The organism is Anabaena sp. UHCC 0204 (assembly GCF_009711975.1).
Taxonomy (GTDB): domain Bacteria; phylum Cyanobacteriota; class Cyanobacteriia; order Cyanobacteriales; family Nostocaceae; genus Dolichospermum.
Genome location: NZ_VIKW01000014.1, coordinates 1 through 57,671, shown reverse-complemented (window position 1 = coordinate 57,671; position 57,671 = coordinate 1). Strand labels below are relative to the sequence as shown.

Below are 57,671 nucleotides of genomic sequence, written 5' to 3'. Positions count from 1 at the left end.
TCAACCAAAATCCCGGAAAAATTCATTTTTAGATAGTTTTTAATCCCAATAATATATATAAAACCTTTGAGGGAATTACGAAGTATCAATAGTTAGTTATCATTCTAGCAAGTTTGAAAGCAGTAGTTAAGTTTGTTACAGGAGGAACGGGGTGTTTAATCATATTTCTAAATTCATTACTTCTAGCATATTAAAAGTTCCCGTCGCTGGCATAGTTCTTTCTATGAGTGTTTTAGGTATTAGTTATGCTGGTGAACAACATAAAGAAATACTGCCCTCTAAAGCGATCGCTACTAATTATGTAATTCCTACCCATCAAAGTCAGGTTAATTCTCAACCTGATCTTTTATCACGGCTTAGAGAGGTGAAAGAGGCAAGAATTCAACAACAAAGTAATCTTGATAGTCATAACTTTACAAAAGTTGAAAAATCGCCAGTTGCTAATTCCCATGAAGAGTCTGCTGAAAGATTAACGGAAAATCTCACAACATTATCTACAAATACCAGAGAACTAGATAGAAAAGGAATAGTTCAATTTCCACAACAAGATGGTATTTATCTTTATGGACAGTCTGCAACACCAAATCAATTAGGACAAGGTTATATCCTCTTTCAAAAACAACAAGGTAAAGTCATTGGTGCTTTGTATATGCCTCAATCAGAATTTAGTTGTTTTCAAGGGGCTTTGGCTCAGTCTGGAGAATTAGCAATGACAGTAAGAAGTTCACCAGGTGAACTGGGGACAATGGAAATTTCTACAGCTAGTACAATTCCCAAATTCAGTGATGATGAATCCACAAGTTATGCTCACTCGGTAACTTTGCAAGACTATCATCCTCTCAAGTTTTTAAGTGCTAATGATCGAGAAATGTTGCAGAAGTGTAAACAGGAAGTCAATGGTGTTAGGTAGAAGGCAGGATGCAGGGGGAAAGGGAGGAGATGTTTCCCCATTCCCAATTGATATTAATAACGTAAGTTGCTAGTTAGGAAAATTGTCAGAATCAGGATTTATAGGATTTAAGGATGAACAGGATTAAGACTAATATTTTATCACCAATTACCAATCACCAATTACCAATTACCCATGACCAGCCTTAACTAGATGACTAGCAACTTAGATTAATATTCAATTCCTGCTTGAGCTTTCACACCTTGATCGCGGAAAGGATGTTTAACTAATGTCATTTCTGTTACTAAGTCGGCTTTTTCAATTAATGCCGGGGGTGCGCCTCTTCCAGTGAGAATTACGTGCTTGTCTAGTGGTTTTTGGGCTAAACCTGCTAATACTTCTTCAACTTGTAAATAACCTAGTTTGAGGGCGATATTAATTTCATCTAAAAGAACTAATTTAAAATCTGGGTTTTGGATAAATTCTAAGGATTTTTCCCACGCAGCAGCAGCTTTATCAAGATCCCGATCACGATCTTGAGTTTCCCATGTAAAGCCTTCACCCATGGCGTGAAATTCTAGTTGGTTTTCCCAATGGCTAAAAGCGCGTTTTTCTGCTGGTTCCCATGCGCCTTTTATGAATTGGACTATTGCTACTTTGTGTCCATGTCCGAGCGATCGCAACACCATTCCTAAAGCCGCAGTAGTTTTACCTTTACCATGACCAGTATTAACAATAATTAAGCCTTTTTCAGATATGGCTTTAGCTATTCTTTGATCTTGGACTTCTTTCCGTCGCTGCATCTTTTGACGGTATTTGTCGTCAGTGGGGGATGATGACATCACCTCATCAATTAAACGGGAAATTTCTTGATCTGCTGGATCTGTATTTAGTTCTTCTGGTGTGTCGCTTTTCATAAACCCTGTTGATAAATAACTGTTAACACTAAGAGAATGAAGTATAATTTTTCGGCTTTGATAAATTCATTAGTCATGATAGACGAGAAATCACATAAGTTCTGTTAGCTGCGATCTTAAAAATTCAAAATTGTAATAATTTATTTTTTTGGTGATTTTTAAACATAAGCACTTCTGCTTCGAGTCGTTGGCATTCTTCTTGATATCGAGCAAATTCAATATCTAGTAATTCCTTATTAGCATAATAATAAGCCAACGCAGTGTAAATACCTGCAATTGTCAAATAAGGCTTATCTTCGATAATTTCTTCTGGGGTCATACCAGATTTAATCTCATTGACAATATACTGAACAGTAATGCGAGTGTCAACAATTCGCAGACGACCGCCACAAGTACCTGGTGTGCTAACAATCAAAGTGGAAATATCTGTGAGGGTTGGCATCGGTTGGTAAATAAATCCTTAGATATAAGTTTATTATAAGTCCTAGAAGCGTCTAATAAGACGGAAAATAAAGAACATTACTATAGCTGAAACAATACCAATACTTACACTCCAACCAAAAACTTCAACCCGAAATGGCAGATTTTCTGTATTTTTATAGTCGTTAGGTGAAGCGAGAATCACCGCAGAGGCTATTTGACTGGTGGCTAATCCCACACCAGCGATCGCTATGGTAGTATTCAAAGTGCGATCGCTCTTAGTTTGCTCTAAATCAATAATACCTTGGATTGTACTATTGAGATTTTGCAGTAATATTAAACCAGGGCTAAGATTTTCATAATCTGCATCTACTTGAAGCTGATATTTTTGCGCGTAAATTTCACTTTCACTAAACCTTTTCAAAACTTCCAAATCACTACCTGGATACTTTTTTTCGATTTCAACTAATCTTAATTTGTAATTATATAAATTTAGCTTAATTGTGCGACTGTGATTTTCTAAAAAATTTAAAGCAATGGTATAATCAGAGAGATTAATTAAATTGTTTGTCAAAGTTGTTTGTAAATCACTTAACTTTAAATTATTAGTTTGCAATAATCGAGTTAACTGACCAGCTTGTTGAATCGCAGGTTGAACATCAACATATTCTTGTTTAAGAATACGTTTTTGATAGCGACTTTGATAATATGCCCAAACTATTTTATGACGATATTGCCACAGTTTTAAAAAATCTTGATATAATTTCTTTACCTGTTTTCGCATTTCATCGGGTGAAATATGCTCAGGAAATAACCAAATTAAGATATGTTGATTTAATTGTCGAAATTTATTCCAAAACTCTTTACCTTCTACTTCTAAATTTTGGGGATGATACCATATTTCAAATATTTTACCTTCACCTAAATCACCTTTGCCAATTAAATCTCGTTGCCAATTATAATCATTAACAACTTGAGTATAGCATTTTTGAGCTATTTCTTCTATTTCTAAATCAGTTTTAGGGCTGGTTAGCTTTCCCCATAATAACAAAGTTTGTCCAATTGTTCCTGTTTGTTCTCCAATCAGATTATTTATTTTTTGTTTGAGGTTTAAAAACGGTTGATCATCAATATTTTGAACATCATCATTAGGTTGACCATTAGCATCTAATTTACCAGAATAATCAACTAACAATGAATAAGTATCATTAACTTGTAAAGGGTAGTAATAGCCATCTAAAGGACTAGGAAATTCTCTAGTTCTACTTTCTAGAAGTTCTATATCTTCAGCGTCAAAATTTTTATATTTCTCAAATTGTGCTACTTTTTGCAAAAACTCCTTTTTACCAAGATCATTGTATATTTTTCGGCAGAAGTTCTCACAATTTTTATTTACTTTGGTTTCATCTTCTCCTAAACCATCTTTCAAATCATAGAGAAATAAATTAATGGTGGGATAAATAATTTGTTCAGTCATTATTTGCGTTACCTGTAATAAATGCGAGAATTTTGGTTATGAAATTGGAGGTGGTAACTTTTTTAGCAGTATCTACAGAATCATAACTATTAAAAACATTAACTGCTGCATTCGTCAATTCATTAGTTGGTTTATTGTTTAAAGGTTCAGGTGGTAAACTTTTGTTTCGTTCACCGATAAGACCGCGAATTTTCAAGACTTCCTGCTGATAAATCCGATCTAAATCTGGATAACTTTCAGCTATTAAGTCCAAACCACGAATATTGCTAGAATTTAACTCTATAGCTTTACCAATATTATTAATTTGAGATTGAATATCAAAAGGCAGTGGTGTATCTAACTGACCAAGAGCAGTTAAAAAAGCAAATACACTGATAATATCGTTGTCTTTCATGGTAAATTTGGTAAAAGGTAGATACAAAAAATTGGTAGCTTAATTTTATTTGACATCATTTAGGTTAACATTAATCAAATTTTTCAATGTCTACCCTAACTGAATAGATTGTCAAGGCTTTTAAATATCATGTACGACAATATCTGTAAATATCTCGCCGAGAATTTTAAAGACGATTTAGCAACATGGTTACTAGGTTCACCAATGAAATTAACGGAACTTAGCCCTACAGAATTATCTAACGAACCAATTCGCGCTGATTCACTAATATTATTACAATCAGATAATTTAGTGTTACATATCGAATTTCAAACAGATCCTGATGATAATATACCCTTTAGGATGTTAGATTACCGGGTGAGAGGATATCGGCTATTTCCTCATAAAGAAATGCGTCAAGTAGTAATTTATTTGCGAAAAACAGGTTCTGAGTTAGTCCATAAAAACAGTTTTAAGTTAAGCAATACTTACCATGATTTTGAAGTTATCCGTCTATGGGAGCAACCAACAGAAAGGTTTATGAGCGTTCCTGGGTTATTGCCATTTGCTGTGCTAAGTCAGACAAAAGATCCTACAATAGTATTAAGCCAGGTAGCACAAGCTGTGGCAGCAATTAAAGACCAACAGCAACAACGGGATATAGCGGCTGCTACCAGTATTTTAGCAGGGTTGGTGTTAGATAGAAATGTAATTAAGAAAATCTTTAGGAGTGAGATGATGCGCGAATCAGTGATTTATCAAGAAATTCTTGAAGAAGGTGAGGCCAAAGGTGAAGCTAAAGGTATAGCCAAAGGTATAGTCAAAGGTGAAGCTAAAGGTGAAGCTAGAGGTAAGGCTGAAACAGCAAGAAAGGTGGCTTTAAATTTGTTGGGAATTGGTATGAGTTTAGAACAAGTTGCTCAAGTTACTGAATTATCTATTGAACAGGTTCGGGTTTTGCAACAGGAGATTGAATCATAAAATTATGCGCGAATCAGTGATTTATCAAGAAATTCTTGAGGAAGGTAAAGCTAAAGGTATGGCCAAAGGTATGGCTGAGGGTAAGGCCAAAGGTATGGCGGAAACAGCAAAAAAGATAGCTTTAAATTTGTTAGGAATTGGTATAAGTTTAGAACAAGTTGCTCAAGTTACTGAATTGTCTATTGAACAGGTTCGGGTTTTGCAACAGGAGATTATTTAGGCTGAATTAAATATCTTTCAGAACCCAGATTTCTTTAAGGAGTCGGGGTTTTTTGTTGGGTTTAAATTAAGTTAACAGCCTGTAATGGTAAAACCTGCCCAATAATAAGGATTTGCATATAGTTTTTGCTGTTTCTCCGCAATAGACATTGATGGTATAGCTGCAATATATGGGCGGATAAATGGACGTAATGGTACTTCTTCTCTGGGTAGTTTGGGGAAGATTAATTTATAAATTCTCTCTAGTTTGGCAAATGTTAAATTAGATAACCATTTTTGAGATTTTTTTAATGCCAGTGCTGGTGGTTTCCCTTTTTTTAGTTGCCAATAAAAATAAATCATAAAAAAGCCGCTGGAGTTGTCGGGTACAGTCCATAGTGTACTAATGACGGTGTTTACTCCTTGGGCAAGAAAGGCACTGACTAAACCTACATATTCCGCCGTGATGGTTTGTTGGTTGGTAATGGCTGTTTCACAAGCGGAAAGGGTGACAAGTTGATATTTATTTAAGTTGGGAATATTGTAAATTTCTTCTAGTGTTAATAAGTCTTTGCCGCTTAATGCTAAGGCAGATTTTTGGGGATTGTTAAAGTTATAAAAACCATGTCCGGTGAAGTGCAGAATACCGTAATTATTTTGCAAAGCGTTGATAACTTCTTGATTGGTGGCTTGGTTTTGGGCGAGTTGTTGAGAAATTGGGAATAGTTGATTGATGGCGGCTGATTCTATTTCTGCGTATGGTAAGCTACCGTAGCCTTCATGATTGGGGTTTTCGATGCTGAGTATGGGTAATTGATGAATTGGGGTAGGGTTGGGGTTGAATTTTTTTAAGTTAATCCCTATTTGGGCGCTGGGTAAATAGGTGATGGTGAAGTTATCAGGAAATGTTGCATGGAGTGGGAATAGGTGTAAGTCGCGGTGAGGTATTAAAATTAGGTTTTGGATGGAGTTGGATTCTTGATCATTGATGATGTTGACAATGGCGGCTATGTCGAGAATTTCCCTGAGTTGTTGCAGTTTTGAGGGTAGGTGATCTCGCCAAGTGGGTTGTGCTTCTGGGAGGGAATCTTTGCCTTTGCGGTGTTTGCTGTATTCTTCATTCCAGGTTTTTGTCCAGGTTTCAAATTGCTGTAAGTGTTGGCTGGAGGTTTGCAGAATAACGGGTGGTTTGTTCTCGGTGAGGATGAATGTGTGGAGGGCGTAGGGGCTGAGATGCCAGTAAACTATGGCTGTGGTGGGATTGAGGAGTTGTTGGATTTGGGCTAGTTTGGGTTGATGAGGTTTGGAAGTTGAATCTTCAGGTAAATTAGGTAACAGCCAACCTAAACAGGCGTTTTTGCCTTCTTCTGCTAACTCTAAGGCTGCACACCAGTTACCAGACTGCACGGCTAAATCAACAGTGAATTGTTGAAAACTTACAAATTTTAAGGTTAGTTGTTTTTTCTGGGTTGGGTTTTGAGATTCATCTAACAAGCGCCTCAATAAGTCTGTTCCTAGTCTTTTCAGTTCTTGTGCTTCTGTGGTTTTGCCCAAATGCAAATGGACGCGAATTAAGTCTCGTAAAACCTCAAGGCGCAATTGGGGAAAATCTGCCACTGTCAGGAATTTGAGGGACTCGTTATAACTTTTAACGGCTTTGCGGTAATAGGTGCGGGGGTGGCGTTGGCTTAAACCTTGGAAATAGTGAGCATTACCAATTGCCTGATGTAATAAACCTTGAGCTTCTGGTTGGGGACAATATTTCAACCCTTCTTCATAACTTGCTAATTTACCATCATAGCCACGCTGGTTGAGATCGGGATTTCTTCTGGCTACAGCACTCAATAAACTCAGGTAGGGATCGCAATTCCTTGATTGTCCGGCTGCAATGCCCCGGTTGTGCCAAGTTTGGTGGTAATCAGGTTTAAATTGAAGAGCTTGGTCGTATGATGCGATCGCTTCTTCATCTCTCTCTAAATTACTCAGCGCAGCACCCCGGTTGTGCCAAGCATAGTGGTAGTCAGGTTGGAGATTTAGAGCTTTGTCAAAAGACGCAATCGCTTCTTCATATCTCTCTAAATTACCCAGCACAACACCTCTTTCAGACCAAGCATGGTAGTAGTCAGATTTAAACTGCACAGATTGATCAAAGGATATAATCGCTTCTTCATATCTCCCTAAATCTCTCAGTGCAATACCCTGGTTGTACCAAGCATAGTGGTAGTCAATTTGGAAATATAGAGCTTTGTCAAAGGACGCAATCGCTTCTTCATATCTCCCTAAATTTCTCAGCGCGATACCTCGTCCGTTCCAAGTATAGTGGTCATCATGTTGGAAATATAGAGCTTTGTCAAAGGAGACAATCGCTTCTTCATATCTCCCTAAATCACTCAGCGCAGCACCCCGGTTGTGCCAAGCATGGTGGTATTCAGGTTGGATATCTAGAGCTTTCTCAAAGGAGGCGATCGCTTCTTCATATCTCCCTAAATCTCTCAGCGCAATACCCTGGTTGTACCAAGTTTGGTAGAAGTCAGGTTGGAAATATAGAGCTTTGTCAAAGGAGGCGATCGCCTCTTCATTTCTTCCTAAATTCCCCAACGCAGCACCCCGGTTGTCCCAAGCTTGGTGGTCATCAGGTTTAAATTGGAGAACTTGGTCATAGGAGGCAAGAGCAGCTTCAAAATCCCCCGTCATCAATTGCTCATTACCACGATTTAACCAAGTTTCTGCTTCTCCAACTTCCGTTATTTCTTCGCTTGCAGATGGGATAACAACATCATTCGTTTCCTCTGGTTGCAACTGCACCCCAATCTGATAAGCCACCTCACCTAAATCCATCCCCAAATCACGCAACTGTACCAAACGCCTACCTAACTCCTGATTGGGCGCATCAGCAACTAATAACCTTTCCCCAAACCCCCGCAACCAAATAATTAACTCAGCCTCAGTCACACCATTGACAGCTAATAACCCCTTGACTCCTCCCCTGGTCAACCCCTGTTCAACCTTAGCCAACAACCGGAAAAATAAAGCCTCATACTCAGCATCAGTTAATCGTCGCGCTGGTTTTACTTCCACAGGTGCAGAAGTGGGTTTTTTCATAAATACACGCCGCCAAAACCTTTTGATCCACTGCCAAATCCGTCTGAGCATGGTTGCTAACTCACATCGCTACAAAACATTTTAGCAACTTCCGTACATTTGAATACGATAACATTATATTCAGTGTATTTACTATTCAGGATTTCCCAAAAATGTCAAAACAGCAAGGTAAGAAAATTGCACCTATACCAATGTCTAACAATGTTAGCGTGGTTGATTTGATTGATACCTATTTTACTGCTTACAACTCAGCCCGGTTGAGGGAAGCCTGTCAACTGCTGACTAAGGATGTGTTTCAAGAGGGTGTAACTGTCGGGGTTAGTCTTTCCGGGGCGATGACACCGGCAGGTTTTGGCGTTTCTGCTTTTGCGCCTTTAATTCGCAATGGTTTTATTGACTGGATGATTAGCACCGGTGCGAATCTTTACCATGATATGCACTATGGTTTAGGTTTTGAACTATTTGCTGGTAGTCCCTTTTTAGATGATGTCAAATTGCGGGAAGAAGGAACTATCAGAATTTATGACATTATTTTTGGTTACGACGTACTGCTAGAAACCGACGCTTTTATTCGCAAAGTTCTCCAAGCAGAACCTTTCCAAAAACGCATGGGAACGGCTGAATTTCATTATCTGTTAGGTAAATGTGTGTGGGAAGTAGAAAAGCAATTAGGTGTCAAAAATTCTTGCTTATTAGCCACAGCTTATGAATGTGGCGTACCTATTTATACTTCTTCGCCTGGTGATAGTTCTATTGGGATGAATGTCGCAGCTTTGGCTTTAGAAGGTTCAAAGTTGGTATTAGATCCCGCTATTGACGTAAATGAAACAGCAGCGATCGCCTATAGTGCGCGAGAAACTGACGGTAAAAGTGCAGCGGTAATTATTGGTGGTGGCAGTCCTAAGAACTTTTTATTACAAACACAACCGCAAATTCACGAGGTATTAGGGCTAGAAGAACGGGGACATGATTTCTTTATCCAGTTTACTGATGCTCGTCCTGATACAGGTGGCTTATCAGGTGCGACTCCAGCCGAAGCTGTAAGTTGGGGTAAAATTGACCCTGATGAGTTACCTAGCGCAATTGTGTGTTATACTGACAGTACGATCGCTTTGCCTTTGGTGACAGCTTACGTTCTTAATCAATGTCCACCCCGTCCCCTCAAGCGTTTATATGACAGACGCGAAGCTTTATTAGATACTTTGCAAAAAGATTATCTAGCAGCTAAAGACAAGCCAGTAAGTGAAAGTAGTCAAGAAAAAGTAGCTACTTATCCCTGCGGCACACCAGTTAAAAAGTAGTTCACGACTTACACAAAACATCTCAAAAGTAGGGGTAATTCATGAATTACCCCTACAAAAAAGTTAGGTTTTTGGTGAAATCCTCAGAAGTTTATCAGATTTTAGCTATCACCATTACCAAATCGCTTAATCAAATCCTCCGGACGAAGATTAGAAATAAATTCACGGAAGGCTTCCTGTTCAGCTTCATCAGCATCACGATCTACGGGAATAGAAGCATCAGCGACTACTTCTTCCATGACCCAAATAGGAGTATTTGTGCGGAGAGCAATGGCGATCGCATCACTAGGACGAGCATCAATTTCCTTTTTGACATCACCTTGTTGCAGGATCAACGCAGCATAAAAAGTATCTTTTTGGAGAGTATGAATAATAACTCGATCTAAAGTCATATTCCATGCTTCCAGAATATTCACGATGAGGTCATGAGTTAAAGGTCTAGGAGGCTTTTGATTTTCCATTGCCCCCATAATTGCCCTAGCTTGTTCCTGGCCTATGTAAATTGGCAAAGCGCGACGATCTGAACCATCCTTCAGAAGTACAATCGGGCTGCGGGTGATCGCATCTAATGCTATACCAGCGACTTTCATTTCTATCATTTGGTTCAGCCTCTAAAATTCTTTAATCGCTTGGAACTATGTAGCAGATAGTACAGTTTCTCAGTTCTTTCTGGGACAGAAATTAACATAGGTCTTTTCTTGTCTATAATGCTTCTCTTAAACTCCGATAGCGTAGCGTGGCATCAGCCATATTGTTGGTAAATGACAGAATTAACTTAACTCAAGACTGAAATTTGAGGTTTATCTATTCTTCATATTTTATCCTTCATCCTGCTTTCACCTTCTCCTTCAAGTATGCCTTGAGATTGATGCTAATGTATTAATATTCATTTACCAAATAAGGAAAGAAATTAAATTCAGAAGCTTTACATTTTCTCCTGGAATTATTAGTTGATTTCCGCCAGAATTAGGCAATAAATAGATTTACTTTTGCAAAAGCTGTGTTTACAGGATTAATTCAAGGTTTGGGAACCATAAAACCCTTAGAAGCAGATTCTTGGCAGATTAATTATATTAGTCAGCCAGAGATGATCATTCAAGACTTAGCCTATGGTGATAGTGTGTCCGTAGATGGGGTATGTTTGACAGTTGAAGAAATATTAAGAGATGGGTTTATCGCCACCGCGTCACCAGAAACCCTCCGCCGCACTACATTAGGCAAAGAAGAAACTCAACAAAGATATGTGAATCTAGAAACATCGCTGCGGGTAGGTGGTAAAGTCGGCGGTCATTTTGTTATGGGTCATGTAGATGGAATTGGTCAGCTAATCACATCTGAACAAACTGCTACTTCGTGGGAAATGAAATTTGTTGCCCCAAAAGCGATCGCCCGCTATATAGTCCCTAAAGGTAGCATTGCTGTCAATGGTATTAGTCTGACTGTAGCTGACTATCACTCAGAGTCATCTCAGTTTACAGTTGCCGTCATCCCCTTGACATATAGCGAAACTAATCTTAGTCATTTAATCGCTGGTAGTTGGGTAAATTTAGAAGGAGACATCCTTGGTAAATATGTAGAAAAATTCCTAACGCCTGAAAATCATCATCAACAAGAGGAAATTACAAATGCCTTTTTAGCGGAAAATGGGTATTTATAGAGGGGGAAGGTGACAGGTTACAGGTGACAGGTGACAGAGAAGAGGCAGGGGCAGGGAGCAGGGGGGCAGGGGAGCAGGGGAGCAGAAATAAGTTTCCCAATCACCAACCCTTCAGCTACGCTCAGGGCAAGTCACCAATCCCCTATCACCAATCCCCTATCCCTAAATTACTGAGCTTGTGCTGTTCTTCTATCTTGTGTAGTTTGAACTAACTGGCTCAGGCCGCCTTGTAACTGTACACCTGGATCAACAGCAACCCATCCATTTTGGGTGAGGTGACGGACTTCAAAGTGCAGGTGAGGTCCAGTGGAGTTACCAGTGCTACCAACTCGGCCAATGACAGTTCCAGGTTCTACCCATTGACCGGGTTGAACAAGAATTTCTGACATATGTCCGTAGAGACTTTGTTGAGCAGAACTGTGATTGATAATTACAGTCAAACCATAACCACCTAACCAGTTAGCTGTTTCTACTTGACCTTTAGACGCTGCTAAAATTGGTGTTCCTGTGGGCGCACCTATATCTGTACCAGCGTGGAAACGGCGATCGCCTGTGATAGGATGAATCCGCCAGCCAAATAAAGAAGTAATTGGTGCAGCAGCAGCTAGTGGAAATACCATTCCCGAACCACCACCACGATAAGCAAGAGTATTAGTATAAGGAACTTGCGGTAATACTGATGCTAGAGAGAAGTCATAAGACACCATACTAGGACGGGGGGCAAAATTACCCTCAATCATCGGTGCTGGTAAACTACCTAATTGTGGAGCAATAGGAGTAGCATTCACAGTTGTAGTGCTAAATTCTCTAGGACTAGGAACAAAGCGATTAGCATTATAAGCAGCCTTTGTATGACTGTTAGTATTAGCTCTGGAAACCTGCCAATTATTTTGACTAACTTTACTAACACTACGAGCAACAGCCCCAGCAACACTATTATCCTGCTTTCTGTTTGCAGTTATAGTTGGTGCGTCTAATTTTCTTTGAGGGGAAACTGGAGATAATTTAGCAGTTTCACTTTTTTTCAGCCAAGTCGGTGATGATTCTTTCGACTTAGCCACATTAGGAGTCTGAGTAGTTTTAGCGCAACCACTTCCAGCACTTTGTCCGGCTGCTACAGTTGCCTGACAACCACTAGAACGTTCTGTAACGATGACAGAACTAGGTGGTTCATAGTTACCTGTGGCTGTATTTTTGTAATCGGTAGGATCAATATAAGCGTTGTTATAATCCTTAGTGTTATTCCCTGTTTTCTTAGCAGTATTTTGGGAATTATTAACTGGTTGGGCAACTTCGGGAAGTTTTTTGATTACTGAGTCAGCTTCATTGACACTAGCGGTAGGTTGAGTATTTTCAACTTTAGGTTTTGTGATTCTGACACTAGCGGTAGGTTGGGTATTTTCAACTTTGGGTTTTGTGATTCTAACACTAGCGGTAGGTTGAGTATTTTTAACCTTGGGTTTTGTGATTCTGACACTAGCAGGAAGTTGATTATTTTCAACTTTAGATTTTGAATCTTTAACAACTTCTCTTGCTTCCGAAACATTTTTATTATTTAGCCTCTTTTTCAGCCTCACTTGTCGTTCTGAAAAATCTGGTTGTGACTTTACTGTTTCTGGAATCACAATTTCTTTCTGGACTGGATTTTTAACTGCTGTTGGTTGGGAATTCTCAATAGTGGGGACAATGTTATCTATTGATGAAGTTTCCGATTGAGCAACTACAAAACCGCTACCGAGAAGACTAAAGCTACTTAACAAACAGAGGCTTTGTGCTGGTAGTCTAGAAGCAAAGCGTTTACTCATACCACCGTAGTAAAAATTTTTATGGGCAGATTTATGGCGCTGCGTCATTTGTTCTCTTTTGTTGTGTGTAATCAGTCTAAAGAAATAATGTCATTCAATTTTAGATTTTAGATTTTGGATTTTAGATTAACTCTAATCTCAAATCTCAAATCCAGAATTGCTTCAGCTAGTGGTTTACCTGTTCATGCAGTGACATTTTTAACAAAAAAAATCATAAAACAGAAGATTGACGATAACCCAAACTGATTGTACCTGGTTGGCAAGAAATTTCTGGTGTTACCGCTGCTTTTAAATCATCATTTGTCATTTTTAACCGGAGATTACCCTCTTGAGTTACTCCCACCACTGTACCTAAAAAATTATTGACATAAACTTGATCACCCATATTTGTGAGTACATCAAGATAGCGCGACAAGAGGATGTTTATTCCTTCTGTCTGTAGACACTCGATACCGGACTTAATTCCTATTAAAACTTGTGAGGTTAGCATTTCCAGGTGATTAATCATGTGATAATTCTGGGAATTTTGCCATATTTGCAGATTAATTCCGGTTTCTGGAACTGAGTTTGCCCAATTAATACCAACACCAATAACGGCTTGAGTGATTTGTCCTTTATTGACTTTTGTTTCAGTCAAAATGCCGCCTAGTTTGCGACCATCTAATACTAAATCATTTGGCCATTTTATGCCTACAGGTATACCACATTTTTGAAACTGTGCTGTAATTCCCCAAGCAGTGGCTAATGTGAGTTGATAACTATTGGTAGCTGCTAGTTGAGGCACTATGGACATCGAAAGATATAGACCACCAGTAGAAGATAGCCATTGACGACCCCATTGCCCCCGTCCAGCGGTTTGCTGAGTGGCTATAACTACAGAGTTGGTTTTTTCTGTTTGGTCAATTAGTTGCCACAGGGTTTGATTTGTGGAGGATACAGTGTTAAAAATATGTAGAGAAAATGGTAAATCTTGATGCTTATATTCTGCTTTCAAGCTATCTACCAAAAGTTGCTGATTAAATTCCACCGCAGTTCCCCATTGTTCAAAATTTTTTGGCAAATCTTTTTTGGCTGTTGTTCAAGTTAGTATTGATGGAAAGTTGTTAATTTTCTGTTTAGGTTTGGTTAAAGATGCACACTTGGCACTGGCACAATTGGGAAGGTCTACCTTACCTGACTTGTAATCTTCTAAAACCCTGGTCTCATGGTTTTTTTACCCAACAGTTTTGGCCGCGTCTACCAAATGAGCTAACTCAAGCACTTCAACCAGCGGCTTCAGCTTATCGCTTAAAACAGGTACATGGCAATACTGTTTTGACTCCTCAAGAGGTTGATGATCATGTCAATACCAGTGATGATGATTTGGCGTTGGCAGATGGTTTAATTAGTCAGCAACCTTTACAAGCTGTGTGGGTGGCTTCTGCTGATTGTACACCTGTGTTGATTGGGGATGTGAAAACTGGACAGGTGGCGGCTTTACACGCTGGTTGGCGGGGAACAGCGGCAAAGATTATTCCGGAAGCTATCATGAGAATGCGATCGCACGGTAGTAGTCTAGCAGATTTGCGGGTGGCGATGGGTCCGGCTATTGCTGGGGAAGTTTATCAGGTTTCTGTGGAAGTGGCTGCGGAAATTGGCAGCAGCATTATACCAGATGATGACTTGGAAAAAATTGTTGATACGTTACATGATTTGCCCAATTCACCTTTACTTAGGGATATAGAACCAGGTAAGGTACGTTTAGATGTGCGTCGGGTGAATGTTTTACAGTTGGAGCAATTAGGAATTAGTTTAGAACAAATTGCGATCGCTCCTTATTGTACTTTCCAAACTCCAGAACATTTCTTTTCTTATCGTCGAGAAAGGGAAAAAAAGGTGCAATGGTCAGGAATTGTCAGTGGAAGTAAATAATAACAGCACATTTTTAGGTTTGGTTAATATAATTCGGTTGTTGAATTTCAGCAACCTATCCCCAAATAATTTCCATATTTAAAATAAACCCCGGTAAAATATCTGCACCCGATAATTCTTGGGGAAAGTCTAAAATTTCCACGGGTTTTCCAAGACGATAAATTTCCACTTGACGCATTTTCCGATTAATTAACCAACCTAATTTAACTCCGTTATTGATATATTCCTGCATTTTTGTTCGCGTTTCTTGCAAACTATCGCTGGGTGACATTAATTCTAAAACAAAATCTGGGGCAATTGGTGAAAATTTTTCTTGTTCTTCTGATGTAAGTTTATCCCATCTCTCTTTTTTGATCCAAGCAACATCAGGAGAAAGATTTGCACCATTGGGAAGTTTAAAACAGGTGGAAGAATCGAAACAAACGCCTAGTTTAGTTTGACGATTCCAAATAGCAAAATCTGTTGAAATTTCAGCATTTTGATTTCCTGCTATTCCTCCTGTATTTGATATTATCAATAATTTTCCGTCTGTATTGCGTTCAAATTTGACTTCAGGATTTTCTCGACAGAGTTGATAAAATTGGTTGTCGGTAAGTTGGATAATGGGGTTTAAGTTGACGGTGATAGCTGTCATGATGAACCTCCTTGGGGATGATATCAACCTTAACTAAATTACTAAATTATTAGGGAATTTTGTTTAGTTAAAAATAGTGCTGTCCATACGTCAAAAAATGGATTTACAACCAAGATTTAACTGAAAATGCTCTGACTTGTATAATTCGCTGAAAATCACTGTCAGATGATACAATAGTAAGGTTGTGTTGTAGAGCTACAGCAGCAATCCAGATATCATTTTCATCAAAACCTAAATTAGTAATTTTTGTTTTTCTCCGCTTGCTTTTTTCCTTCGGTGCAAATTGATTAAATAAGGATGCTTTTAATTCTCCGTAGAGATTAGCAGTAATTTCATCAATATTATAAATATATATACCATTAAGAAATCGATGAACAAGGTCTAAGTTAGCTTCGGTGTGTTGAGAACGTTTTGCCATATCTACTAGTTCTCCTTGAACAATGACACAGGTTGCAACTAAGGAATTTTCCACTTCAGCTAAATGATGAAGTACATTTTCATCACCAAGAATTGCGCGGCTACAATGATTTGTATCTAACAGGTACATTATTCAAATGGGTTATTATCATCAAATTTGGCTTTACCACGAGTATCATAAACTAACTGGAGACAATTTTGTAAATCATCACCTTCCCATTTACCAATTGTTTTCAAGTGTTCTAGGAGTGACCGTCCTGTGGAATTTTCTGAACTTTGAGTAATATCTGGTAGTTGTGACTTGGTTTGTATTTGAGTCTCCTTTGTTTTCAGAAAGCATAAAAAATCTAGGGTTTCAGCCAGAATAGTATCTGGGGTGGATTCAATTTCTTTGATAAGTAGTTCTTTGAGAGTCATTTTGGATATCTCCTTCAATGAATAATAAATATGATACAGCCAAAAATGAAAGAAAAGAATTGTTAATTAATAAGTATTAATATTTAAATTGGTTGTGGTAGAATATCTTCATTTTCAATAGTACAACCGTTTATTACTTATTAGCTAATCAAGAACTCAAAGCTTCCTTTAACAAATTCCGATGCAAAAAAGCCCCATTTATCAAAGATTGAATTTTCTCAGATGACAAAGATTGACCATTATAATAATAATCAATCCAAGTTTTACTAATTAAATCAACATCATCTGGTAAATCCTTTAAATCCCAACCAGGTATTTCTAAATCTTCCATTAACTGATTTACTTTTGGATCATAACTCAAAGCAAAACAACGAGAACCTTCACTTGCTGCCATAATTAAACTATGTAGCCGCATTCCTATGGACAGTTCCACACCGCGAAATACACCTTTTAAAATTTGTGGATCTTCCGAACAAAGGATTTTACTAACGTCTTTTAATTGAGTTTGAATTTTTTCAGCAATTCCTAAATCTTCGCTTTTTTGAAATGGTAATAATAAAATAAAAGCTTGAGTTTCTTTCTGTAAATTAACTATAGCTTGAGTTAAAATTGTTAACCTTTTGTCTGTCAATTGAGGATGATTTCTTAAAGTCACCGCAATTCTCGGTTTTGGTAAATCTACTAACTCTGGTACTGGCTTCGACTCCAACGCCCAAACCGGGTCAGGTGCAAGGATATGGGGTATACTCCAACTTGATAATAAACTAGAACTAGAGCGATCGCGCACACTCACTTGACTACAACCTGCAAAATTCCTATGAGCTAAAAACCGAGTTGGAGAACGCAACAAAGGACCTATACCCTGTCCCCAAGCCACAGTTTTTAAACCCATAACTTGAGCTAAAGCCATTAATCCCCCATAATAAAAGGGACTAATAACACTAGTCGCATCTTGAATTAAACTTCCCCCACCCCAAACAAAAGCATCACAGGAACGCAAAGCTTTAATTACCTGTAAAAACGCCATGCGATTGTAACATTCCACACCATAATGCTGATGAGTGTCTTCAGGATTTCCAGAAAGCACTACAGGAGTGACATCAGGTGGTAGCATTTGCAGAAGTGTGGCTAATAAAGCTTCATCACCACCATTACCCTTACCGTAATACCCAGACAATAAAACCCGCATCTTGACCATTTTGAATTTTGAAGTTTGAATTAATTATGCACGCCCTTTCGATTCCCACCTGGATAATTCATATTTCTAGCGTCATTGAGTGGATAGCCGCAATTTGGCTAATCTGGATATACGGTGAACTTACCAAAAATCGTAGTTGGTGGGGATTATCCTTTGCCATGTTACCAGCTTTGATCAGTGCGATGTGTGCTTGCACTTGGCATTATTTCGACAATTCCGAATCTCTAGAATGGTTAGTCACCCTCCAAGCTACCATGACATTAGTTGGTAACTTTACTCTTTGGGCAGCAGCTTATCTAATTTGGCGTTCTACAAAGCCTGCAACCACTATTGAAGCACAATCTATCAAATCAGAACAATGATATCAAAAGAAACCCTGTTTGCCCTTTCTCTCTTTCCCTATTTGGGTTTCTTGTGGTTTATCAGCCGTAGTCCGCAAATGCCACGTTTAGCCCTATATGGATTTTACGGTACATTGGTATTTGTTGCTGTCACAATCCCCGCCGGCATCTATGCCAAAGTGCAGTATGGAGAACAATTAGCCAATATAGACTGGTTACATGGCGGTGCAGAAGTCTTTTTAACTCTTTCTAACATTTTGCTAGTTTTAGGTTTTCGCCAAGCAGTACAGGAATTAAGGAATAATTGACAATTGACAATTAACAATTACCAATTAACAATTATGGAAGTAATACCCGCAATTGATTTACTAGAAGGTCGCTGTGTGCGACTATATAAAGGAGACTACGAGCGATCGCAAGTATTCAGCGAAAATCCCGTTGAAGTTGCGAAAATGTGGGCAGACCAAGGCGCGACAAGATTACATCTAGTTGATTTAGACGGCGCGAAAGCTGGGAAAATAGTTAATTTAGCAGCAATTGAAGCGATTAGAAATAATCTTTCTATTCCCATTGAAGTTGGGGGTGGATTGCGCGATCGCTCAAGTGTTGTACAATTATTTAATCTGGGTGTAAATTGGGCAATTCTCGGCACTGTCGCTGTCGAACAACCCCAATTAGTCCAAGAACTCTGTCAAGAATTTCCCCAACAAATTATTATTGGCATAGATGCCCGTAACGGCTTAGTTGCAACTCGTGGTTGGTTAGAAACATCAGCAGTATTAGCCACCCAACTAGCTGTACAAATGCAAGAATTAGGTGCAGCAGCCATAATTTACACAGATATCAACCGTGACGGCACACTAGAAGGACCTAACTTAGACGCATTACGAGAACTCGCAGCGGCAATTTCCATACCCGTAATTGCTTCCGGTGGAGTAAGTTCCGTCACCGATTTGTTAAGTTTATTAGCTTTAGAACCCCAAGGTGTCACAGGTGTGATAGTCGGTAAAGCCTTGTATACGGGTGATATTATCCTCAAAGAAGGATTACAAGCTATTGGACCAGGAAGAATTCAAGATATTCCCCCCAATTTAGGTCTTTCTAGCTTTGCTTAAAATGAAATTAATCTCATAAATGGAGATTTTAAGCCTGAACTGGACTGTATTCTGTTTTGTAGTTTTCTGCTTCTATCCGTGTTAAACCAGCCTGATATTGGGCTTCACGATTTAACCAAAATGCTGCCGTACTACCCAAAATCCTTTCTAGTTTCAGTGCTATTTCTTCATTTATAGCTGCTTTACCATTGATAAGTAAACTAACGTGATTAGCAGCGAAGCCTAACTGCTCTGCTAGTTGTGCTTCTGTCCAATTAAGCTCTTCTAATAAATCAGCAATAGTGTCACCAGGAGGAGATACCCAATCTGGCGTAAAGGAACGGTTTATTTCAATCATGGTAATCCCCAATGAAAACAATACAAATAGCAGTAACTTGTGACCAATCAATGCTTCCATCTTCATGCAAGGGAATGGGGTTATTATTGGGTCTAAATACCAACCTTTTACCACCTTCTAGGTTCACTGCAAACTCACCTATTCTATCTCCTTTCAAAGGATGAGGATGACCTGTAATTAGTTCTTTAACGCAACTAACAGCAGCAAAATCAGCCAACCTAGCCTTCAATTTCTTGACACACTTTGCACCTAATTTTCTTTCCGCTAAGTTTTGTTCCTCACATAGTTTTTGCAGTTTCCCGTCAGCGAAGATGATTTCCATGCCTTAGTAGACTAATATAAGTTTACCATTTTGGTAAATAAATTTGTTTTTTTTTCAAAATAAATATTATATCATATCCTACATTATTTGAATATCAGATACATTATTAAATGAGTGTAATTATGAGCCGAAAAAATGTCAAAAGAATCACAACAAAAACGGGTAGTAGTAGTTGGTGCTGGTTGGGCTGGTTTAGGGGCTACCTACCATTTAGCAAAACAAGGTTATGAAGTCACATTACTAGAAGCAGGACAATATCCTGGTGGGTTAGTAGCAGGTTGGCAAACAGCCGCAGGTAAATCTGTAGAAGCCGGTATTCATGGCTTTTGGTATCCTTACAGAAATATTTTTGCTCTTATTAATGAATTGGGAATTAGTCCTTTTACAACTTGGACTCGTTCCGCACAATATTCTCCCGCAGGTTTGGAAGTAGAATCTCCGATTTTCCAAGATTTACCCAGACTTCCCACACCTTTAGGAACTTTTATATATCCTCAATTTCAAAGATTACCATTAATTGACCGTTTGAGCGCCTTACCATTACTTTACAGTTTGATTGATTTTGATAATTCAGATCAGGCTTGGAAACGTTACGATTATATTACAGCCCGTGAATTATTCAAAACTTTTGGTGTTTCTGCCAGACTCTATAAAGAAGCTTTTGAACCAATGTTATTAGTGGGATTATTTGCCCCTGGTGAACAATGTTCAGCCGCTGCAACTTTAGGAATGTTATACTATTTTATTCTGGCACATCAACCGGATTTTGATGTAGTTTGGTGTCGCGGTACTGTGGGAGAAAAAATATTTCGTCCGTGGGTACAACAAATAGAAAAGTTAGGTGCAAGAGTTCTATCTAAACATAAAGTTACAGATGTAATTATAGATAGTAATGAATGTGTTAAAGGTGTAGTTTGTGGTGATGAAATTTTTGATGCTGACGCTGTAATCTTTGCCGTCGGTGTCACAGGAATGAAAAAGATTGTTTCTAGTAGTCCTAGTTTACAAAATCGAGCAGAATTTAGAAACTTAAATAATTTAGGGGCAGTTGATGTTTTAGCAACTCGGTTATGGTTTGATAGAAAAATAGATATTCCTCGTCCTTCCAATGCTTGTTTTGGTTTTGATGATTCTACAGGGTGGACATTTTTTGATTTGAATGCTTTACATGATGAATTTAAAAATGAACCAGGAACAGTCATAGAAGTTGATTTTTATCATGCAAATCAATTTCTACATTTAAGCGATCGCGAAATTGTGCAGATAGTTCAAAGTTATTTAACAAAATGTATTCCCGGATTTAGCGAAGCCAAAGTCATAGATAGTAGCGTCATTCGTTTAGCAAATGCAGTTACACATTTTGCCCCTGGTAGTTATCGTTATCTGTTACGAGCTAGGACAAGTTTACAAAATCTGTTTATGAGTGGAGATTGGATTATTAACCGTCATGGTTCATGGTCACAAGAAAAGGCTTATGTAACTGGTTTAGAATCTGCAAATTTAGCTATTTCTTATTTACAACAGGGGAAAAAAGCCAATATTTTACCTGTAGAAGCAGACGAAAATCATATCCAAGTTGCCAGAAACGTCAATCAAGTAGTTCGTAATATAGGTAAATCTATTTTACCTAACTTTTGGTTGCCATAAAGCCAGAATTAGTAGGCTGGGTTGACACAAGGAAAACCAACATTATTATAGCGTTTTCCAGTCTACTAAAGTGCAAATTTATCTGCGTTTATCCGCGTTCATCATCTTCTATCTGCGGTTAATTCTTTCTTGCTGTACCTGATGCTATAATCCTTTTGTTGGGTTGCGCTGTCGTTTAACCCAACCTACATAACTTAACTTTTGTTTCTGCCGTCTAAACCTTTTTGTACCCAATTTAAACATTCATAGGATGATGAAAATAATTTAGGTGCGGCAATATTAGTTAATGATTCAGGTGCATAATGGTCATAATAACATCTACCATTTTTTTGATAAACAATAATTAGATTATGCCGATAAATATAGCGGGATTTGAAAAAATCACCTTGACTAACAAAGTCTATATTTAGATCAATATGTTCCTTAGCAATATCAAGAATACTGATAATAGTATTACCATACATTGTTGCTGGATTTTCTGAAGCATGAAATCTGCTTTTATGTCCAACTTCCGCTAATAACTTGTATGAATAAATTTCGTAATCATCAACTTTGCCATAAACAAAAGGAATAATTAAATATCCTTTATACGAGACAGAACTTTCATAAATAAGCCGATTCATTTAAATCTCCTTAGTGGCTAATTATAACATTTCCTAGTCTACTGAGATACAAATTTATCTATGGTTAACTCCTTCTTGGTGTACCTTACTTAGACCGAAATCGCTATTTTATTAGGACTTACGCAAAACAGAACGGAAGTAGGGGTAATTCATGAATTATCCCTACGCAAGAATAAGGTTTTGAGTTCAATCTTGCGTAAGTCCTATTTATAAATAAATCATGTAAATTACTACCATAAACTCAGTTGCTGAGGAGATTGTTGTAAATTATTCCCAGGAAGAGGTGGAACTAATATACCACTTTCTTCTAATAGCTGTTGGAAATAACGAGCATTATTAGGAGACATATCTTCTATGGGACAATGCACAAAGAAATAGATTTTTATTCCTGCTTGCAACCATTGTTGAATTTGTTTAACCCACTCTTCCATAAATTTTTGATTCATTGATAACTGTGGATGCGAGATAAAGCGAACCAAAGTAAAAGGTGCAGTTACACTAAAATGCAAAGGTAATTTTGGTTTACGTCGTTCTGATAGTAATTGTGGGTCATCCTCTCCAGTATAAATTGGGCGTGAATCCAATAATACCCTACCTACGCACAATTTCTCTAATAATGCTGTCAAATTACTAGCATGAGGTTCTTGAAACCACTCAATATGTCTAACTTCTAATGCTAAAGGTGTCTGTGTGCGCCGCCAAGCTGTCAAAAAGGCTGTCAAATCGTCCAGTAAAGCCGGAGAATAGCTAGGAGGAAGTTGGGCAAAGAGGGGACCTAAATGTGTACCTAAAGGGCGCATTTGCTCCAAAAAAGCCAAAGCTGCGGGGATTTGGGGTTGTAGTAATTTTTGGTGGGTAATATTTTTAGGTAATTTCAGGCAAAATTCAAACCCCAGTGGTGTTTCTGTAGCCCAACGGGTAACGGTTTCTGAGTTAGGTACAGCATAGAAAGTGGTATTTCCTTCTACAGTAGTAAAACGGCGACTGTAAAGATTTAAAAAGTCAGCATTGCGAGTTCCTGGGGGATAAAGTTCACCCACCCAACCCTTATAAGCCCAAACTGCACACCCGATATAAAAGTTCACAAAATAATTGGCTTTGATATGTTCTATTCAATTGTACAAGTAAGTAAAAAATATTGATTCTTGCTAGTATTATATAAAGATTATACTTATTCAATAAATTAGTAAATTTATGCCAAGGAAAGAACAGGGTTGGGTGACATTTCAAACATCTGAAGAAGAACGCAAAATTTTAGAAGAATTTTGTCAAAACTCCCAGCGTACTAAAACTGAAATTCTGCGGGAATTAGTGCGGGGACTTAATAAATATTCATCACCACCAATATCACTATCAACTCCAGAGGAGAAAGCAGAGATTAATACTCCTGAATTTGAAATTCTTAGTCCCAAGAAACCATTAAAAGTAAGTTCGCGTAATGTCTTGAAAGGAGTTGTGAAACGAGTAACTACAGGAAGTGTAAATACCGAAGTAACTTTAGAAATTGTTCACAGGGTTGAGTTGACTTCAATGATTACTAGAGTTTCGGCGGAGGAGTTAGAATTATATGAAGGTACAGAAGCTTATGCTGTGATTAAATCTAATGATATTGTGATTGCGAAGGAATAGGTTTCTGATTTATAAAATTGAAATCCCCGACTTTTTGAATAAATCGGGGATATTTTTATTTACTAAGCTTCGACTTTCACACCTTTCCAGAAGGCAACATAACCTTCTATATTTTTGGCTTTTTCCTTAGTGCTAGGATAGTACCAAGCCGCATCTTTGTTAACTTGTCCATCTACTTCTATACTGTAGTAACTAGCAACTCCTTTCCAAGAACAAGTGGTGTGGGTGTTGCTATCTGTAAAATACTGTTTGTTAACTGCGTCAGCAGGGAAATAATGATTTCCTTCTACGACTACGGTGTTATCACTTTCGGCTAAAATAGCGCCATTCCAAGTTGCTTTCATAATGAGGATTGAAAAGAGAGTTTACAATTCTTATTGTGACATTATAAACTGCTATAAATTCATATCAGTCAGATAAACTCATGTTTTTTAATAACTTAGAAAATAAGTTTTTTGAATAACCGCTAATTCACTCATGTTTGAAAAAAAATTTTTGCTCGCGCTTGCGAGCAAGGGCAAATAAAAGAAAGACAAAGGGCAAAAGCGCAAGAGGGCAAAGGGCTACTAAGTCCTCGCCGCACTAACACAGACAACGCGAAAACCGATATAGCTGGCCCAGGTATCGCGATTGTTGAGGTCGCGGTAGGCAGAACGGCAGTTTTCAGGATTGACGATCCACGAACCACCGCGCAGCAGCCTTCCTTTACTATCTGTACCAACATCTATCCATGTGCTTCCATCTTTAGGCGCAGCGTCATAGCTATTATGCCAATGGTCTTGACACCATTCCCATACATTTCCGTGCATATCATATAGTCCAAAGTTATTGGCTACTTTAAAACTTCCTACTTCTGTTGTTTCTTTTTTATAAATTCCTTTAACTCCATTACCATAGATGTAGTTACCATCATAATTAGCCAAATCTGTTGTAATTGTTTCCCCAAAATGAAATGGTGTAGTTGTTCCCCCACGACAAGCATATTCCCATTCAGCTTCACTAGGGAGGCGATACTGTCTTTTAGTATGCTTTGAGAGGCGTAAACAAAACTCAACAGCATCAAGCCAAGAAACGCACTCTACAGGGCGATTTACGCCTTTAAAATGAGATGGGTCAGGATTGAGTTGTTGATTTACTTTTTGAAAATGAGTAGCTACCGCTTGCCATTGTGCCTGAGTAACAGGATACTTACCCATAAAAAAGGGTTCTATAATCACTTCATGTTGGGGAGACTCGCATTTAAACCAATCTATTTCATGTTTTTCACACAGTTTCTTGATTTCTTGATCGTCTGTTCCCATTTGAAATTTTCCACCTGGGATATATACCATTTCTAGGTTTATATCTTCAAATAATTTCTCGATAAAATATTGAGTAGGTTGATTATCTATTTCTATATGTTGATACGATTTACTTTGGCGATTAATTTTAACATCATGTGTTGCATTTGCACTGACACTAGCAACTTCAAAATAAGAAGATTTTATGGACTTAGGAGCATCATTCAACATTCGACAAGCATAAGCTTCCAAATTTGGATCATGCTCTTTTCCTTTAATACTTGTGAGAATAAAATTATTTTGTAAATCTTGAGAGAAATCATTATATGTTGCTTTATCAACATACAACCAACCAGGTTCTGCTGCTGTAACCATCCGGGAAACTGTAAACAAAACACGGTGTCCTACTATTCTGTCAATACCTGATTGAGATTTATCATATAAAACTTCACCAGTTGCTGCGGCAATACGAAATAATCGCTTATTCTTTTTTGATTTATTATAATAATCAACCAAATTGCAAAAATTTTCTACAAATTTATATGCTTGATTTACATCTTGAAATGAGATGCGATAACCATCTCCACCCAAAGGATAAATTTCATTATATTCAGGGATTTGAGGATTTTCAAAAGTTTTATTAAAAGCACTTTTAACAAATTCTCTAATCTTTTCTAATAATGCAATTACCGCCTCTTCATCTCCTTCTTCGTAAAGAACAGCAGTAGATACTGAAGACTGGAATAGATCAAGTTGAACTACAGTTAATTGAATTCTTTCTCTTAACATTGATGGGTACTTTTATTTTCTGTAAGTGAATCTAAATTAATTAAATTAATCAACGAAAATCTTACTTTACAAATGCCGATAAATAACCAAACTTATGAGCATTGAACAAGGAATTACTAAAATCGAAGCAATTAAAACTTTTATCGCATAGGTAAAAACTTCAAACTTCAAAAAAGCAATTTCGGCATTAATAGTAATTTGTGCAGCAATATCTTTATATTCCTTATATTCTTCTTTAGTTATATCTACACTACCCTGGAAATAAGGTTTATTCAATGCTTCCAGTAATTCATCTGCTTTATATTTCTGTAAATCTCCAAAATACCAGAAATTATCATCTTTTGAACGTTGGGAATTTAATTTTTTATTTCGTCTATTTTGGAAATATAATGACCGCTCTAAATTTATTTTAGGCAAAAAAGAAAGGGAACAAATTAAAGAGCAAATACAAAGCAGAATCGTTGTTAACAACAACCCAAAATTTAAAGAATTGGGGATATTTTGTGCTGTGACTAAAAGAGTGATAGTTGCAGTAATAGCCGCACCAGAAAAAGCCAGCAGAATACCATTTTTAGCCTCTGCAAATTTCAGCCACTCATTCACATTCTGAAAAATCGCTAAAAGCTTAGTAGAAACCTCATCCATAAGAAAATTTTATGTATTTAAAGGAACAGGAGTACATAATATCGTTACAAATACAGATACTATCACTTTACGTCACTTTTTTATAACTCTGGATAGAAGAAATTTTACAAAATTAATCAAATTTACACATCTTAGTGGTGAAAATCCCTGATTTTGGGTCTATGTATAATCAGATGGGTATTGTACACAAAGTAAAAATTAACCTAAAAAAATTGGGCGTTGCTGAATTGGCGTATGATTTTTGGAGGTAGAGACGTTCCATGGAACGTCTCTACAAAGGTATTTAACGTATGCAAGATTATTTTCATCCCTAAAATCAGCAACACCAAAAATTACTTATTCTGCTAAAATCACTCAAACTAATATTTTACCCCTAGTAATTGGAGTAGATAGAATCAATTCTCGATGAATATTTTTGGCTAAATTAAAGTTCAATTACTTCCAAAAACGGATTCACAATTTGTAAAGTATTTTCAATAATTAAGCCATTTTGCATATCTTCTGAGTAAAGAATACTTGCTTTTCCTAAAACTGCACTAGCAACTATGAGACTATCCCAAAATGATAGTGAGTAATGTCCTCGCAATTTTGCTGAATACTGAATAGTTTCTAGCGAAATAGGTAATATTTCACAACCTGCTGCAAATTCTTCAATTAGGATTTCAATTTGTGAGTTATCAAAGCCTGCTTTGCGAATTAAATTTGCACAAACCTCATTGATAACTTGCGTACTAATAATTAAGTTTTCCTGACTTGTTACCCTTGTAGCTATTTTCTGCTTTTGTATTGCACTTGCATCAGGGGAATTTAATATAAACCGATATAGCCAAATATTGGAATCAACAAAACATAGCATCATTTCACCAGCGTTCATTTGCTTCCTCTCTGGTGAGTGGCTTGAACCCTGATATTTGCATAGGATTTGCTGTTAACTGGGCAATAATACCCGTTTCTGGAAAGTGTTTCTTTATTGGTGCAGGTTGCAAAATTACAATTTGCACTATTTCGGCGCTGCATATTTGTTCTTGATACTCAACGGGAATTTCAATTTTACCGTTGTTTACCTTAGCTTGAAATTGTGTATTTATACTCATACTTAAAGCTGTAGTAAGCCTACTTATTGGACTGATTTCGATGAAATAGCACCATCTATAATTATAACTACTATCCCCCTACCAATTCCCCAACGTGAGTTAAAATCCTAATATCTTCATCATCAACCAGACACGCAGCGGCCATCTACCATGCTTCAGTATCCACACTTAGAAAAAGCTTTAAAACATCATTTTGGTTATGATCAATTTCGCCCTGGACAAAGGCAAATTATCGAAGATGCACTAGAAAATCGTGATTTAATGGTAGTTATGCCTACAGGTGGGGGGAAATCTCTGTGCTTTCAATTACCGGCACTGTTGAAACCAGGTTTAACTGTGGTGGTATCCCCGTTGATTGCTTTAATGCAAGATCAAGTGGAAGCATTGCGAACTAATAATATTTCTGCCACATTTCTGAATAGTAGTCTCAACGCCTATAAAGTTCGCTCTCGTGAAGAAGCGATCATGAATGGTAAAATCAAATTACTTTATGTTGCTCCAGAACGCCTTGTTAGTGAACGATTTCTGCCCCTTTTAGACGTAGTTAAAGGAAAAGTTGGGATTTCTACATTTGCTATTGATGAAGCTCATTGTGTCTCGGAATGGGGACACGATTTTCGCCCAGAATATCGGCAGTTAAGATTACTGAGAAAACGTTATCCTGATGTACCTACAGTGGCGCTGACTGCTACCGCTACCGATAGAGTTAGGGCTGATATTATTGAACAATTAGGATTAAAACAACCACGTATTCATATTGCTAGTTTTAACCGCCAAAATCTTTATTATGAAGTTCGTTCTAAAAGTAATCGTGCTTACGCTGAATTATTAGAAATAGTTAGAGAAAATGAAGGTTCAGGAATTATCTATTGTTTAACTCGGAAGAAAGTTGATGAAATAACTTTAAAACTCCAAAATGATAAAGTTTCGGCTTTACCTTATCATGCTGGTTTAAGTGATGATGAAAGATCAAAAAATCAAACTCGGTTTATTCGGGATGATGTGCGGGTAATGGTAGCCACTGTTGCTTTTGGGATGGGCATTAATAAACCTGATGTCCGGTTTGTGGTGCATTCCGATTTACCCCGAAATTTAGAAAGTTATTATCAAGAATCGGGGAGAGCAGGTAGAGATGATGAACCTTCTAAATGTACGTTATTTTTCAATTATGGTGATATTAAAACCATTGAATGGAGTATTAATCAAAAACCAGATTCCCAAGAACAATTAATAGCTAAACAGCAACTTAGACAAGTAATTGATTATGCAGAAGGTACAGATTGTAGACGCACAATTCAATTAAGTTATTTTGGGGAAAGATTTCCAGGAAATTGCGGAAACTGTGATAATTGTCTTTATCCTAAACCTGTACAAGATTGGACTATTGAAGCGATGAAGTTTTTATCTTGTGTGGCTAGGTGTAAAGAAAGATTTGGAATGTTGCATATTATTGATGTGTTGCGAGGCGGAAAAAATCAGAAAATTGTTGTTAATAAACATGATCAACTTTCTACTTATGGGATTGGTAAAGATAAAACTGTAGATGAATGGCGAATGTTATGTAGATCGCTTTTACATCAAGGTTTATTGGAACAAACTGCTGATGGTTATTCAGTCTTAAAACTAAATGCTTTGAGTTGGGAAGTAATGCGAAAACAACGCACAGTTTCCATTGCTGTTCCTATTGCTCAAAAAGTTACTTGGGAAGAGGGAAATGGCAAAGCCGCAGATGTGGAAGTTCTGATGCAAAAATTGCGATCGCTTCGTAAACAACTTGCAGATGAACAGTCTGTACCACCTTATGTCATCTTCCATGATTCTACCTTAAAATTGATGGCACAGATGCAACCAAAAACTTTAGATGAATTTGGTAATCTTTCGGGCGTTGGTAGTCATAAATTATCTCAGTATGGCGAAAAGTTTTTAGCAGAAATTCAAACATATCGCCAAGAAAAAGGATTAGAAACACAACCTATTACTCACATTCGTTATTCATCTTTTCCTAACTCACCTTCGGATACAGAATTAACAACATTAGAGTTTTATAACCAGGGTTTGAGTATTGCCGAAATTGCCAAAAAACGCAACATCCGTACTAGTACAATTATCCGTCATCTCTCAGATTTAATTGAGAAAAAACAATCTCTTGATTTAAGTCAATTAGTACCTTTAGAACGCCAAAAAAAAATCTGGAATGTCTTAGAAGTTCTCGGTGATATTGCACTGACACCCATTCGGGAAAATTTAGGTGAAAGCTACACTTTTGATGAAATTCGTTTAGTGAGAGCGAAATGGCGACGAGAAAAACAGAAATCTATTAAAGATGATATTGATTTTTAGTTTTTTGCAGATAAAATCAGAGATAGCAGCTTAGGTAAAACCAAACAAATAGCTGCATTAAATATTGTGAAAAATATCCCATCAATTAATGTCATAAACAATTCTTCCTCATAAATATTGATTGTAGCTATATCGGAGTTGAAAATTGTCTTGATAACAAGGAAGGAGAAGTTGGTTTTGGGCGATTTTACTTTTCTCCACACATTTTAGTTATTTCATAAAAGAATTAAATACATTTACCAAGTTTACCAATACCGTCGCCATTTTTTCAATTTGGCGCAGGTATTGTTTATGAAAGGCATTATTAATGAATAATACCTTCAATCAAAGAACATTCACGAAAAAATAACTGGGTACTTGCTCATTTCCTGTTCTCACGAAAGAAGTTCGATTTGTAGATGAAAATTTCCATCCAAAAATCAGGAATTAGCAGTTATAATTACTTAGGAGAACACTGGGAACAAAAATGAGGACTAAATTTACAGGATTGACGGCCAGTTAAAGTGTAAGTTGTACAATATGGAAAACTAGTTATCTCCAAATTGGTTGTTTGTAAGTTAGAACCAATAGAAGACGCTGAAGACTGTTTAGATTTACGAACCAAAACTAGAGATAGAAGTTTGGGTAAAGCTAAACAAGCAGTAGCATTGATAAGTGTAAGTAATATAGTGTCCATCAAACCTATAGGGAATCACCCCCAAAAGAGATTACAGTTTAGAACTGACACTAAAGTATATGGAACTACTCTCAAGTTGAACCATAGTATTTAGTTTATATAGAAGTAGTTTAGCATAGATTTTTCTAGATGGAAGTGTTACTATTCAGCAACTGTCATACACCTAAATAAACTATACCGTCCTCCGCTATTTAAGATTAATAATTAAAAATTGAAAAAGCAGATGATAAGTTGATTTAGGAAAAGGTTAAAAGGTAAAAAGTTTTTCTTTCTCAGGGATGTATGTCCAGATTTTACTGCTGTAGTAGCACACTAAGCCGTAAATAATGTATAAAATATAGCTATTATGGGGTGAGCATCTCCCTGGTCGAAAAAAGCTATGTTTACGTTGAAGATATAAGCAATCTATTTTTCTAGTAACTTGTGATGACAAAAAAACAATCTGCAACTTCTTTTCTGGCTAATATTTCTGAGCGAGAAAAGCTGGCATTAAAGAGTTTGGTAGATTATACAGATGTGGAATCACTACCAGAAATTTGGCCTTTGGCGGCCAGAAAATTTAGTAATACCGTTGCTTTGCACAACCCCCATGCTAAACCAGAAGTCAAAATTACCTATAGTCAGTTAGCTGGTCAAATCCAACGATTTGCGGCGGGTTTACAGACATTAGGAATCAATATGAGCAATGGTGAAACTTCTAGTTATGGTGAACGGGTTTCCCTGATTGCTGATAACAGCCCTCGTTGGTTTATTGCGGATCAAGGTATTATGACTGCTGGTGCGGTAAATGCGGTACGTAGCGCCCAAGCAGACCGGGAAGAATTACTCTATATCATCACCAACAGTGGTAGTACGGCGGTGGTGGTTGAGGATCTGAAGACTTTGGATAAATTAGGGGACGGACTGAATGAATTACCTATTAAGCTGGTAGTTTTGCTTTCTGATGAAACACCACCCACAGAAGTTAATTTTCAAGTGGTGAACTTTTCCCAGTTGTTAGAAATTGGTAGTAACAACACCTTAGTAGCAATTAAACAGAGTGGCGAAGCTTTAGCAACGCTTATTTATACATCTGGTACTACTGGTAAACCCAAGGGTGTCATGCTGTCTCACAAGAATTTGCTGCACCAAGTTAAAAGTTTGGGGACAGTTGTACAACCACAAAAAGGAGATATAGTCCTCAGTATTCTGCCTACATGGCATAGTTATGAACGTAGTGGTGAGTATTTCTTGCTTTCCCAAGGATGTACCCAAATCTACACTAATTTACGGGCAGTTAAAGGGGATTTAAAGAAATTTGAACCTAATTATATGATTGCTGTCCCCAGATTGTGGGAATCAATTTATGAAGGAGTGCAGAAGCAATTCCGCGAACAACCAGCTACAAAACAAAAGTTAATTAAGTTTTTACTGGAGACAAGTCAGAAATATATGGAGGCGCGGCGCATTGCGAATGGATTGAGTTTAGAACATATTCATGCTTCCGCAATTGAGCGATCGCAAGCCAAGATAGTAGCATTAGGTTTATCGCCGGTTCATGCTCTGGGAGAAAAGTTAGTTTATGCCAAGGTGCGAGAAGCCACAGGTGGAAAATTTAAGCATATAATTAGCGGTGGTGGTGCGCTTCCTAGACATATAGATAACTTTTTTGAAATTGTTGGCGTTGAGATATTACAAGGCTATGGTTTAACCGAAACCTCCCCAGTAACTAATGCTCGTCGTCCTTGGCGAAATTTAAAAGGTTCATCAGGACAACCCATTCCTGGTACAGAAGTGAAAATTGTCAATCCGGAGACTCGTCAGCCCCTACCAGCAGGAGAACGCGGTTTGGTGCTGCTCAAAGGACCACAAATTATGCAAGGCTATTACCAAAATCCTGAAGCCACTCAAAAAGCTATAGACGCAGACGGTTGGTTTGATAGCGGTGATTTAGGTTGGGTAACTCCGGAAAATGATTTAGTGCTGACTGGTAGAGCCAAGGATACCATTGTCTTAACCAACGGTGAAAACATCGAACCCCAGCCCATAGAAGATGCTTGTTTGCGATCGCCTTACATTGACCAAATCATGTTAGTAGGACAAGATCAACGCAGTATTGGCGCTTTAATTGTTCCTAACCTGGAGGCCTTGGCAAAATGGGCAGAATCTCAAAATCTGAATTTAACTTCACCAGATAATAGTGAAAAAATTAACTTGGAGAGTAAAATAGTCCAGGACTTGTTTCGTCAGGAATTAAATCGGGAAGTCCAAAACCGTCCCAGCTATCGAGCCGATGATCGTATTGGACCATTCAAACTCATTGAGGAACAGTTCTCAGTGGAAAATGGCATGATGACACAAACACTCAAAATCCGTCGTCACATTGTCATGGAACGATATTGCGATATTATTGACAGAATGTTTGCCAAATAATTCCCTAAAGCGCAAATTTCTTTGACTACATGATGGAGAGGTAGGGAAGCACAGGAGCAAAGGAAAAATTTTCTTTTTCCCTCTCCTGATAACGCACTTGGTATTAGCCATACGCCTCTCCATGCTACAAACTATTAAGAGTGAACGTACAATTTTTATGGATGTCTCCAACCCGCAATTGCTTTTAAAACGCCCGATTAATGTTAAAGCGATCGTTACTACCCTCTGGAAAGAGGAAGTACAACAGCAATTACAAACCCAAATTAATCAAATTGACCAACAACTACAACAATTAGATATTGAAGGGCAAAGAGCAACTAGCGCCATTCAAAAACAGAGTGTTCAACCACCAGGACCGCAAACACTCCAACAAATTGACAATATTCAACTGCAAGTCAATCAAAAGAAAAGCGAACTTCTAGAACAGAAAAATCAAATGTTGCAAAACCTCCAACAAGTGCAATTGTTGGAATTAGATCAAGAAGTCAACCAATTTCAAATGGAAAGCTTTTTCCGCATTGAACCAGGTGATAACTTGATTAGTAAAATGCAAGTTGAAATTGTACTGCGTGATGGCATTGTCGAAGAAATTCGCGGTGATATCTAAACGGTAATGGGTAATGGGTAATTGGTGATTGGTAATTGGTGATTGGTGATGGGTCATTGGTAATTGGTGAGAATTAAGATAAATATTCCCTGTTCCCTGTTCCCTATTCCCTGTTCCCTATTCCCTGTTCCCTGTTCCCTGTTCCCTGTTCCCTGTTCCCTGTTCCCTGTTCCCTAAACATACAAATTTTTATCTCAACTACTCTGACCAAGATACAATTTTAGCTAATTACAACTGTTAAAGTCCAAGTCACAAAATTTTGATTCTAAAACCACCATTATGAGCATTAACGAAGTATTTATGCCGGCGCTGAGTTCCACCATGACCGAGGGCAAAATTGTCTCCTGGGTCAAGTCGCCTGGAGATAAAGTGGAGAAAGGCGAAACGGTGGTGGTTGTCGAGTCAGATAAGGCTGATATGGATGTAGAAACCTTCTATGAAGGATATCTAGCCCATATCATCGTTCCGGCTGGTGAAACCGCCCCCGTCGGTGCAGCGATCGCTTACATTGCCGAAACAGAAGCAGAAATAGCCACAGCCAAGTCCTTAGCCAACGCAGACGGCGCTGCTGCTACCCCCACACCCGACCCCGTACCAGTCGCCGCAGCCGCAGTTGCTGCCCCTGTCACCGCATCTCAAAACGGTTCAAACCATCAACCAGGACGAGTAGTAGTTTCACCCCGCGCTCGCAAGTTAGCCAAAGAACTTAGAGTAGATTTAAATACCCTCAAAGGTAGTGGTCCCTACGGTCGCATTGTCGCCGAAGATGTGGAAGTTGCAGTCGGCAAAGTTCAGCCCGTTACTACCGCCCCTAGCATTCCTCCCCAGCCACAACCACCTGTATCTGTACCCACACCAATATCTACACCAGCACCTACACCTACACCAGTAGTTAGTAGTTCCGTTCCCGGTCAAGTAGTCCCATTCACAACCTTACAAAATGCCGTAGTCCGGGGCATGGTAGCTAGTCTATCCGTACCCGTTTTCCGTGTCAGTTACACAATTAGCACGGATGGACTTGATAAACTTTATAAACAAATTAAGTCCAAAGGCGTGACAATGACGGCGCTATTAGCCAAAGCTGTAGCCGTAACATTGCAAAAACACCCTATCCTCAATGCCAGCTATTCAGATCAAGGAGTTGTCAATCACTCTAATATTAATGTTTCTGTAGCAGTAGCAATGGATGATGGTGGATTAATTACACCAGTTTTACAGAATGCCGATGCAGTTGATATTTATTCTTTATCTCGCACTTGGAAATCTTTAGTAGAACGCGCTAGAGCTAAACAGCTACAACCAGCAGAATACAACAGCGGGACTTTCACTCTTTCCAATCTGGGAATGTTTGGTGTTGATACCTTTGATGCTATTTTACCTCCTGGCCAAGGTTCGATCCTAGCCATTGGTGCATCTCGTCCCCAAGTAGTCGCCACACCTGACGGATTATTTGGTGTCCGTCAACAAATGCAAGTTACTATTACCTGTGATCACCGCATTATATACGGCGCTGACGCAGCAGGGTTCTTGCAAGATTTAGCGAAGTTGATTGAAACCAATCCTCAATCTTTGACAATGTAAGACTGGAAATTTAAGCTGTAGCTTCCCATAAGTGAGCTACAGCCCATTTAATTTTTAATTCAATCGTTGCTTATACTTTTGCAAAAAAAATATAAAAATATACAGATTCGATATTCTAAGAACTAACATGAAAACAAACAATTAATTAAAAATTGGTGTGTATTATGGCAACTAAAAAACAATTCAACAGCTTTGAAGAAATGCTATCCGGCTCAGATGTGCCTGTATTGGTAGACTTTTATGCAGACTGGTGTGGTCCTTGTCAAATGATGGTGCCTATTTTAGAACAAGTCAATCTCCAATTGAAAGATCAGTTACGGATTGTCAAAATTGATACGGAAAAGTATACAGAATTGGCAAGTCAGTATAATATTGCGGCTTTACCAACTTTGGTACTATTTAAACAAGGAAAGCCTGTAGATAAAATTGAAGGTGTCATGCAAGCACCACAATTAGTACAACATCTACAAACACTTCTTTAAAAAGCTTTTTAAATTAGAGATGCGAAACTTCACGTCTCTATACGTATAAACCCTATCTTCAACTCCGTAAGATAGGGTTAAAATTGTGAACTGGAATTATGCAATATCGTCGTTTTGGTAAAACTAATTTACATCTTTCAGTTTTCTCTTTGGGAACAATGCGCTATTTAACTGATAGCGAAAATGTCCAGCAGACTATTGAAAAAGCTTTATTTTTAGGAATTAATCATCTAGAAACAGCTAGAGGTTATGGTGACAGTGAAGCATATTTGGGTAAAGCTATAAAAACTGGTTTATCAATACCCCGTAACCAACTTTATATCACCACTAAAATTCCCCCTACACCTGATGCTGACAGTATGCGTCAGTATATTGATGAATCTTTAAAACGGTTAAATTTAGACTATCTTGATTGTTTAGGAATTCATGGATTAAATACCCAGCAACACTTAGAATGGGTACAGTCAAGAAATGGTTGTATACAAGCTGTACAGGAAGCTGTTAATGATGGGAGAGTGCGACATATTGGTTTTTCTACCCATGGCTCATTAGATGTAATTTTAGCAGCGATAAATACAGATTTATTTGCATTTGTAAATCTCCATTATTACTATTTTTTCCAACATAATGCCCCAGCAATTCAGTTAGCAACTGAGAAAGATATGGGCGTTTTCATTATTTCTCCTGCTGATAAAGGTGGAAAATTATATACTCCATCTCAAACTTTAACAGAACTCTGTCATCCATTGACACCATTAGATTTAAATTATCGTTTTTTATTAAGTGACAACCGTATTACTACCTTGAGTATAGGACCAGCAAAACCAGAAGAATTAGTAATATCTCCAGAAATATTTGATGATCAAAATGATTTAACAAAAGCGGAAATTGCTATTTTAGAAAAATTAGAAAATCAACAAAATCATGTTTTACTAACTGATAAATGTAGTCAATGTTATGCTTGTTTACCTTGCCCGGAAAATATTCACATTCCAGAAGTATTAAGACTACGCAATTTAGCTATAGCTTTTGATATGCAAGATTATGGCAAATATCGTTATGGAATGTTTGAAAATGCCGGTCATTGGTTTCCAGGAATGAAAGCCAACCGTTGTACCGAATGTGGTGATTGTTTACCCAAATGTCCAGAAAAGTTAGATATTCCGGCTTTGTTAAAGGATACTCATGAGAGATTGCAAGGGAAAGCAGGAAGAAGATTGTGGGGATGAAAATATTTCCGATCATGTAGAAAAGTTCCATGTAACGTCTCTACAAAATTTCTGCATCACGCATAATTTAATTCAGACAATATCTAATGATTTCATTTAAGCTTGTCTTCAGTATTAGTATCTTTGATTCTTACTTCTTCAACTTCTGCTAAAGTTTCCAAAGATAGGGGTGTAGATTGGCTCGCACCAGATAGACGTTTTAAAAGATTGGGACGGGAATCATGTAATAAATAGATAATGCGATCGCCAACTTCCCATTCTTGACTTGCAGACATTACCTGTAAACGTTCTTCTCGTTCTAAGAATAGTGGTACTAATATCCCATCCCGAATTTTTTCTTGGATATGTTGTTGTTGAGAGCTAAATTCTGCCGCCTCTAATGTCGTTGTTCCCAACTTTACCTGCCCATTACTCAAATATTCATTCCAAGTTTTTATCGGTAAATCAGACACAAAAGCTTGATTTACCTTACTATTGGCTGAGGGAGAACCTTGGGGGTGACGGGGGAATATAGCTAAGACACGGGGAGGATTAAATTCCTCAGCAGCCCGTTGTGCTAAGACAAAATTCACCTCACCATTACTTGTTATTGCCAAAAAAGTACCCATTGCGCCAATCCCAGCTTCTTCCAATATTTCCCCATCCAAAGCACTACTAGCAATCACTCGGAGATTTTGGGCTTCAGCCTGCGCTAACCGTTCCGGGTCAGTATCAATCATCACCACAGTTTCGCCTCGTTCCTGAAAAAAGCGGGCAATTAATAAACCCAAAGGATTACAACCCACAATTACCGCCCCAGTTGCATCTTTAGAAGTAATTCCTAACCATTTAACTAGCCACCCAGCAGTTAAACCTTGACAAAAAACCGTCATGATAATTGTCAAAAAGACCAAAGCTTTAATTGAGTCACCACCATTAATGCCCCGTTGCGTTAGTAAAATTGCAAATAAAGAAGCCACAGATGCAGAAACTATCCCTCTAGGTGCAACCCAACTTAAAAACAGTTTCTGTCGCCAATTTAGATTACTGTTCCAAGTACACAAAATAATGTTGATTGGGCGCACCACAAACATTAAAACCAAAACGGTGAATAAACTCCCCCAACCTAGAGCCAACACACTGGCAATAGATAAATCAGCCGCTAGGAGGATGAATAAAACAGACACGCTGAGAATTGTCAGCTGATTTTTAAAGCTTCGCAATAATCTTTCTTCTGGAACTGAGGCGTTAGCCAATACCGCTCCAGCTACTACTGTGGTCATAATTCCTGATTCACTCTGGATGATTTGCGCTAGGGTAAACAAACCCCATAACACTGCCAGTACAACCAGATTTTTCAATTCAAAAGAGATGAAATTGGCGCGTTTAAACATCCAACTCATTAAGTACCCACCGATGCCGCCAATGGCCGCACCTACACCCAAACGCAAGAGTAAACCAAAAATGGCATTAAACGGATCTGCATCACCGTTTAAAATTGTATCCAGGACAACGTAAGCCAGGATAGCGCCCACTGGATCAATTAATACCCCTTCTCCTTCTAATAGAGTTGCCACTTGTCTATCTACGTTAATTTGTTGAATTAAAGGACCGATAACAGTTGGACCAGTAACAACAACAATAGAAGCGTAAAGAAAAGCTATATTCCACGGAAACTCACCTAGCCAGTGAGCCGCTAGACTTCCTCCCAGCAGGGTGATGAGTGTTCCCAGTGTGACGAGTAACTGTAAACTGACTGAAACTTTGCCCAATTCTCGCCGATCTAATTTGAGTCCGCCTTCAAACAAAATGATTGCCGTTGCTAGGGAAACAATCACTTCTAATCCTGTTCCTAATAAGTGCGGTTGCAATAGTCCAACGCCGTCTCTACCCAAAAGGATGCCTAATAGGAGGAGTAAGACGATGCTGGGTAATTTGAAATATGCAGCCATCACCTGGGCGCTAATGCCTGCAAATACAGTGATCACCATCTGGAGGGTGATTTCAAAAGGTGCTTCCATGTTGTAAGTCGTAAAGCAAAATTAACAGAACTAAGAAATGCGAAATTAATTTTGCACAGGTACTTAGGTTTTACGCTATTGATTTCAAAATTCTCCATACAGAATTTTGACGCTCCCCACTCTATAGCGAGGGATAAATACAGCTGGGACTTTTTGTGGGTTTTGCAATTGGTTAGTTATTTTGGCCACGCTGCACTAGTTATCTAGTTTAGGCTGGTAATGGATAATTAGTAATTGGTAATTATCCCCTCTTTCATCTACAACTCTTTGGGAATATCTTCTGCAAAGACGCTATATGTGCTGTAAGCATACATCTTCATAGAAAAGGAGTGTGCTGGAAATTATAAGTAAGTGGCAGGAAAATTCCCGAATCTTGCTCCCTTATTCTTGGTCCCCTCCTGTAAATACTCACCAATCCTCATTTCTTCCTCTTTTTCAAAAAACTTTTCCAAACCTGTTGACATCTTCAGAAAAACCCTTTATATTATTAAAAGTCACGAAGTTCAAGCCCCCATCGTCTAGAGGCCTAGGACACCTCCCTTTCACGGAGGTAACGGGGATTCGAATTCCCCTGGGGGTACTGAAGAAAGGAAGGAAAAGTATTTTTCCTTCCTTTTTGGTTTTTATGTAGGGTTTGCTGAGAGGGTGACGTAAGCCAATAAACTATAATTGACAATTGACAATTGACAATTGACAATTGACAACGCTTAATAACTCAGATTCGAGACTATTCTTCTTACCTGTCACCTGTCACCTGTCACCTGTCACCTTCTTCATAGACTAAATTCTGTAGCTCGTTGATGGATTGCTAAGAGATTTGTTTGTAGGTCTTTACTGAGACGACGTTCAATAATTGATATTGGCATAGTAAGTTTAGGCCAGATTTGGATTGTATAACAAAGAATTGTTCCTTGTTGTTCGCTAAAGAAATAAGGATCTAAGCACCAACTACCAGAAAAGCCTTTAAAGTCGCCTTCTACCATATTGAATTGGATTAATTTAGGGAATAGCTCTTCTAAATCCAATACTACCCGCGCACAGAATTTAAAGTTAAGTAAATTCTGAGAACCGATTTGTTCCAGTCGAATTCCTCCTTCGGGATGTTCAAGAAGACGGCTGTGGGCTAGATTGGGGATAAAGTCAGGTAATGATTCATAGTCGGTGAGAATCTTCCAAACTTTTTCTATTGGTTGAGGAATTTGGATTTTGGCGCTGATTTGTCGCTGTCTCTCGGATAATTTATCAACTTGGATAGCTACTTCAGGGGTGTTGTGATCGGGGGTGGAAGAATCAATTCCCATTTTCTGGTGTCACTTTTTTTGAATATGAGTTAATTGGTGGGGAAGATAGGGGGAGAGTAAGTGTAAAACTAATTTCACTGAGTTGAGAATTGGGGATAGGAATACTCTCAACCGCGATCGCTCCATTTAGATGTTGCACTAAAGATTTAACCAAAGCAAGTCCTAAGCCAGTTCCGGGAATCCAGCGGCCTTTACCACGACGGAATTTATCAAAGATATAAGCCGCTTCTTCTTCAGATATACCCCGTCCTGTATTTGTTACCTTAATAATAACTTGATCAAGCTCTTCTGCGACTTTGTGAGTTACTTTTAAGTGAACGGTTGTATCATGCTCCGAGTATTTACATACATTGGTTAACAGTTCCTGTAAAATCCGGTCAAAACTCTCTACTTCCGTTTGTAATTTTAAAGATTTCTTCGGTAATTTTACTGAAATACTTAATGCTTTATCTGTCAGTTGTTGATCAAAAGTAGTGAGGAGAGTTTGAATTTTAGTATTTAAATCTATGCTTTCAAATTGTGGTAATTCTTGATGGGATTCTAGTTTTTGAAGGGTTAATAGGTCATTAATTAAGTTAATTTCCTTAGTACATTCTGACTCTAAAATATTTAAATATCGGTCTTGACGTTCTGGAGATATTCCTGGTAAACGTAGATTACGAATAGACATGAGCATATTTGTCAGAGGATAACGCAAGCGATCGCTAATATTGCTGACAAATTCATCTTTAAGTTCGTTAAGCTGTTGTAATTGTTCTACATATTGTCTGGTTCTTTCATATAGTTTTGCCTGTACTTCTAAACTGCGTTTGAGTTGTTCAGTGCGTTCATCTACTAAAGTTTGCACTTGTCGCAATGTTTGGGACTGAATCACAGCATCACTCAATTGAGCGCAAAGCATTTCTATCAAATTTAAGTCTGTTGTTTCCCAATCCCGTGTTGCAGCTTGTTGTAAAACTACAAATCCTAAAACCTTACCTTGACTTTCTAATGGCATTAATAGCGTATTAGGAAACTCATCAATAGCAAATAATTCAGCAAGTTTACCCGTATTTTTCTCTTCACAATTATTCGTCATAATTGGTTTCCCTGGCTCTGTAAATAGACGCTGACATAAACTACAATCAGATACCCAGAAAGATTGCTCTAAGTTATCTAATTCACCAATAACAGTAGTATATGTATCCTTAGTCCATGCTCCAACTAAAGTAGCTCTTACCTTGGGTACTTGTTGTTTGGGAAGTTTTCTAAATAGTGGATCTGCATATTTGAGTAAAAGTAATAAACCACGATCTGCTTCTAGAGCTTCAGCAGTAGAGGTAATGACTAATTGGAGCATTTGATTCAACTCCAAGTTGCTGCGATTGAGAATAGTTAATTTTTGGATTAAACTTTGATGCTGGTTAGCTTTTTGGAGATGCTTTGTTTGAGTCGCTAACATTTGTGATTGTGCTATTTGAGCAAAACCGATCGCACAACATGAATCTATGGATTGTAATAGACTAATTTCTGATTCTTGCCATTCATAACTTTGGAATTTAATCAGACTAATTACACCATTACTATGACCACCAAATTGAGTAGTAATTGCCAAAACAGCCTTCATTTGTAATGGTATATCTTGCCAACCACTTACTAAAGTTTGCTGAATCAGAGAAATATCTTCAAGACTCAATTTTTTATCTGCACATTGTACAACTGGTAACTCAAATAGTAATTCTTCCCTAGATAAAATCTGTTGAGTTGGTGACAAACCTAAAAATTGTTCATGACACCAATGGGCTGTAATCGTTTCCCTAGATGTATCATTTACTACCGTAACTAAGCAGCAATCTATATTAAATGCAGATCCTAGTGCCTGGGCAATCTCTGATAAGATCAAGGATGTTACCGTACCATTAGCAATAGTTGTGTTAATCCTTTGTGCCAAAACATGGGCAATTTCTTCTTGGTGCGGCATCACATTGGCTGGGGATATATGTAATTGTTCTACACTATTTATATATTTTTGTGGTGATAATAAACGTTTTTTCATTATTTATCCGCTTTGAGATCATGCTCAGTTTGTGGACAGGAATCACAAATTTATGAATAATTGCTACTCCTTACTGCTAGTTTATCTGTACAAAAAATAACTATTGGTTGTCAGTAATTATTACAAATAACTAAAAAATATCAGACAGAAATTTAAAAGCTGTAATACTTGCAATACAAGATATTATCCAAATTTCTCCAGTTGATTTTTCCTCTCACTATCTACTAGCTAATAGATAAATCATGGAAAGATAAAAGTATAATTTTTTACTGCATTGCCAATAATAGTTGAGATGATAATCTGGAACTTAGGATATCTTGTCTCGAACTAGATATAAACCGTAATCCCCCTATAATTAACTCAGAAATTCGCTGTTTTGCATCCGAGTTAACACTGGAAAAGTTACTTAATCCAATTAATGGTATAAAATAAATCTGAAAGTTAATTTTACCCAGTTACTAGAATTGCATCTGGGTAAAATTAACTAAAACTACCAACTAGCCAGCTAAACTTTCAACACTTAGCGGCACCATGTCACCATTTCTAGTCAATCCTAATAACATTGACTGTTGTGGTTCAATTAATTTACCCGTAAGAACACAACGCTCTTCTTGTTGGGCGATCGCCGAAATACTAGCACGAATATCAGATTTAGAAAATCTCGGTTTCCACTCACCTGATTTTTGCTGCACGTAATTCCAAAGGATATCTCGAATTAAAGATTGATATCCCTGATTACCTGCCATATCTTTGAGTTTATCCTTGAGTTCTCGTTCTAACCGAATACTGGTAACTTCCATATCAGTTGTTGAGGTGCGTGTGATGGTCTGCATGAGTTTTTCTCCTTATAGGTATAGACAGGATAGTAATACAAGTGTAGTATGTTTAAAGGAATGTTCAATAGGTGAAATTTTCTGTGAAATCCATTTATCCCATCTCTACCTCTTCACAAGCCACCAACTGTCAAGGCAGTTGGGAATTTGCGGCTGCGGTTGTGGAGTATTTATTTATGGGTGAAAATAGCCGACATCAAGGGCAAAGAACAAAAGACAATTATGATTTTAAATATGCCAGCATAAATTTGCTGAATAGAAAACCACAAATAGAAATCAAAAGCGGGAGGTACAAGCTAAAAAATGCTGTACCAAAATAAGACGAAAAACCATCAGGTCAATTGTTAACCCCCGCTGTGTCTAAGACAGAAGCGGGGGTTTTTTTATAAGGAGTCAGGCTGTGACAAGCGCAATCCAAGTATTAGAGCAATCTGTGGTCGTGTTTTCCCAGAATTACTTACCACTGTGTCGGGTAAATATCAAGCGGGCGATAGTGTTGCTAGTCAGCAATAAAGCCGAACCATTGGAATTTTCTACAGAAGGCGGTTGGTTAATTAATTCACCTAGATTCGTCCTGTCTGTACCCAAACACATCCGCTTGAAAATTGCTGCTACGGAACGGATGTGGAAAGTTCCGCCAGTTAATCGTCGGGAGGTTTTGCGACGAGATCATAGCAGTTGTCAATATTGCGGTACTAACAAACGTCTCACCCTAGATCATGTAATCCCCCGATCTAAAGGTGGCCGACATACTTGGGATAACGTAGTCATAGCTTGCGAAAGATGTAACTCTCGCAAAGGCGATAAAACACCCGCTGAAGCTGGGATGCAATTGCGGAAACTACCTAAACCACCTATTCACCCCACGGTGACATTTGCTGAAAAATTTTGGAATGATATGCAAGCAAACCTGGAATAACAGGAGAGCAAGAGGAATGCTGAAATTAACTTACACAGAAAACAGTTTTTATTTAGAGTGTCTCACTCAGTCTCTAGAAGAATGGGTCGCGCAAAGAGTGATTTTATCACTGCGTGTCAGTCAATCTTTGCGTGTTGAACCGACAACAGCATCCTTTTTGCTACCTCTTGATTTACCGGGAGTAGAAAGACTGAAGGCGGAAGTAAATCGCCATGATAGTGAAATCATTGCCTTATGTAACTGTGATACTGAGTATCTGGAAGTTACTCTAGAGGGTTCTTGGTTATCGGATGGTAGTGATGATGCTGTAGGCGTATTTGTCACCACTATGAGCTATACGTCCGAGTTTTTTTTATACAAACTCTGGCAAGAAGCTCAAGTCTGTGCTTCTGTCATCAGTGATTAAAATTGCTGATTTTGACTATCGTAGGGGCGCAGGGCCTGCGCCCAAAATTAACTATGCCTGCGCCTAAAATTAACCCCCATTGCGCCATTTCTAAGAGTTCAGGAACTGTCACAAATCGGTAGCCTTGCTCTTTGAGTCCACTGATCATTTCTGGCAAGGCCTTGACCGTTCTGGAGCGATCGCCTCCACCATCGTGCATTAAAACTATAGCCTCTAGTTTTGCACCTTGAACAATATTTTTCACAAAGACTTGGTATTTTGCACGAGGATCGGTGTCTGCTGAAGTCAGAGACCACATAACAACGGAGTTTTGCTGACTTTTGTCAGTGAGGTAAAAGATTAAGAGCGTAAGTAGTTGTACCTGTGGTTTTATGAGGAGAAATGAAAGATTAATGACTAATTGCATTTTTCATTATTCATTTTGGAAAAATTTAATAGATAATTGCATTTTCAGTGAGTTGGTTTATTAGTAAATTGGTGTTCTAGCGATCGCTCATTTATTAACTCAAGTTGCTAGTACACTCTCAAGTAAGAATTTTCTTACTTTTAGTATTACATATTGGAGCTTTGAGGTAAAGTTCTTTGTTATTCATTGTCAAATTTCCTTCTCTTTAGGATCATAAATTATTTAAAGATATTGTTTTAAAACTTCAACTGTAGCAAGTCCAGTTTTTTCCCAACTAAATTGATTTGCTCTTTTTAGACCTTTTTCTAAAAGTTGTTTTCTTGTTTCTGAATCATTGACAATCGTTTGCATTGCGGCTGTAATTTCCCCGATATTATAGGGATTAATTAAAATAGCAGCATCTCCCGCAACTTCTGGAAGCGAGGAAATATTAGAAGTAATAACTGGTGTACCACAAGCCATTGCTTCTAACACTGGTAAACCAAATCCTTCCCAAAGACTGGGAAAAACTAGCGCGATTGCTTGATTAATAATTATTGGTAATTCGTCATAAGATACATAGTTAAGGAATTTAACGAGATGATTGATTCCTAGTTCTTGAATTTGTATTTCTAATAATGGAGAGTAACGTTGATCATAAGGACCTGCTAACCATAGTTCATAGTCATTTCTGTGAGTTAGTGCGGAAAAAGCGGTAATTAGTCTTTGGAGATTTTTATAAGGGTCTTGACGACCTATGTAGAAGAAGTAGTTACTAGTGGGGAGGTTGAGGAATTGGAAATGTGAGCGATCTCCCGCCAGGGAAATTGGTGTTATTTTATTACTAGGAATTTGGTAGAATTGGGTGATATCTTTAGCTGTTGATTCTGATATACAAATAATATGTTCTGCTTGTTTAAAAACTTCAGGTGTATAGTATTTATGGTATGTTGTTAATGGTGAGAAGCGTTTGGGAAAACGTAAGGGTATCATGTCAAATGCTGTGACAATAAAACGAGAGTTGGTATATAGAGGTGCTTCGGGGATAGGGGAAAATAAAAGTTTAGATTTGAGGTTTTGATAGATTTTTGGTAGTTGGAATTGTGTCCATAATAGACGGCGTAAATGTCCTTTTGTACCATCAGCAGGTGTCAGATTATTTGGGACTGGATAGCAGTTGAAATCAGGGTGATTTTGCGCTGTTGCTGTTAATAGGGTAGGATTGAGAGATTTTAAATAAGGGAAAAGATTTTTTGCATAGTTGCTTATACCTGTTGGTTGAGAGAAAAGAATGGATAAGTTAATAATTAATTGATTAGAATCTATCATGTTGATTAAATCATACTTATATAAGCTTTTAAAGTTTCTTTTGCTGTTCTTTCCCAAGAAAATAAATCTGCTCTAATTTTACCTTTATTAATCAAGTGTTCTCGTAGCTGAAAATCGCTAATTACTTGCAGAATAGCTTCAGCTAATTGCATATCATCATCAGGATTAATGAGTATAGCAGCATCTCCTGTAACTTCGGGAATTGAAGAAGTATTAGAGGTAATCACAGGAGTTCCTAAAGTCATGGCTTCTAATACAGGTAAACCAAATCCTTCATAATGAGAAGGATACAGGAAAACGTCGGCTTTTGAGTAAAATAAGGCTACTAATTCATTAGATAAGTAGTCAAGATGATGTATTTCATTTTTCCAAAGAGAGTTTTCAATAGCTGCAAATATTGGTTCATAATTCCATCCTTTTTTACCAATTAATACTAATTGGTGTTCTATTTTATATTTCTGTTTTAAAAAATTAAATGCTGATATTATGGCGTTGATATTTTTTCTAGGTTCTATGGTACTGACAAATAAAAGATAAGGTTTAGAGAAATCAAAATTTATATTATCAATTTCTTTTTCTACATCTAAACTAGATAAAAAATTATTGTTATAACGACTAGCAAGTGGTGTAACAAAAACTTTTTCTGAGGGAACTTTTAAATAATTGATAATATCTTGTTTAGAACTTTCGGAAATAGTAATAATTAAATCTGTCCATTCAAGACATTTACTCAATCTTTTTGTATATTGTTTTACCACCGAATTAATATATTCTGGATATCGGATAAAACTTAAATCATAAATAGTAATAATTTTCTGAATATTTTTATAAGGATAAACTGTATAATTAGTTCCATGAAAAATATTAGGTTTTTCTAAAATTGGTTGAAGATAATGAGGAAAGATTTGAGGTAAATAATCTAAAAAAAGATTAGAAAGACGAATAGGTATAGGAATTTGATAAAGATTTGAATAAAGTTGAATATTTTCTGGTAAATCTAATTTTCCTTTTAACCAATTTTTTAATCCGGGTTGATAAGCTAATCCTAATTCAAAAGATTCTATATGTTCTAATTTAGATAAAGCTTCTACTAAATTAAAAACATATAAACCCACGCCACTGGGTTTAGAATCAATAGGAGTAACATCAATAATAACTTTAAACATTGAACAAATTATAAATCATTTTAAGTTAATTCTTTAAATCATGATCTACCATAACTTCCACTAAATTTTCAAAAGAATATTTAGGAGTCCAACCTATTTGACTTTTAATTTTGTCAATACTACCCACTAATTGAATAGACTCATCTGGACGGTAAAATTGAGGATCAACAGATACATAATCTTGATAGTTTAAACCAACACATTTAAAAGCGGTGTCCACTAGTTCTCTGACTGAATGTGTTTTTCCACTACCAATAATATAATCATCTGGTTTTTCTTGTTGCATGATCAGCCACATAGCCTCAACAGCATCTTTTGCATAACACCAATCACGACGAGCATCAAGATTACCTAATTTTAACTCGTTAGCTAAACCGAGTTTAATCATAGCAGCCCCACGGGTAATTTTACGAAAAACAAATTCTGTACCTCGACGGGGGGATTCATGAGTATAAGTAATGCCGCAACAAGCATAAAGGTTATAATACTGCCGATAATTTCCAGTAATCCAATGGGCATAAGCTTTTGCTGTACCATAAGGGTTACGGGGACGAAAAGCAGTTTTCTCTGTTTGAGGTGATTCGTCAGGTTGTCCAAATACTTCACTACTGGATGCTTGATAGAATTTAGCATCAGGTTTAATCCGACGAATAGATTCTAATATACGGGATACGCCAATAGCTGTATATTCTGCTGTTAATGAGGGTTGTGTCCATGAGAGAGGAACATAACTTTGAGATGCAAGGTTATAAATTTCATCTGGTTCGGATTGAGCGATCGCATCCATTAAAGAAGATTGATCCAGTAAATCACCTGAAATGATGCTAATTTCATCAGCAAAGTGATTAATACGGATTAAATTACTAGTGCTAGAACGGCGAACTAATCCATAAACTTGATAGCCTTTCTTGATCAGTAATTCAGCAAGATAAGAGCCATCTTGTCCAGTTATTCCAGTTATTAGAGCTTTTTTAGTCATATAGTTAAATCACCAGAAATCATGTTTATGAAAATTATCAGCAATTTATTGTTATTTTTCAATAAATTTAAGCCGAATATATATCTATATGCTTTTTCGCAATATTTTTCCACTGATTTTTTTCACAGTATTTTAAAGCATTGTTGACTAAATTATTTTGTAACAGAGAATCTCCAAATAAACTTTGAATATTATAAGCCAACTCAGCAGGAGCATCTGGTGTAATTAAGGATAAACAGTTAGCTTCTTCATTTAGTTCCTCAAAAGCATCTATTTTACTAGCAATAACAGGTTTCCCTGAAGTTAATGCCCAAGTAATTGCAGCTGAAGACGATAAATTTGTATCTCCTTTATATGGAGCTAAACAAATATCTACTGCTTTATAATACTCTTCTAATTTTTCTAAAGGAAGATAACCAGTTAATTTAATTCTCTCTTGCAATTTTTTATTACGGTTGAGATAAGTTATTATTTCATTAAAAGTTTTATCGTTTCCATAAGGATGAGAACTTCCTATAATAAGTAAATAATAATTTTGGGGTAATTTTTTTATTGTTTCCAGTGCAGTTTGATATCCTTTGTAAGCAGCAATAAAACCAAATAGGGAAATAAGAACTGAATCTACAGGAAAGCCAATTTTTTCTTTTATAGCTTTTTTTTCTTCAGCATCAACTTGAGATGGCATAGAAAAAGTAATTCCTTGTTTAATCATTAAGAGTATTTTTGAATCAAATCCACAATCAATAAAAATTCGCCTCGATTTTTTAGTATGAATGATTGCTCTTAAATTACTATTTGAATTAAAAACAGATGCTACTAAAAAGTTCCATTTTTGCTTTAATATTTTTGATTTTGCGAATTGGAGGATACTCATTCTTGATGAATCATAAGATGGGAAAACTGGTTCTGAATGAAAAGTTACAAATACTTTCTTTTTAAGTTTAATAATTTTCTTAATAAAATAAGAAAACATTTCAATAGATTCATTCATACCATAAGAACCCGCAAAAAAGCTAAACTCATGTTGAATATGAATAACATCATAAGAATCGAGCCTATCAGTCAAGGAAATAAAGTATTCTTTCATTTCAAGAATAGGCATATATTTTAGAGCTTGTCTATCAATTGGTATTACATCACATTCTACTTGATGTTCTTTTATGCCATTTAATAGACCTTTTGTATAACCAGCAATTCCGCAAGGAACATTCCATGTACTAATTTGAACGACTTTCATTAAGTTACCTCATTGATGTTTGATTTTTAACTGTAATTTGATGAATCTTACCAATCTGAATAAGTTTATTAGATTTGCTGTCAAATGTCCATGCTTTGAGGGTATGTTGACCAACCCCTAGAAATTCTTCTGGAATTAAAACTCTCCATCTTACTTGAGTATATCTTCTGTCTGTAATATATTCAGCTAAATCAGGACTTGGTAAATTTGCTGAAGCTAAACCCACAAATTTAGGAGAAGATTCTTTAGTAATGACAACAGTGCCAGTCCAGTCATTACTTGGAGAAATTGCCCAGCCCCATGCTTCAAATTCTCCCAAATTGGTTTTACTTTTTTCGATACCATCAAAATGACCATATTTAGATGTATTATTTTTTTCAAAAACATTGCTACTTGGAAGCATTCCTAGTTTTTGAGCGATAGGATAGTCTGCATGAAAAAGATTAAGATCGAAAGTTCTCTCTATAAAATCATCAGGACATTCTTGTATAAAAGAAACACAGGCTTGAGATTGTAATCGTAAACTACTTATGTACTGCATCATTATTAAGCCTGCTTGATAAGTTAAAAAATAAGAATAAAAGGCTATTACTAACAAAAATATAGAAGTTACTAATATTAATTTGCTCCTTCTAAAGAATTTAATTAAATATTGTTCATTAATTTGTAGAATTATGAAAATTATTGAAATAATTAAAAGGCTTGAAGCAGAAATATATCTTGGATTTAAAGATTGATTAGGAATCATTGATGCTCTGGAGATTGATGTAACTACATTAGCTAAAATAGAGAAAAATCCCAATGAAATCAAATATAAAAAATTATGTAATTCGATTTCTTTTCTTTTTTTATAAAGTAACCCTAAACAAAATATAAATATAAAAATTATGATTACTCCCCAAAACCAAGATATTTCATAAGGTCTTTGATAACCTAATCCAAGTGGCGCTCCTGTTATCTGAAAGAAAAACTTAATAAATTTATCAAAATTAAATCCTTTCTGTAAATTCTCCAAAATCAGATTATTAGAAATTTTTACCAATTCAAGATTAGAAATAGGATTGATATTTTTAGATACATTAAACACATAAACCGCAAAAATGAGAATAAAGTTGAAAATCCAAAATATAGAATATTTTGATAAGATTAATTCTTTGATTAATAAAAGTTGGTTTTGAGTGTTTTTTTGATTAATATTGTTGTGGTTTAATTTAAATCCTAAATACACAATAATAGGATAGATGACAATATAACTAATAAACCCAAAGCCATAGGAAAAAGTTGATATAGCAGATAAAATTGCAGATATAGCAATGGCTTTGTCTCCTTTAATAAAAACTAATGTTCCTAAAATAGTTATAAAACAAAATATACTAAAAAATATAGACATCTGAATGGATATCATCCAATTCTCCGAAGCAGCAGGAGAAAAATATATTAGACTAGATAATAAAGTGGCGAAAACAACCTTATAAACTTGTGATGTTTTGGAATTTGTAATGAATATAAGAGTTAAGATTAATATTGATAAGCAAGCAAATAGCCAACCGATGAGAATAGGAATTTTTGTATCCCAAACATTTAAAAAAGCCAAGGGTGCTAAAATTATGTTAGTACCTAAAAACATATGCCCATTAACAGTTGAAAAAATTTCTTTGAAAATAGTAGCTATATTTCCTTCAATTAACTTAGAAAAATATCTAACAAACTGCCAATCGTCAACACTAAAAATATTTACTGAATATTTATTAATCAAAAATGCTGTATAAAAAAGAGGAATTAAACAAACAAAAAGGAAACATAAGTTAACTAATGATTTTCTCGACGTAAAAAATGTCATGATATATATTTTGGTTAAAAAAAGTAAATTTTTGATTTTATTTCAACTGTAATTTGGTAATTTAAAGATATGTTTAATTCTGTTCCAGCATATAAATATTTTCTAATCTTAACACTAAATATTCATCAATATTATCACAATAACAAGAAAATCTAACTCTGGATATCATCAGTATTAGAATATTTACATAGCTTGTTTTGGCAAAATTTTCTGAATGCTTTGAATAAAGTAATAATAATCACGGTTAGGTAAGAAATTAATATTATTTCTTCCATTTAAAGCTATAAAACTAAATAATAAAGAACCTAAAATAGTTTGAATTAAAATAATAATTGCTAAAAGAACCATGGAAGATGCCCATCCTGGAATTGCTAATTCAGTAGCTAATTTTACAAATAAAATAGTACAAATGAAAAACATTGTACCAAACATAATTATACAGCTTCCAATTAATAATCTTACTCCTATTGTTTCTCCATAAACAGAAATAGCACTTAATCCATGAGTAACAAGCATAACAAAGTTCATATTTGATTTTCCAGCAATTCTTTTACCTCTTTTTGTAGGAATGGTGGTATAAGGAAGTTTTGATTTCATTACTCCAGCTGCATAATGATTCCATATTTCCGATACAACAACAATCTTTTGGAGAAGATCATAGGGAATTATACTAAAGTTACCAAAACTAATTTGACATCCTGTCAGGACTTTATATAGTAATCGATAAATTGTATAAAATAAAATAAATAAAAAGCCTTCAGAACGCTCTTTTCTCTTCGCAAAAACAATTTTATTGTAGTTCTCTACGTTACATTTTTCAATTAATTCTAAGGCATCTTGTGGAGTATCTTCCCCATCACTATCCATGATTAATACAGCTTGACAATTAATTGTTTCAGCTACATAAGCAAGTCCTATAGCAATAGCTCTTTGATGTCCAAGATTTCGTCTTAAATGCAATATATTTACTTTACAAATTAATTTTAAGTTAATCAACGAAAGAGAATTAAATGGGATTAGCCTGGTTGAAGAGTCATTTAATATCAAAACTTCTACAGAAATATTTTTATCAAATAAAAAATCGTCTAAAAGTCCTAGTAAAATTATTACAGACTCCCAATCATTAAAAACAGGAATTAAAATCAATATTCGACCATTACCATTATTTTTTAAATTCATATTTAACAAATCTCGATTTTACGTAATGAATTTAACTAGAAATAATTCCACCTTAATTAACACTTTCCATATAATACTGCACTACATCTTGACCTTTGCCGATTAGTTTGATATTTCCTTTACTTAACCAAATCGCCTTATCACAAGATTGTTGTATAAAATCCATTGAATGAGAAACAACTAAAACCGTCGTTTTTTCACTCCAAAAATTATCCATCCTTTGCTTGCACTTATTCTTAAAACTCTCATCCCCCACAGACAAAACCTCATCCAAAATCAAAATATCCGGCTGTATATCTGTCGCAATAGAAAAACCCAAACGAGCCACCATACCCGAAGATAAACCCTTAACTGGAACTAAAGCATAATCCTCCAACTCTGCAAACTCCAAAATAGAACGCGCTCTTGCCTTCATCTCAGCCCTAGAAAAACCCAACAATACACCATAAAGGAGGATATTGTCCATCACAGAGATTTCTGCATCAAAACCTGCTCCCAGTTCAATTAAAGGTGCAACTTGACCCCGGACTCTGACAGTACCAGTCGTAGGCTGAAGAATTCCGGAAATTATCTTTAACAGGGTGGATTTACCAGAACCATTCGCGCCGATTATACCTATTTTTTCGCCTTTTTCAACAACTAACTCAATATTATTTAATACTAATTTCTTAGCAGGTTGCCGATATTTACCCTCTACCACAGATAGGAGCGTTTTCTTCAAATCATAGGAAAATTCCTCTTGAGTCCTTCTCCACAGCGAAACATTATCCAGACGTATTACTTCCATTTACAGCAAATCCATAAATTGATGTCGCCATAGATGAAAACAAATCCATCCCCAGGCTAAAATAATTATGCCACTCAGTAAAGCCCCCAATAAATCTGGGTTTCACCGTGATTTTGAATCAAAACTTAATCCCCATATCCTCGACTAATATCCATATCATAAAGAATTGGAAAATATGGTAATTGGTTGTGATTAGTTACAAACTATCAGGTTCAACACCTAATTCTCTCAATTTTTGAGCCAAAATAGCTGCTTTATTCTCCGCTTTATCAGCCCTTTGCTGTTCAGCCTCAGCCCGTTCGGTCAAAGTCGGCAACCAACCATCAGCATTATACCAACGCAACCACAAACCCTCTGTATTTTGATAACTTCCCTGCCATAAACCTAAACCCATTTCTATTTCTTCTAACCAAAAGCGGTTTTCTGATAGATTTATAGATTCATAACGAGTACCGTTGAGTTTAAAGCCACGGAAATTATTCTTATAACGGTCATAAACGACATAGTAGGGAATACGCAAAATGTGTTCATATACTTCCCATTTGGTTGGAGGTTTATTAACTTCCCGGAGAGTTTGTCCTAAATCTTCTTGTTCTGTTCCTGGTGACAGTAATTCAACTACCAAAAACGGATCAACTCCTTCTTGCCATACTACATAACTTAAACGTAAATCTTGCTGTTGCTTAGTATTAGTAACCCCTAACACCATATACCAATCTGGGCGTTTATACCAACTGGGATGACGAGGATCATAATAAAGGTTTAAATCGCTGGCCAGTAACATTTCCTCAGATGAATAATTGACAGGTTGACAAGTTTCACTGAGTAAATCTGCTTGTATACAATGAAATTCGTCCGGCAATCCCGATTCTCCTACTAATTCACTAGGTAAATCATACATTGTCGGCATAGTTTCTTGGGGTGGCAGAGGTGGATTATTTTGATACATACTCCATTCCCATCCTTATCTCTAACTGTAACAAATACATAATCCCCATATCCTCGACTAATATCTATTGATAAAGAATTGGAGAATATGATGATTGGTGGTGATTAGTTAGAAAATCTCAGGTTCAACACCTAATTCTCTCAGTTTTTTAGCTAAAATAGCTGCTTTATTCTCTGCTTCATCAGCACGTTGACGTTCATTTTCAGCACGTTGACGTTCAGATATAGCTTTTCGTGTTTCAAATTCAGCCCTTAGCCATTCAGCTTCAGCCTTTTGCTGTTCAAATTCAGCTTTTCTAATTTCTTCTAAATTAGATTCTTCTGGTGTGGGAATTAATCTTCCTTCAACAGTAAAATATCTTAACGTATCTTCCCAAATCCCTAAGTATAAACCTAACTCCTGACTCCAATACCAGGCATTTTCTGATGCTGGGATAGTTTTATATTCACTGTTTGTTAATCGCCACCCTACCAATTCTAAGGTATTTGGGGAAAACCAAAAATACTCAGGAGTGCGGAATTGATCTTGATACAACTGTTTTTTCAATCCCTTATCTACTTGCTCTGTAGAATCAGAAAGTAATTCAATTATCACATTGGGGTATTTACCATCCTCTTCCCATGTTACCCAAGAAAAACGCGGAAAATTTTCCGTGTCTTTGACTAGAAAAAAGTCTGGACATCTAAAGCCTCGATGTTTTAACTGTTGTCGGCTATAGTAAACGCTAAGATTTGCACCAATAAAAAAATCTTCTCTATCACGCCATAACCATTCTAAACAAGTTACTAATATTAATAGTTGTGTATAGTGTAAGGAACTTTCCATTTCTGGTTCATCGCTGAGTATTTCAGTGCAATCTGGCATTAATGCTTCTATTTCTTGTGCGGTTAAAGCCATAGATTTGATTGGGATAAATTACTATCTTTGGTTAATTATAAACTATCAGAATCTACTCTGTGCAATGATTAAATCATAGCTATGTTAGAGGTTAGAGCAAATCCATAAATTGATGTCGCCACAGATGAAAACAAGTCCATCCCAAGGCTAAAATAATTATTCCACTCAATAAAGCGCCCCAAATTAAACCTAAATCAGGTGGAGAACCTGATAAAGTAATCTGACGAAGACTTTCAATAATTGGTGATAAAGGATTTAAACCTAAAAACTGTTTCACTTGTTTGGGAACAATAGCTGCTGGATAAAATACAGGACTACTAATCCAAATCATAAATACTACCAACTCATAAAAGTAAGGTAAATCTCTAAAGAATACGTACAAAGCACTAACTAAAAAACCAACTCCTGTAGAAACTAAAATCAGTGCGAGAAATGGAAATAGTAAGGCTAAGACATTGACTAGACTTTGGGAATTAATCAAAGTCATAATTGCCAGTAACGGAAATGCGCCTACTGAAAATTGAAATACATTTGCCGCAATCATGGATACCGGAAAAACACTGACTGGTAACTGAATTTTATTTAATAATGCACCATTACCAACTACGCTGGCTAAAGCTTGGGATGTAGAAGATGAGAAAAAATTAATTACTAACAGCCCTGTCAGTGCTGCCAGCATATAGTTGATGATGGAGTTACCATAATAAGATGCAAAGGTAGCACCAAAAATGGCAGTATACAGTCCTGTCATAATTAAAGGGTTTAATAGTGACCAATAAACCCCCAGAAAAGAACCCCGATAGCGTACTTTCAGATTTCGTCCTACTAAGACGTGCAGGAGTTCTCGATAACGCTGCACTTGTAACCAATTTAAATTACCTTTCCAGGAAAAAGCCATTATTAAAGTACCATTACACACCAGAAAAAACTCATCTAGGCATTTTATACTATATGAGTCCAAATTACCTGCGATTAATTTTCAGAATGAGGCTGAATACCTAACTTCCATAAAAAAGCCCTTGCTATGAAAAGCAAGAGCCAAAAAATTAATTAACAGTGATTAAATCCAAATAAAAACAACCTAGTCAAGGTCAGGCATAAACATCACTGGTTCAGTTTCGCGGTTAATACCTTTCTCAAAACCACCAGCAGCAGCACGGGCGCGGCCTGCGTGCCACAAGTGACCAATGAGGAAGAAGAATCCTAAAACGAAGTGTGAACAAGCTAACCACGCACGAGGAGATACATAGTTGAAAGAGTTAATTTCAGTAGCCACACCACCTACAGAGTTCAAAGAACCCAGAGGAGCGTGTGTCATGTATTCAGCTGCACGACGTGCTTGCCAAGGTTGAATATCGTTCTTGATTTTTTCCAGATCAAGACCGTTAGGACCACGAAGAGGCTCTAACCAAGGGCCACGGAAATCCCAGAAGCGCATGGTTTCTCCACCAAAGATGATTTCACCTGTAGGAGAGCGCATTAAGTATTTACCTAGACCCGTAGGACCTTGAGCAGAACCGACGTTAGCACCTAAGCGTTGGTCACGAATTAAGAAGGTTAAAGCTTGTGCTTGAGAAGCTTCAGGACCAGTAGGACCGAAGAATTCGCTGGGGTAAGCGGTGTTGTTATACCAAACCATGATGGAAGCAATAAAGCCCATCAAGGAAAGAGCGCCCAAGCTGTAGGAGAGGTAAGCTTCACCAGACCAGATGAAAGCACGACGCGCCCAAGCAAAAGGCTTAGTGAAGATGTGCCAGATACCACCGGAAATGCAAATTAAAGCAATCCAGATATGACCGCCGATAATATCTTCCATATTATCAACGCTAACAATCCAGCCTTCGCCACCGAATGGAGCTTTAATTAGATAACCGAAGATGATAGCTGGGTTGAGGGTAGGATTAGTAATCACACGTACATCACCACCACCAGGGGCCCATGTATCATAGACTCCACCGAAGAACATAGCTTTTAGCACCAGCAACAACGCACCACATCCAAGGATGATTAGGTGGAAGCCGATGATGTTGGTCATCTTGTTCTTGTCTTTCCAGTCATAACCGAAGAAAGAGGAATACTCTTCTAAGGTTTCAGGTCCACGAACGGCATGATAAATACCGCCAAAACCTAGAACTGCTGAGGAAATGAGGTGAAGTACGCCAACGACGAAATAAGGGAATGTGTCAATAACTTCACCACCGGCACCAACGCCCCAACCAAGTGTGGCGACGTGAGGGAGAAGAATTAAACCCTGTTCGTACATGGGCTTTTCTGGAATGAAGTGAGCAACTTCAAATAAAGTCATTGCTCCAGCCCAGAAGACGATTAAACCAGCATGGGCAACGTGAGCGCCAAGTAGTTTACCAGATAAATTGATTAAACGAGCGTTGCCAGACCACCAAGCGAAACCGCTGGATTCTTGGTCGCGTCCACCGCTAATAACTCTATTAGAGAGCGTTACCACGTGGTAGTACCTCCTCTGGGAATACGAACTGTTCGTGGGGTTGATCTTGAGGAGCCATCCAAGCGCGGATACCCTCGTTCAGCAAAATGTTTTTGGTATAGAAAGTTTCAAACTCTGGA

The 57,671-nt window shown here is 37.1% G+C and carries 56 protein-coding genes, 1 tRNA gene and 3 pseudogenes; 21 read left to right on the top strand and 39 right to left on the bottom strand.

Annotated elements, in window-relative coordinates; all coding sequences use genetic code 11:
* Positions 1-151 precede the first annotated feature (151 nt).
* A complete protein-coding gene (locus FJR04_RS13485; protein ID WP_168495538.1) occupies positions 152-910 on the top strand; it encodes a hypothetical protein in 759 nt (252 codons plus the stop codon).
* Positions 911-1,119: 209 nt separating this feature from the next.
* Here the strand turns inward: FJR04_RS13485 and cobO are convergent, their stop codons facing one another.
* The 4 genes from cobO to FJR04_RS13465 all read right to left on the bottom strand — a co-directional run bounded on the left by cobO (position 1,120) and on the right by FJR04_RS13465 (position 4,097).
* Positions 1,120-1,806 (bottom strand): cob(I)yrinic acid a,c-diamide adenosyltransferase, encoded by a 687-nt coding sequence (gene cobO / locus FJR04_RS13480; protein WP_168495536.1) that lies wholly within the window; start codon positions 1,804-1,806, stop codon positions 1,120-1,122.
* Positions 1,807-1,930: 124 nt separating this feature from the next.
* On the bottom strand, positions 1,931-2,248 hold the full coding sequence (locus tag FJR04_RS13475) for a DUF433 domain-containing protein (RefSeq protein WP_168495534.1): 318 nt from the start codon (positions 2,246-2,248) through the stop codon (positions 1,931-1,933).
* A gap of 42 nt (positions 2,249-2,290) precedes the next feature.
* On the bottom strand, positions 2,291-3,703 hold the full coding sequence (locus tag FJR04_RS13470) for a hypothetical protein (protein ID WP_174763545.1): 1,413 nt from the start codon (positions 3,701-3,703) through the stop codon (positions 2,291-2,293).
* Positions 3,696-4,097 (bottom strand): hypothetical protein, encoded by a 402-nt coding sequence (locus FJR04_RS13465; RefSeq protein ID WP_168495532.1) that lies wholly within the window; start codon positions 4,095-4,097, stop codon positions 3,696-3,698. Before FJR04_RS13465 ends, FJR04_RS13470 begins: the two co-directional genes overlap by 8 nt.
* 129 nt (positions 4,098-4,226) lie before the next feature.
* Here FJR04_RS13465 and FJR04_RS13460 point away from each other — a divergent pair, with 129 nt between their 5' ends.
* The gene (locus FJR04_RS13460) at positions 4,227-5,057 is read left to right on the top strand and encodes an Rpn family recombination-promoting nuclease/putative transposase (protein ID WP_168495530.1); all 831 of its coding nucleotides are present in this window, start codon (positions 4,227-4,229) and stop codon (positions 5,055-5,057) included.
* 4 nt (positions 5,058-5,061) lie between these two features.
* Complete coding sequence (locus FJR04_RS13455; protein WP_168495528.1) at positions 5,062-5,277, top strand: Rpn family recombination-promoting nuclease/putative transposase; 216 nt, start codon at positions 5,062-5,064, stop codon at positions 5,275-5,277.
* Between the two features lie 71 nt (positions 5,278-5,348).
* Here FJR04_RS13455 and FJR04_RS13450 read toward each other — a convergent pair whose 3' ends face one another.
* Positions 5,349-8,357 (bottom strand): CHAT domain-containing tetratricopeptide repeat protein, encoded by a 3,009-nt coding sequence (locus FJR04_RS13450; protein ID WP_254445282.1) that lies wholly within the window; start codon positions 8,355-8,357, stop codon positions 5,349-5,351.
* A 152-nt stretch (positions 8,358-8,509) separates the two neighbouring features.
* Here FJR04_RS13450 and speY point away from each other — a divergent pair, with 152 nt between their 5' ends.
* Positions 8,510-9,658 (top strand): deoxyhypusine synthase, encoded by a 1,149-nt coding sequence (gene speY / locus FJR04_RS13445; protein WP_168495524.1) that lies wholly within the window; start codon positions 8,510-8,512, stop codon positions 9,656-9,658.
* 101 nt (positions 9,659-9,759) lie between these two features.
* Here speY and FJR04_RS13440 read toward each other — a convergent pair whose 3' ends face one another.
* A complete protein-coding gene (locus FJR04_RS13440; RefSeq protein ID WP_168495522.1) occupies positions 9,760-10,257 on the bottom strand; it encodes a bifunctional nuclease family protein in 498 nt (165 codons plus the stop codon).
* Positions 10,258-10,658: 401 nt separating this feature from the next.
* Here FJR04_RS13440 and FJR04_RS13435 point away from each other — a divergent pair, with 401 nt between their 5' ends.
* Positions 10,659-11,315, top strand: coding sequence for a riboflavin synthase (locus FJR04_RS13435; protein WP_168495521.1), 657 nt, complete (start codon positions 10,659-10,661; stop codon positions 11,313-11,315).
* A gap of 167 nt (positions 11,316-11,482) precedes the next feature.
* On the opposite strand, the gene FJR04_RS13430 is transcribed toward FJR04_RS13435, so the two are convergent.
* Together FJR04_RS13430 and FJR04_RS13425 are read right to left on the bottom strand one after the other, a co-directional pair.
* Complete coding sequence (locus FJR04_RS13430) at positions 11,483-13,168, bottom strand: M23 family metallopeptidase (protein ID WP_168495519.1); 1,686 nt, start codon at positions 13,166-13,168, stop codon at positions 11,483-11,485.
* A gap of 163 nt (positions 13,169-13,331) precedes the next feature.
* A complete protein-coding gene (locus FJR04_RS13425) occupies positions 13,332-14,147 on the bottom strand; it encodes a biotin--[acetyl-CoA-carboxylase] ligase (protein WP_168495632.1) in 816 nt (271 codons plus the stop codon).
* 104 nt (positions 14,148-14,251) lie between these two features.
* Here FJR04_RS13425 and pgeF point away from each other — a divergent pair, with 104 nt between their 5' ends.
* On the top strand, positions 14,252-15,031 hold the full coding sequence (pgeF, locus tag FJR04_RS13420; RefSeq protein ID WP_168495517.1) for a peptidoglycan editing factor PgeF: 780 nt from the start codon (positions 14,252-14,254) through the stop codon (positions 15,029-15,031).
* 55 nt (positions 15,032-15,086) lie between these two features.
* Here the strand turns inward: pgeF and FJR04_RS13415 are convergent, their stop codons facing one another.
* The 4 genes from FJR04_RS13415 to csaB form a co-directional block, all read right to left on the bottom strand.
* Positions 15,087-15,665: a Uma2 family endonuclease gene (locus tag FJR04_RS13415; RefSeq protein ID WP_168495515.1), complete on the bottom strand. Its 579-nt coding sequence runs from the start codon at positions 15,663-15,665 to the stop codon at positions 15,087-15,089.
* Positions 15,666-15,768: 103 nt separating this feature from the next.
* Positions 15,769-16,212, bottom strand: a complete 444-nt coding sequence (locus FJR04_RS13410; RefSeq protein WP_168495513.1) for a type II toxin-antitoxin system VapC family toxin — start codon at positions 16,210-16,212, stop codon at positions 15,769-15,771.
* Positions 16,212-16,499 carry a DUF2281 domain-containing protein gene (locus tag FJR04_RS13405; RefSeq protein WP_168495511.1) on the bottom strand — a complete coding sequence of 96 codons (288 nt, stop codon included), beginning with the start codon at positions 16,497-16,499 and terminating at the stop codon, positions 16,212-16,214. Before FJR04_RS13405 ends, FJR04_RS13410 begins: the two co-directional genes overlap by 1 nt.
* 148 nt (positions 16,500-16,647) lie before the next feature.
* Complete coding sequence (gene csaB / locus FJR04_RS13400; protein WP_168495509.1) at positions 16,648-17,697, bottom strand: polysaccharide pyruvyl transferase CsaB; 1,050 nt, start codon at positions 17,695-17,697, stop codon at positions 16,648-16,650.
* A 26-nt stretch (positions 17,698-17,723) separates the two neighbouring features.
* Here csaB and FJR04_RS13395 point away from each other — a divergent pair, with 26 nt between their 5' ends.
* Genes FJR04_RS13395 through hisA form a run of 3 tightly spaced genes read left to right on the top strand, consistent with a single transcriptional unit; the run spans position 17,724 to position 19,153 of the window.
* Positions 17,724-18,059: a DUF2499 domain-containing protein gene (locus tag FJR04_RS13395; protein WP_168495507.1), complete on the top strand. Its 336-nt coding sequence runs from the start codon at positions 17,724-17,726 to the stop codon at positions 18,057-18,059.
* Positions 18,056-18,346, top strand: a complete 291-nt coding sequence (locus FJR04_RS13390) for a DUF3593 domain-containing protein (RefSeq protein WP_168495505.1) — start codon at positions 18,056-18,058, stop codon at positions 18,344-18,346. Before FJR04_RS13395 ends, FJR04_RS13390 begins: the two co-directional genes overlap by 4 nt.
* A gap of 33 nt (positions 18,347-18,379) precedes the next feature.
* A complete protein-coding gene (gene hisA, locus FJR04_RS13385) occupies positions 18,380-19,153 on the top strand; it encodes a 1-(5-phosphoribosyl)-5-[(5-phosphoribosylamino)methylideneamino]imidazole-4-carboxamide isomerase (RefSeq protein WP_168495503.1) in 774 nt (257 codons plus the stop codon).
* Between the two features lie 28 nt (positions 19,154-19,181).
* Here hisA and FJR04_RS13380 read toward each other — a convergent pair whose 3' ends face one another.
* A complete protein-coding gene (locus FJR04_RS13380; protein ID WP_168495501.1) occupies positions 19,182-19,490 on the bottom strand; it encodes a HigA family addiction module antitoxin in 309 nt (102 codons plus the stop codon).
* On the bottom strand, positions 19,483-19,812 hold the full coding sequence (locus tag FJR04_RS13375) for a type II toxin-antitoxin system RelE/ParE family toxin (RefSeq protein WP_168495499.1): 330 nt from the start codon (positions 19,810-19,812) through the stop codon (positions 19,483-19,485). Before FJR04_RS13375 ends, FJR04_RS13380 begins: the two co-directional genes overlap by 8 nt.
* Before the next feature lie 135 nt (positions 19,813-19,947).
* On the opposite strand from FJR04_RS13375, the gene FJR04_RS13370 reads away from it, so the two are divergent.
* Positions 19,948-21,459: an FAD-dependent oxidoreductase gene (locus FJR04_RS13370; RefSeq protein ID WP_168495498.1), complete on the top strand. Its 1,512-nt coding sequence runs from the start codon at positions 19,948-19,950 to the stop codon at positions 21,457-21,459.
* 194 nt (positions 21,460-21,653) lie between these two features.
* Here the strand turns inward: FJR04_RS13370 and FJR04_RS13365 are convergent, their stop codons facing one another.
* The gene (locus tag FJR04_RS13365) at positions 21,654-22,082 is read right to left on the bottom strand and encodes a hypothetical protein (protein ID WP_168495495.1); all 429 of its coding nucleotides are present in this window, start codon (positions 22,080-22,082) and stop codon (positions 21,654-21,656) included.
* Positions 22,083-22,312: 230 nt separating this feature from the next.
* Positions 22,313-23,167, bottom strand: a complete 855-nt coding sequence (locus FJR04_RS13360) for a DUF72 domain-containing protein (protein ID WP_168495493.1) — start codon at positions 23,165-23,167, stop codon at positions 22,313-22,315.
* Positions 23,168-23,276: 109 nt separating this feature from the next.
* Between FJR04_RS13360 and FJR04_RS13355 the strand changes: the two genes are divergently transcribed.
* Entirely contained in the window at positions 23,277-23,711 is a 435-nt protein-coding gene (locus tag FJR04_RS13355) for a molybdopterin-binding protein (protein WP_168495491.1), read from the top strand.
* Between the two features lie 62 nt (positions 23,712-23,773).
* Here FJR04_RS13355 and FJR04_RS13350 read toward each other — a convergent pair whose 3' ends face one another.
* The 5 genes from FJR04_RS13350 to FJR04_RS13330 all read right to left on the bottom strand — a co-directional run bounded on the left by FJR04_RS13350 (position 23,774) and on the right by FJR04_RS13330 (position 27,519).
* Positions 23,774-24,058 (bottom strand): DUF427 domain-containing protein, encoded by a 285-nt coding sequence (locus tag FJR04_RS13350; protein WP_168495630.1) that lies wholly within the window; start codon positions 24,056-24,058, stop codon positions 23,774-23,776.
* 219 nt (positions 24,059-24,277) lie between these two features.
* On the bottom strand, positions 24,278-25,780 hold the full coding sequence (locus FJR04_RS26645) for a formylglycine-generating enzyme family protein (RefSeq protein ID WP_168495489.1): 1,503 nt from the start codon (positions 25,778-25,780) through the stop codon (positions 24,278-24,280).
* 66 nt (positions 25,781-25,846) lie between these two features.
* The gene (locus FJR04_RS13340) at positions 25,847-26,425 is read right to left on the bottom strand and encodes a hypothetical protein (RefSeq protein WP_168495487.1); all 579 of its coding nucleotides are present in this window, start codon (positions 26,423-26,425) and stop codon (positions 25,847-25,849) included.
* A 424-nt stretch (positions 26,426-26,849) separates the two neighbouring features.
* Positions 26,850-27,299, bottom strand: a complete 450-nt coding sequence (locus tag FJR04_RS13335) for a PIN domain-containing protein (RefSeq protein ID WP_168495485.1) — start codon at positions 27,297-27,299, stop codon at positions 26,850-26,852.
* The gene (locus tag FJR04_RS13330) at positions 27,286-27,519 is read right to left on the bottom strand and encodes a hypothetical protein (RefSeq protein WP_168495483.1); all 234 of its coding nucleotides are present in this window, start codon (positions 27,517-27,519) and stop codon (positions 27,286-27,288) included. The genes FJR04_RS13335 and FJR04_RS13330 overlap by 14 nt, the downstream gene beginning before the upstream one ends.
* Positions 27,520-27,669: 150 nt before the next feature.
* Here FJR04_RS13330 and recQ point away from each other — a divergent pair, with 150 nt between their 5' ends.
* The 6 genes from recQ (at position 27,670) to FJR04_RS13300 (ending at position 36,846) form a co-directional block, all read left to right on the top strand.
* On the top strand, positions 27,670-29,859 hold the full coding sequence (gene recQ, locus FJR04_RS13325) for a DNA helicase RecQ (RefSeq protein ID WP_168495481.1): 2,190 nt from the start codon (positions 27,670-27,672) through the stop codon (positions 29,857-29,859).
* Positions 29,860-30,961: 1,102 nt separating this feature from the next.
* Positions 30,962-32,947: a long-chain fatty acid--CoA ligase gene (locus tag FJR04_RS13320; RefSeq protein ID WP_168495479.1), complete on the top strand. Its 1,986-nt coding sequence runs from the start codon at positions 30,962-30,964 to the stop codon at positions 32,945-32,947.
* A 157-nt stretch (positions 32,948-33,104) separates the two neighbouring features.
* Entirely contained in the window at positions 33,105-33,554 is a 450-nt protein-coding gene (locus FJR04_RS13315; RefSeq protein ID WP_168495628.1) for a YlqD family protein, read from the top strand.
* Between the two features lie 279 nt (positions 33,555-33,833).
* Positions 33,834-35,135, top strand: a complete 1,302-nt coding sequence (locus FJR04_RS13310; protein WP_168495477.1) for a dihydrolipoamide acetyltransferase family protein — start codon at positions 33,834-33,836, stop codon at positions 35,133-35,135.
* A gap of 164 nt (positions 35,136-35,299) precedes the next feature.
* The gene (trxA, locus tag FJR04_RS13305) at positions 35,300-35,617 is read left to right on the top strand and encodes a thioredoxin (RefSeq protein ID WP_168495475.1); all 318 of its coding nucleotides are present in this window, start codon (positions 35,300-35,302) and stop codon (positions 35,615-35,617) included.
* A gap of 98 nt (positions 35,618-35,715) precedes the next feature.
* Positions 35,716-36,846, top strand: a complete 1,131-nt coding sequence (locus tag FJR04_RS13300) for an aldo/keto reductase (protein ID WP_168495473.1) — start codon at positions 35,716-35,718, stop codon at positions 36,844-36,846.
* A gap of 92 nt (positions 36,847-36,938) precedes the next feature.
* On the opposite strand, the gene FJR04_RS13295 is transcribed toward FJR04_RS13300, so the two are convergent.
* On the bottom strand, positions 36,939-38,846 hold the full coding sequence (locus FJR04_RS13295) for a sodium:proton antiporter (protein WP_168495471.1): 1,908 nt from the start codon (positions 38,844-38,846) through the stop codon (positions 36,939-36,941).
* 507 nt (positions 38,847-39,353) lie between these two features.
* Here FJR04_RS13295 and FJR04_RS13290 point away from each other — a divergent pair.
* Positions 39,354-39,426, top strand: a tRNA-Glu gene (locus tag FJR04_RS13290).
* A gap of 193 nt (positions 39,427-39,619) precedes the next feature.
* On the opposite strand, the gene FJR04_RS13285 is transcribed toward FJR04_RS13290, so the two are convergent.
* The 3 genes from FJR04_RS13285 to FJR04_RS13275 all read right to left on the bottom strand — a co-directional run bounded on the left by FJR04_RS13285 (position 39,620) and on the right by FJR04_RS13275 (position 43,015).
* The gene (locus FJR04_RS13285; protein WP_168495469.1) at positions 39,620-40,147 is read right to left on the bottom strand and encodes an SRPBCC family protein; all 528 of its coding nucleotides are present in this window, start codon (positions 40,145-40,147) and stop codon (positions 39,620-39,622) included.
* Entirely contained in the window at positions 40,137-42,182 is a 2,046-nt protein-coding gene (locus FJR04_RS13280; protein ID WP_168495467.1) for a GAF domain-containing sensor histidine kinase, read from the bottom strand. Before FJR04_RS13280 ends, FJR04_RS13285 begins: the two co-directional genes overlap by 11 nt.
* A gap of 497 nt (positions 42,183-42,679) precedes the next feature.
* Positions 42,680-43,015 (bottom strand): hypothetical protein, encoded by a 336-nt coding sequence (locus tag FJR04_RS13275; protein ID WP_168495466.1) that lies wholly within the window; start codon positions 43,013-43,015, stop codon positions 42,680-42,682.
* An 83-nt stretch (positions 43,016-43,098) separates the two neighbouring features.
* On the opposite strand from FJR04_RS13275, the gene FJR04_RS13270 reads away from it, so the two are divergent.
* From FJR04_RS13270 to FJR04_RS13260, 3 genes are all read left to right on the top strand, one after another.
* The gene (locus FJR04_RS13270; RefSeq protein ID WP_217359366.1) at positions 43,099-43,335 is read left to right on the top strand and encodes a hypothetical protein; all 237 of its coding nucleotides are present in this window, start codon (positions 43,099-43,101) and stop codon (positions 43,333-43,335) included.
* An 80-nt stretch (positions 43,336-43,415) separates the two neighbouring features.
* Positions 43,416-43,934: an HNH endonuclease gene (locus FJR04_RS13265; RefSeq protein WP_168495463.1), complete on the top strand. Its 519-nt coding sequence runs from the start codon at positions 43,416-43,418 to the stop codon at positions 43,932-43,934.
* Positions 43,935-43,950: 16 nt separating this feature from the next.
* Positions 43,951-44,340: an alr0857 family protein gene (locus FJR04_RS13260; RefSeq protein WP_168495462.1), complete on the top strand. Its 390-nt coding sequence runs from the start codon at positions 43,951-43,953 to the stop codon at positions 44,338-44,340.
* Positions 44,341-44,425: 85 nt separating this feature from the next.
* On the opposite strand, the pseudogene FJR04_RS13255 reads toward FJR04_RS13260, so the two are convergent.
* From FJR04_RS13255 to FJR04_RS13190, 14 genes and pseudogenes are all read right to left on the bottom strand, one after another.
* Positions 44,426-44,662, bottom strand: a pseudogene (locus tag FJR04_RS13255) (polysaccharide deacetylase family protein); the annotation flags it as partial.
* A gap of 306 nt (positions 44,663-44,968) precedes the next feature.
* A complete protein-coding gene (locus tag FJR04_RS13250; protein WP_168495461.1) occupies positions 44,969-46,054 on the bottom strand; it encodes a glycosyltransferase family 1 protein in 1,086 nt (361 codons plus the stop codon).
* 5 nt (positions 46,055-46,059) lie between these two features.
* Complete coding sequence (locus FJR04_RS13245; RefSeq protein WP_168495460.1) at positions 46,060-47,220, bottom strand: glycosyltransferase family 1 protein; 1,161 nt, start codon at positions 47,218-47,220, stop codon at positions 46,060-46,062.
* 25 nt (positions 47,221-47,245) lie between these two features.
* Positions 47,246-48,199 carry a GDP-mannose 4,6-dehydratase gene (locus FJR04_RS13240; RefSeq protein ID WP_168495459.1) on the bottom strand — a complete coding sequence of 318 codons (954 nt, stop codon included), beginning with the start codon at positions 48,197-48,199 and terminating at the stop codon, positions 47,246-47,248.
* A 67-nt stretch (positions 48,200-48,266) separates the two neighbouring features.
* Positions 48,267-49,436, bottom strand: a complete 1,170-nt coding sequence (locus tag FJR04_RS13235; protein ID WP_168495458.1) for a glycosyltransferase — start codon at positions 49,434-49,436, stop codon at positions 48,267-48,269.
* 4 nt (positions 49,437-49,440) lie between these two features.
* Positions 49,441-51,276 (bottom strand): hypothetical protein, encoded by a 1,836-nt coding sequence (locus FJR04_RS13230; RefSeq protein WP_168495457.1) that lies wholly within the window; start codon positions 51,274-51,276, stop codon positions 49,441-49,443.
* A 183-nt stretch (positions 51,277-51,459) separates the two neighbouring features.
* A complete protein-coding gene (locus tag FJR04_RS13225; RefSeq protein ID WP_168495456.1) occupies positions 51,460-52,455 on the bottom strand; it encodes a glycosyltransferase in 996 nt (331 codons plus the stop codon).
* 52 nt (positions 52,456-52,507) lie between these two features.
* Positions 52,508-53,242 carry an ABC transporter ATP-binding protein gene (locus FJR04_RS13220; protein WP_168495455.1) on the bottom strand — a complete coding sequence of 245 codons (735 nt, stop codon included), beginning with the start codon at positions 53,240-53,242 and terminating at the stop codon, positions 52,508-52,510.
* Positions 53,243-53,341, bottom strand: a pseudogene (locus FJR04_RS26190) (ABC transporter permease); the annotation flags it as partial.
* Between the two features lie 97 nt (positions 53,342-53,438).
* Entirely contained in the window at positions 53,439-54,191 is a 753-nt protein-coding gene (locus FJR04_RS13210) for a Uma2 family endonuclease (RefSeq protein ID WP_168495454.1), read from the bottom strand.
* Between the two features lie 108 nt (positions 54,192-54,299).
* Positions 54,300-55,088, bottom strand: a complete 789-nt coding sequence (locus FJR04_RS13205) for a Uma2 family endonuclease (protein WP_168495453.1) — start codon at positions 55,086-55,088, stop codon at positions 54,300-54,302.
* 91 nt (positions 55,089-55,179) lie between these two features.
* Positions 55,180-55,986 (bottom strand): ABC transporter permease, encoded by an 807-nt coding sequence (locus tag FJR04_RS13200; RefSeq protein WP_168495452.1) that lies wholly within the window; start codon positions 55,984-55,986, stop codon positions 55,180-55,182.
* Positions 55,987-56,169: 183 nt separating this feature from the next.
* The gene (gene psbC / locus FJR04_RS13195) at positions 56,170-57,552 is read right to left on the bottom strand and encodes a photosystem II reaction center protein CP43 (RefSeq protein WP_168495451.1); all 1,383 of its coding nucleotides are present in this window, start codon (positions 57,550-57,552) and stop codon (positions 56,170-56,172) included.
* A pseudogene (locus FJR04_RS13190) lies at positions 57,536-57,671 on the bottom strand (photosystem II D2 protein (photosystem q(a) protein)); the annotation flags it as partial. The gene psbC and the pseudogene FJR04_RS13190, both read right to left, overlap by 17 nt.

Excerpts from the sequence above, each read along its gene's own strand:
- cobO (WP_168495536.1), bottom strand. The coding sequence starts at position 1,806 with ATGAAAAGCGACACACCAGAAGAACTAAATACAGATCCAGCAGATCAA.
- FJR04_RS13475 (WP_168495534.1), bottom strand. The coding sequence starts at position 2,248 with ATGCCAACCCTCACAGATATTTCCACTTTGATTGTTAGCACACCAGGT.
- FJR04_RS13470 (WP_174763545.1), bottom strand. The coding sequence starts at position 3,703 with ATGACTGAACAAATTATTTATCCCACCATTAATTTATTTCTCTATGAT.
- FJR04_RS13465 (WP_168495532.1), bottom strand. The coding sequence starts at position 4,097 with ATGAAAGACAACGATATTATCAGTGTATTTGCTTTTTTAACTGCTCTT.
- FJR04_RS13460 (WP_168495530.1), top strand. The coding sequence starts at position 4,227 with ATGTACGACAATATCTGTAAATATCTCGCCGAGAATTTTAAAGACGAT.
- FJR04_RS13455 (WP_168495528.1), top strand. The coding sequence starts at position 5,062 with ATGCGCGAATCAGTGATTTATCAAGAAATTCTTGAGGAAGGTAAAGCT.
- FJR04_RS13450 (WP_254445282.1), bottom strand. The coding sequence starts at position 8,357 with ATGAAAAAACCCACTTCTGCACCTGTGGAAGTAAAACCAGCGCGACGA.
- speY (WP_168495524.1), top strand. The coding sequence starts at position 8,510 with ATGTCAAAACAGCAAGGTAAGAAAATTGCACCTATACCAATGTCTAAC.
- FJR04_RS13440 (WP_168495522.1), bottom strand. The coding sequence starts at position 10,257 with ATGATAGAAATGAAAGTCGCTGGTATAGCATTAGATGCGATCACCCGC.
- FJR04_RS13430 (WP_168495519.1), bottom strand. The coding sequence starts at position 13,168 with ATGACGCAGCGCCATAAATCTGCCCATAAAAATTTTTACTACGGTGGT.
- pgeF (WP_168495517.1), top strand. The coding sequence starts at position 14,252 with ATGCACACTTGGCACTGGCACAATTGGGAAGGTCTACCTTACCTGACT.
- FJR04_RS13415 (WP_168495515.1), bottom strand. The coding sequence starts at position 15,665 with ATGACAGCTATCACCGTCAACTTAAACCCCATTATCCAACTTACCGAC.
- FJR04_RS13410 (WP_168495513.1), bottom strand. The coding sequence starts at position 16,212 with ATGTACCTGTTAGATACAAATCATTGTAGCCGCGCAATTCTTGGTGAT.
- FJR04_RS13405 (WP_168495511.1), bottom strand. The coding sequence starts at position 16,499 with ATGACTCTCAAAGAACTACTTATCAAAGAAATTGAATCCACCCCAGAT.
- csaB (WP_168495509.1), bottom strand. The coding sequence starts at position 17,697 with ATGGTCAAGATGCGGGTTTTATTGTCTGGGTATTACGGTAAGGGTAAT.
- FJR04_RS13395 (WP_168495507.1), top strand. The coding sequence starts at position 17,724 with ATGCACGCCCTTTCGATTCCCACCTGGATAATTCATATTTCTAGCGTC.
- FJR04_RS13390 (WP_168495505.1), top strand. The coding sequence starts at position 18,056 with ATGATATCAAAAGAAACCCTGTTTGCCCTTTCTCTCTTTCCCTATTTG.
- hisA (WP_168495503.1), top strand. The coding sequence starts at position 18,380 with ATGGAAGTAATACCCGCAATTGATTTACTAGAAGGTCGCTGTGTGCGA.
- FJR04_RS13380 (WP_168495501.1), bottom strand. The coding sequence starts at position 19,490 with ATGATTGAAATAAACCGTTCCTTTACGCCAGATTGGGTATCTCCTCCT.
- FJR04_RS13375 (WP_168495499.1), bottom strand. The coding sequence starts at position 19,812 with ATGGAAATCATCTTCGCTGACGGGAAACTGCAAAAACTATGTGAGGAA.
- FJR04_RS13370 (WP_168495498.1), top strand. The coding sequence starts at position 19,948 with ATGTCAAAAGAATCACAACAAAAACGGGTAGTAGTAGTTGGTGCTGGT.
- FJR04_RS13365 (WP_168495495.1), bottom strand. The coding sequence starts at position 22,082 with ATGAATCGGCTTATTTATGAAAGTTCTGTCTCGTATAAAGGATATTTA.
- FJR04_RS13355 (WP_168495491.1), top strand. The coding sequence starts at position 23,277 with ATGCCAAGGAAAGAACAGGGTTGGGTGACATTTCAAACATCTGAAGAA.
- FJR04_RS26645 (WP_168495489.1), bottom strand. The coding sequence starts at position 25,780 with ATGTTAAGAGAAAGAATTCAATTAACTGTAGTTCAACTTGATCTATTC.
- FJR04_RS13340 (WP_168495487.1), bottom strand. The coding sequence starts at position 26,425 with ATGGATGAGGTTTCTACTAAGCTTTTAGCGATTTTTCAGAATGTGAAT.
- FJR04_RS13335 (WP_168495485.1), bottom strand. The coding sequence starts at position 27,299 with ATGAACGCTGGTGAAATGATGCTATGTTTTGTTGATTCCAATATTTGG.
- FJR04_RS13330 (WP_168495483.1), bottom strand. The coding sequence starts at position 27,519 with ATGAGTATAAATACACAATTTCAAGCTAAGGTAAACAACGGTAAAATT.
- recQ (WP_168495481.1), top strand. The coding sequence starts at position 27,670 with ATGCTTCAGTATCCACACTTAGAAAAAGCTTTAAAACATCATTTTGGT.
- FJR04_RS13320 (WP_168495479.1), top strand. The coding sequence starts at position 30,962 with ATGACAAAAAAACAATCTGCAACTTCTTTTCTGGCTAATATTTCTGAG.
- FJR04_RS13315 (WP_168495628.1), top strand. The coding sequence starts at position 33,105 with ATGGATGTCTCCAACCCGCAATTGCTTTTAAAACGCCCGATTAATGTT.
- FJR04_RS13310 (WP_168495477.1), top strand. The coding sequence starts at position 33,834 with ATGAGCATTAACGAAGTATTTATGCCGGCGCTGAGTTCCACCATGACC.
- trxA (WP_168495475.1), top strand. The coding sequence starts at position 35,300 with ATGGCAACTAAAAAACAATTCAACAGCTTTGAAGAAATGCTATCCGGC.
- FJR04_RS13300 (WP_168495473.1), top strand. The coding sequence starts at position 35,716 with ATGCAATATCGTCGTTTTGGTAAAACTAATTTACATCTTTCAGTTTTC.
- FJR04_RS13295 (WP_168495471.1), bottom strand. The coding sequence starts at position 38,846 with ATGGAAGCACCTTTTGAAATCACCCTCCAGATGGTGATCACTGTATTT.
- FJR04_RS13285 (WP_168495469.1), bottom strand. The coding sequence starts at position 40,147 with ATGGGAATTGATTCTTCCACCCCCGATCACAACACCCCTGAAGTAGCT.
- FJR04_RS13280 (WP_168495467.1), bottom strand. The coding sequence starts at position 42,182 with ATGAAAAAACGTTTATTATCACCACAAAAATATATAAATAGTGTAGAA.
- FJR04_RS13275 (WP_168495466.1), bottom strand. The coding sequence starts at position 43,015 with ATGCAGACCATCACACGCACCTCAACAACTGATATGGAAGTTACCAGT.
- FJR04_RS13260 (WP_168495462.1), top strand. The coding sequence starts at position 43,951 with ATGCTGAAATTAACTTACACAGAAAACAGTTTTTATTTAGAGTGTCTC.
- FJR04_RS13250 (WP_168495461.1), bottom strand. The coding sequence starts at position 46,054 with ATGATAGATTCTAATCAATTAATTATTAACTTATCCATTCTTTTCTCT.
- FJR04_RS13245 (WP_168495460.1), bottom strand. The coding sequence starts at position 47,220 with ATGTTTAAAGTTATTATTGATGTTACTCCTATTGATTCTAAACCCAGT.
- FJR04_RS13240 (WP_168495459.1), bottom strand. The coding sequence starts at position 48,199 with ATGACTAAAAAAGCTCTAATAACTGGAATAACTGGACAAGATGGCTCT.
- FJR04_RS13235 (WP_168495458.1), bottom strand. The coding sequence starts at position 49,436 with ATGAAAGTCGTTCAAATTAGTACATGGAATGTTCCTTGCGGAATTGCT.
- FJR04_RS13230 (WP_168495457.1), bottom strand. The coding sequence starts at position 51,276 with ATGACATTTTTTACGTCGAGAAAATCATTAGTTAACTTATGTTTCCTT.
- FJR04_RS13225 (WP_168495456.1), bottom strand. The coding sequence starts at position 52,455 with ATGAATTTAAAAAATAATGGTAATGGTCGAATATTGATTTTAATTCCT.
- FJR04_RS13220 (WP_168495455.1), bottom strand. The coding sequence starts at position 53,242 with ATGGAAGTAATACGTCTGGATAATGTTTCGCTGTGGAGAAGGACTCAA.
- FJR04_RS13210 (WP_168495454.1), bottom strand. The coding sequence starts at position 54,191 with ATGTATCAAAATAATCCACCTCTGCCACCCCAAGAAACTATGCCGACA.
- FJR04_RS13205 (WP_168495453.1), bottom strand. The coding sequence starts at position 55,088 with ATGGCTTTAACCGCACAAGAAATAGAAGCATTAATGCCAGATTGCACT.
- FJR04_RS13200 (WP_168495452.1), bottom strand. The coding sequence starts at position 55,986 with ATGGCTTTTTCCTGGAAAGGTAATTTAAATTGGTTACAAGTGCAGCGT.